Source organism: Rhodoferax sp. GW821-FHT07F03, from assembly GCF_059418745.1.
Genome location: NZ_JBWKQM010000006.1, coordinates 112,293 through 167,374, shown reverse-complemented (window position 1 = coordinate 167,374; position 55,082 = coordinate 112,293). Strand labels below are relative to the sequence as shown.

Sequence of the window (55,082 nt, the reverse complement as noted above, 5' to 3'; positions counted from 1 at the left end):
TCGACAGCTATCTGCAGCGCAAGCCCAAGGCCTTGTCCGGCGGCCAGCGCCAGCGGGTGGCCATAGGCCGGGCCATCGTGCGCGAACCCAAGCTGTTTCTGTTCGATGAACCCCTGTCCAATCTGGACGCCGAGTTGCGCGTGCAGATGCGCGTCGAGCTGTCCAAGCTGCATGCGGATCTGGGTACCACCATGATCTACGTGACCCACGACCAGGTCGAGGCCATGACCATGGCGGACCGCATCGTGGTGCTGCAGGATGGTCGGATCGAGCAGGCCGGCTCGCCGCTGGAGCTGTACAACCACCCGGCGAACCGCTTCGTTGCCGGCTTCATCGGTAGCCCGAAGATGAACTTCCTGGACGGTGTGGTCGCCGGCCGCAGCGCCACGGGGCTCGACGTGCGCCTGCTGGGTGGCGAGACCGTGCACCTGCCGGTACTGGCCAACGGCATGGCCGACGGCGCGCCAGTCTGCGTCGGCATCCGCCCCGAGCATGCAGAGCTGGCAGAGCAGGGTCTGCCCATGCACGTCAGCCTGACCGAGCAGCTGGGCGGCAACACCGTGCTGTACGGCAGCCTAGGTGCCCAGCAGCCGCTGGTGGTGCAGGTGGTGGGGCAGAGCCAGTTCAAGCGCGGCGACACGGTGCATGTGCAGCTGCCGCCCGCCAGCTGCCATGGCTTTGCCGAAAGCGGCTTGACGCTGGCCCGGCGCTGAACATCTTCTTGCACCAGGAGGCCTGATGAATATTCCTGCGACTGCCGTGCCTGTGCGGCTGCGCGCCATCACGCTGTACCAGCGCCATGTGACGCTGCGCCTGCCGTTCCGCTTCGGCGCAGCAACTGTCACCCAGTGCCCGCAGGCCTTTGTGCGCGTGGTGCTGGAGGTGAACGGCAAGAACTGGGAGGGTATGGCGGCCGAACTGATGGTGCCCAAGTGGTTTGACAAGTCGCCGGGCCTGACCCACGAACAGAATTTCGAGCAGCTGCGCGAGGCCTTGCGCATTGCGCGGGGCGCATATCTGGAGGGCGGTGCGGCACTGACGCCGTTCGCGCTGTCGCAGACCCAGGGCGAGGCGGCTATAGGTGCGGCCGTGGCCCGCGGCCTGCCCCGGCTGGCCGCGCAGTTCGGCCCGGCCTTGCTGGACAAGGCGGTGGCCGATGCCGTGCTGCGCGCCTCCGAACTTGACTGGGTGCGCGGCGTGGCAGCCGGCGTGCTGGGCGACCCCTGGTCCGCCCAGCTGCAATTGCAGGCACCGGGCCATGTCTGGCTGCGCCACACCGTGGGCCTGGCGGACCGCATCCTGGCCAGCGATGCGGGTGCCAGCCCCGGTGATGGTCTGCCCGAGACGCTGGAGGACGCGATTGCCAGCTACGGTTTGCGTTACTTCAAGATCAAGCTCAGCGGCCAGCTGGAGGCCGACCTGGAGCGCCTGCAGCGGATTGCCGGCCTGCTGCAGCGCACGGCCGGCGACTACCGCGCGACGCTGGACGGGAATGAAACCTTTGCCAGTGCCGAGGCCTTGGGTGCATTCTGGCGCGCCCTGCAGGCTCAGGCTCCGCTGCAGGAGCTGCTGGCGCGCACCCTGCTGCTGGAGCAACCCTTGCCGCGCCACCTGGCCCTGGCCGAGCCGATTGCCGGGCTGGGCATAGACGTGCCGGTGATTCTGGACGAGTCCGACGACCAGGCCGGCGTGCTGGCCCAGGGCATTGCGCTCGGCTACCGGGGCATTTCCAGCAAGGCCTGCAAAGGTATTTACCGTTCACTGCACAGCGCCTGGCGCGTGGCCCAGGAGCCGCAGCGCCTGCTGCTGTCGGGCGAGGACCTGACCTGCCAGGCCGGGCTGGCGGTGCAGCAGGACACGCTGCTGGCGGCCAGCCTGGGCGTCACCCATATCGAGCGCAACGGCCACCATTACGTGGACGGCTTCGGCACCGCACCTGCGGCTGAATCCGATGCCTTTGCCCAGGCCCACGCGGGCTTCTACCACGCGCCCCAGGGCCGGCCCCGGCTGCGCGTGCACAGCGGCCAGCTGCAGCTGGCGACCTTGTATGTGCCCGGCTTTGCCACGGCGGCAGCCCCGCTGTGGGACAGCCTGGAGCCTATCCACTGACTTGCATGGACTCGGGTGCGGAGCACACCGAGCCATGAAAGTCGTTTTACGTTAACCCACCCACTTGAAGTACCAGCCATGACGACACACACCCTCGGTCTCATTATGCACGGCGTCACCGGACGCATGGGCATGAACCAGCATCTGATCCGCTCCATCGTCGCCATCCGCAAGCAGGGCGGCGTGACCCTGAGCAACGGCGACAAGGTCATGCCCGACCCCATCCTCATAGGCCGCAACGCCGAGAAAATGCAGGCCCTGGCCCAGGCCCACGGCATTGCCCGCTGGGGCACGGATCTGGACGCGGCCTTGGCGAACCCGGCCGATACCGTGTTCTTCGACGCCGGCACCACCCAGATGCGTCCAACCCTGCTGGCCAAGGCGATCCGCGCAGGCAAGCATGTGTACTGTGAAAAGCCGATTGCCACCAACCTGAACGAGGCGGTGGAGATCGCCCGCCTGGCCGAGGCCTCCGGCCTGAAGCACGGTGCGGTGCAAGACAAATTGTTTTTGCCCGGCCTGCGCAAGCTCGACATGCTGCGCCGCGCCGGCTTCTTCGGCCGCATGCTGTCGGTGCGCCTGGAGTTCGGCTACTGGGTGTTCGAGGGCGATCTGCAGCCCATCCAGCGCCCGAGTTGGAACTACCGTGCCGAGGACGGCGGCGGCATGATCCTGGACATGATGTGCCACTGGCGCTATGTGCTGGACAACCTGTTCGGCGAGGTCAAGTCCGTGTCGTGCATAGGCGCCACGCATATCCCCGAGCGCTGGGACGAGGCCGGCAAGCCCTATAAGGCCACGGCCGACGACGCCGCCTACGCCACGGCCGAGCTCATCGGCCACAACGGCGAGCCGGTGATTGCCCAGCTCAATATGTCGTGGGCCACGCGGGTGCGCCGCGACGACCTGGTCACCTTCCATGTCGACGGCACGCACGGCTCGGCCGTCGCCGGCCTGACCGACTGCCGTGCGCAAAGCCGCGTGACCACACCGCGCCCGGTGTGGAACCCGGACCAGAAGCAGACCATGGACTTCTTCGACCAGTGGCAGGAAGTGCCGGACTCGCAGGTCTTTGATAGCGGTTTCAAGATCCAGTGGGAGCACTTCATCCGCCACGTGGTGGAAAACGAGCCCTACCGCTGGACCCTGCCCGAAGGCGCGAAGGGCGTGCAACTGGTCGAAGTGGCCTTGCAGTCCTGGAAGGAGCGGCGCTGGGTGGATGTGCCTGCACTACACATTTGATAGCTGCTGGCGCAGATACTACCTGCGCTAGAGCCCGATTTTCTTTAAAAGTGGTGAGATGACCATGGCCCAAACCCTTTTGCTGCCCACCGCCGGGGCGCTGCAACCCTATACCTTGCGCGGCACGCCGCCGCTGGCGTCTGGCACCCGCGTGCCGTTCAACCGCATCGCCTATTCCGCCGCCCATGTGGTGGCCGACCCGCGCGCCGCTATCGACCCCTGGCTGCAGTGTGCGGTGGACTGGGACGCCACCATCGCCTACCGCCAGCGCCTGTGGTCCTTGGGTCTGGGCGTGGCCGAGGCCATGGACACGGCGCAGCGTGGCATGGGCCTGGACTGGCCGACCTCGCTGGAGCTGATACGCCGCTCGCTGGACGCCGCCAAGGACGTGCCCGGTGCGCTGGTGGCATCCGGCTGCGGCACCGACCACCTGGTGCTGGAGGACGTGCGCACCGTCGACCAGGTGATCGCCGCCTACGAGGAGCAGATGGCGGCCATCGAAAAGCTCGGCGGCAAGCTGATCGTCATGGCCAGCCGTGCGCTGACCCACGTGGCCCAAAGCCCGGCCGACTATGAGCGCGTCTACGACCGCATCCTGCGCCAGGCCCAGCAGCCGGTGGTGCTGCACTGGCTGGGTGATATGTTCGACCCGGCACTCAAGGGCTACTGGGGTTCGCTCGATGTGGATGTGGCCATGGATACGGCGCTGGCCGTGATCGCCGCGCACCCGAACAAGGTCGATGGCATCAAGATTTCGTTGCTGGATAAGGATAAGGAAATCGCCATGCGGCGGCGTCTACCCGCGGGTGTGCGCATGTACACCGGCGACGACTTCAACTACGCCGAGCTGATCGCCGGTGACGGCTACGGCAAGCAGGTGACGCATGGCCAGAGCGATGCGCTGCTGGGCATCTTCGACGCCATCGCGCCCGCAGCCAGCGCCGCGCTCAGCGCCCTGGCGCAGGGCGATAGCGCGCAGTTCCACGCCATCCTGGGCCCGACGGTGCCGCTGTCGCGCCACATCTTTGCCGCGCCCACGCGCTACTACAAGACCGGCGTAGTTTTCATGGCCTGGCTGAACGGCCACCAGAGCCACTTCACCATGGTCGGCGGCCAGCAGAGCACGCGTTCGCTGGCGCACTTCGCCGAGCTGTTCCGCCTGGCCGATACGGCCAACTTGCTGGAGCAACCGGACCTGGCGGTGCACCGCATGCGCACACTACTGGCGTTGCACGGAGTGGAATAACAATATGCGTGATTTCTCTGAAAACCACCGCTGGTTGTCCATCAACACCGCCACCGTTCGCAAGCAGTGGAAGCTGGACCGCATCATCGAAGAGTGCGCGCAGCGCGACATCCGCGCCATCAGTCCCTGGCGAGACCAGGTGGCAGCTGTCGGGTTGGACAAGATCGCCCGGCAGCTGCGTGATACCGGCATAGAGCTTTCCGGTTATTGCCGTGGAGGCTTCTTCCCGGCGGTTGACGCTGCTGGCCATCAAGCTGCGCTACTCGACAACTGCCAAGCCATAGACGAGGCCAAGACCCTGGGCGCACCCTGCGTGGTGCTGGTGGTTGGCAGCCTGCCCGGAGCGCTGATCGGCAAGCCGGCCTATACCGACATTTCCCGTGCCCGCACGGAAGTGTTTGACGGCATCGCCGCCGCGTTGGAATACGCGCGTCAGGTCGGTATGCCCTTGGCCATCGAGCCGCTGCACCCCATGCAGGCGGCGGAGCGCGCCTGCGTCAACACGCTGGAGCATGCGCTGGATATCTGCGACGCACTGGACCAGCAGCAGACCGGTGCACTCGGCGTGGCGCTGGACATCTACCACGTGTGGTGGGATCCGAAGTTGCAGCAGCAGATTGCCCGCGCCGGCGCGGCTCGGCTGCTGGCCTACCATGTGTGCGACTGGCTGCTGCCCACGCGCGACCTGTTGAACGACCGCGGCATGATGGGTGACGGCGTTGTGGAACTGAAGAAGATCCGTGGCTGGGTGGAAGCGGCAGGCTACCAGGGCTATAGCGAGGTCGAGATATTCTCCGACCTCGACTGGTGGCAGCGCCCCGGCGAAGAGGTGCTGAATACCTGCGTCAGCCGCCACCGTAGCGCTGTGTAGGCAAATATCCCGTTCACATCCAGTAGCCATTTTTCTGGCGTATAACCAAGACACACTGTCAACGAACAGTCACTTATTACGTTGTTGAACTACTACTGAAAAACGGATGGATACCATGGCACACACCTTCTTTTCCCTGCGCACACCTGTGATTGCTTGCACCATTGCCGCTCTGGCTTTGGGCGGCTGCGCGAACATGAGCGAAACCCAAAAAGGGACTGGCATTGGTGCCGGTATTGGCGCAGTTGCCGGTGCCTTGATCGGCGGCAATAAGACCGGTGCGGCCGTGGGCGGCGCGGTCGGCGCGCTCGGCGGCTATGTCTGGTCCAAGCACATGCAGGACAAGAAGGCCGCGATGGAGCAGGCCACCGCCGGCACCGGTGTGGCGGTGACGCAAACCGCGGACAACCAGCTCAAGCTGAATATCCCCAGCGACATCTCTTTTGACACCGGCCGCGCCGATATCAAGCCGAATCTGCGCCCCATCCTCGACCAGTTTGCCAACGGCCTGCAGAACCAGCCGAATACCGAGGTGCGCATCATTGGCCATACCGACAGCACCGGTTCTGAGGCCATCAACAACCCCTTGTCCCTGCACCGCGCCGAAAGCGCCCGTAACTATTTGGCCGAGCGCGGTGTGGATAGCCGCCGCGTGACGGTGGAAGGCCGTGGCGAGCGCGAGCCGGTTGCCGACAACACCAGCGATGCCGGTCGCGCCCGCAACCGCCGTGTAGAAATCTTCCTGGCGGAACGCGCGCAGTAATTGGGCTCACCCCCAGGCTCCACACTACGTGCTTTCGCCACCCCCTTGCAGGGGGCGATACCAGCGGCCTGGCAAAGCCAGTTCCGCGGTATCCCTGGCTGGAGCCGTGATGGCAATGGCTTGGGTTATGTATCTAACTTTGGCAATAAAAAATGTCCACTGTCAAGTCTTTTGCGAGATCATGAAGTGGCATGAAAGGTCTTACGGGGCAACAGGTTAGGCCAGATTTCGGCCATCGTGTGCTCTTGCTGCTTTTCCGGCTAGGTGCCGCATAGGCGCTTCGCGGTAGCAAGCCCAGGGGCGGCGTAGCGGGCAAGGTCGCACTGTCATCATAGCCGTGGCTTGTCGCAAGCGGCCTCTCAAAGCGAAAGCGCAGCCGGTGGGCTGCGCTTTCGCTTGCGGGTGGATGGTGGATGCGTCCGCATCGTCAACTCGGCCTCGGCGGCGGCGCCTTGCTCGCCCCTGCCTTCCTGAACCCCCGGTCGCCGGCAATGAACGCCTCCAGCATGTGCGGGATCAGCGTCACGGCATCGACCGCCTCGCCATACGCCTGCGCGTGCAGCGCGGCGTAGCGGTCGAGGTCGGCTTTCAGGCTGGCCGGGCAGGCAAAGGTCAGCTTCGTGGATTCGGTTTTCGGCAGCGGGCCGAGCCGCAGCTTGCGCGTCGTCATCGTGAAGTCCCCTTGTTGAAGAACAACGGCTGGTAGGGCCGCAGCACCAAGTCGCGGTTGGCGATGATGCGAACCGGCAGGCCCGGCCGCTCGGTCAGCGTCGGCTGGATGTTCATGTTGCGCCGGGTCATTTCCTGCCCGACCTGATTGATGCTGTCCTGCGCACTGTCGCGCCCGGCGATGATGATGCGGTCGCCATCCTGGCGGTTCTCGGGCGCGGCCAACTCGGCGCCGACGCCCAGCAGTGTGGTCAACGCTGCGCCAGCGAAGATGCGGCCCCAGTGGTAGTCCACGTCGTCTTCCAGCCCGGCATAGCCGGCCGGGTCGGCTCCTACCAAGTTGTCGAGCGTGAGCGAAGACGTGTCGGGCAGGATGATCCGGTTCCACACCACCTGCACGCGGCTCTGCCCGTAGCTGACCTGGCTGTTATAGCGGCCCAGGATGCGCGAACCCTGCGGGATCAGCAGAAAGCGCCCGGTGGCCGTGTCATAGACCGGCTCCGTCACCGTGGCGATCACATCGCCCGGCAAATCCGACTTGATGCCCGTCACCAGCGCACCGGCGATCACCGATCCAGCCATGACCTGATACGGCGAAGCCGGCATTTGCAGATTGCCGGAATTACGGGTTTCCGCAGTTCCGGCTTTCTGGAACGCCTCTTTCTGGTCTTGCCGGTTCTGCACCGCCGTCGGGTCGGCAGGCTGCGCTGCCGTCGAGGCTGGCCCGGCAGCCATCGGGTCGAACGCCGCATTGGCGGCGAAGCCCGGCGCGGCGGCGGCCTGCGACTGCGCCACCGGCGCGGCCTTCTGCGTGCCAGAGCGGAAGAACACCGATGAACCCGCGGCCGCTTCGGCTTCCTTGCGCAGCGCATCGTTCGGGTCGTTGCCGGGGGCCGCATAGGCGGCCGTCACCGGCTGCTGCGACTTGACGATGGCCGGGCCAAGATCGCCCGGCAGCGGCGGCCCCAGCTCGGGCACCGTGGGCGGCAAGGCCGGCGGCAGCTTGGAGTAATCCGCCGGCAGCGCATCCAGCCCTTCGGACTTGGAGACGCGATCGACGCTGTAAAGCTCGGTCTGCTCACCAGCACCACGCCGCTGCGGTTGCAGCGACCACATCAGCGCACCGAGTACGGCGACCGACAGGCCGCCGGCGAGGATGGCCAGCGTGCGCCGGTTCAGGCGCGTGACCGGGCGCGGCTGGGCGCGTAGCGCCACCGCCTCGGGTGCGATCTTGCCCGCCGTCTGCGGCGCGGCGAGGTCGGGAGTGTCGTCCTGGCTCATTGTCAGTTCCTCCGCGCCACGCCGTCAGTGCGCTCGATCCGCACCACGTCACCACCATCGCCGCCCAGGCGCAGTTCGGCCGCGCCAAAGAGGCGATCCACGATGTAATAAGGCGAGCGGAAACGGTAGTTGACGAGCTGGCCATCACCCTGCGCGCCGATGACGAACAGCGGCGGCAGTTCGCCTTGGGCGATACCCGGCGGAAACTGGATATAGACCTTCTCGCCATCATCGAAGGCCCGCTGCGGCTTCCACGGCGGATTGCTACCGCTGATCGCGTAGCGGAAGCGAATCTTCTCCAGCGCCAGGCCGGTATCGACCGGCGCGGCTGCGCTGGCCGCCTGCGACTGGCGCTGCAAGGCCAGCATCCGGTCTTTCGGGTAGTCCCATGACACCGAGGCCATCCATGCCTTCTCGGTCGAGGTCAGCTCGATCAGGTAGGTGCGCCGGCTGGTGGTGATGACCAGATTGGTTTTCAGGCCCGAGCGGGTGGGCTTGACCAGCACATTGACGCGCAGCGCCTGCCCGCTGCCGCTGGACGTGTCACCCACGATCCAGCGCACGGTATCGCCAGCGGCGACGGTGACAAGTTCCTCGCCGGGCTGGAGCGAGACCACGGTGACGCGCCCCGGTGCGGCATAGACTTGATACAACGCGCCGTCGCTGTACGGCCACACTTGGATCGCATTGACGTAGCCCTCGCGGGTCGGCGCGATGCGTGCCTCGGCATTGGCGCGCGACACCCGCACCTTCTCGTCGGCCGGCTCCGGCGTGGCCTCGTCCACCTCCGGCAGCGGCTTCAACTGCGCCGGCAGCGCCAGCGGCTTGGGCACGGCGACGACTTCCACCGGCTTGAGCGGCTCGGGCAACGGCTGCGCCTGCACCGGCTCATCGAGCGAAATGGACGGCGGCGGCTTGCCCTGCGAGGCGCATCCCGACAGGGCCGCGAACATCAGCACGAAAGCGTAAAAGCGGAAAGGCACGATCATGGTTTGGCTCCTTCGGAAGAATCCAGCTCGCGGCTCCACGACAGGCCGTTGACATAGATACCCAGGGGGTTCTTGCGCAGGCGCTGTTCTGTACGCGGGGTTTGCAGGACGGTTGAAAGCACGGCGTTCCAGCGTTCGGTGCCAGCGGGTGCGCCATTGACGAACCGCTGTTCCGTCCACCGGACGTTGAACGAGGCATCGCTGGCGCGCGTGACGCTGGTGATCTGCACCGTCACCGACTCGCGGCCGACGCGGGCGAATGGATCGTTCTTGCTCGCGTAGTCGTTGAGCACGGCCGCACCCTTGTCGGTGGTGTAGTCGTAGGCATCGAGCCAGTTCTGCCGCACAACGATGGGGTCGATGGACAGCGAGCGCACCAGCGTCACGAAGCGCGCCAGGTGATGCGCAATCTGCGCATCGGCGGGCCGATACGGCGTGGCGGCCTCGCCCACGGTACGCACTTGGCCGGATTGATCGACTTCGATGACGTAGGGCGTCACGATGGACTGCGCCGAGCGCCACACCAAACCGCCGGCCATCAGCAGCGCCAGCACCAGGCAGCCGAAGGCCATCAAACGCCAGTTCTTCGCCTGCACGCGGGCCGAGCCGATACGCTCGTCCCACACCTGCGCGGCGGATTGGTATGGAGTGGCAGGCTGCGGCGTGTCGGCATAGCGCACCTGCGGTCGTTTGAATCGCATGGTCAGTTCTCCTTGTGAATCGCTTTAGTCGTCGGAGCCGCGCAGGCTCGGGCCTTGCCCGGAGCCGCCGCCATCGCCGCCGCGCAACGTGTGTGCGGCAGTGGTCGCGGCATGGGTGATCTGCTGGCGGCGGTGCATCCGCTTGGCCCATGCCGGCTGCTCTTGCTTCTGCGAGCTGGCGGCGCTGTCTGTGGCTTCGCCTGCCGCCGCCTGGCCGGAGCCAGCCGCACCGGGCGTAGCGCCGTCACCGGCCTCTGTGCCGTTCCATCCAGCGCGGAAAGAGCCGGTCATCTTCTGCGCAGCGCCGGAAGCCCCGGATGCGGCGCTGCGCCCGGCTGCCTGCGCGCCGGTCTTGGCGACATTGCCCAAGCCGGCCATCGCGCCCTTGGCGCCGCCGCCCGCAGCGGCGGAACCGGCCTGGAACGCCGAGCGTGCGCTACCGGCCGCCGAGGGGGCGGCCCGCGCACCGGCGCCGGCCAGCTTGGCGGCCGCAGGTGCCATGCGTGCGCCGGCCGCTACGGCGCCACCTACCCCGGTCGCGGCGGCACCGATGGCAACGGCCGTGCCGGCGGCACCGACAGCGGCACCCGCCATCGCGCCAGCGCCGAGCTGCGGCGCACCGGACACGAGGCCGGTGGCGATGCCCGGCCCATAGATGCCCAGCGCCAGCAGCGCGAGCGAGGCCAGCATCACGACAAGGGCGTGGTCGATGGAGGGTTCGTCGGGATGAACCTGGAACTCTGCGAACAGGCCCGAGCCGATGCCGACGATGACGGCCAGCACCAAGACCTTGATGCCCGACGACACCACGTTGCCGAGCACTTTTTCCGCGAGAAACGAGGTCTTGTTCCAGAGCGCGAACGGCACCAGCACGAAGCCGGCGAGCGTGGTCAGCTTGAACTCGATCAGCGTGATGAAAAGCTGGATCGCCAGCACGAAGAAACACAGGATGACGGTGAGCCAGGCGAGGAACATCACCACGATGGGGTCGATGTTCACGAAGACTTCGGGGAAGCCCGCCATGTCGCCGATCTGGTCGAGGATCGGTGCCCCGGCGTCGATGCCGGTCTTGGCCAGCCGCCCCGGTTGCAGGAAGTTCTCCATCGTCATGGCCGAGCCGGTGGCCGTCAGGCCCAGCCCGGCGAACGAGCGGAACACGATGCCGGCCAGCCAGTTGAAGTTGCCGATGATGTAGGCGAAGGCACCGACGTAGAGCACCTTGCGCAGCACCTTGGCGATCACGTCCTCGCCCTGGCCGGTGGCGTGGCTCATGGCCCAATACAAGCCGGCGATGGTCATGTCGATGACGATCAGCGTGGCCGTCAAGAATGCCACTTCGCCTTGCAGCAAGCCGAACCCGGAGTCGATGTAGCGCGAGAACGTATCGAGGAAGCGATCGATGATGGTCACGTCGTTCATGGCGCGTCTTCCCCGGTGGGTTCATCGAAGCTGGCCGGAATCGGCGGCAGCTCGGCCAGCGTCCGGTATTCGTCAGGCCCGGCCTGGCCGGAGAAGAAGCGCCGCCGGAACGCTTCGGCGGCGGCGCGGCAGTCGTCTTCGCCCACGGCCTGCCGGTCGTCCGCGCACTGCGCACGCAACGCCTTGAGCCGCAAGGGATCGGCGGTCAAGGCGTCGACCAGGCTCTCGGCCTGCTGCTGGCCGCACGCGGTCAGCAGCAGGGCCAGCAGCGAAACCGACAAGACGGGAGCGCATCGCATGGCCGCCTCCGTCAGTTGTTGTAGAAATTGATGGACTGCGGCGTGTACGGCGTGCCGCTGCCGAGGAAGCGTCGGCGCACTTCGCGGGCGCGCTCGGTGGCCGCCGCCTGCCGCGCCAGTTCCAGCGACGCGGCGCGGTCTTGCGTGATCTGGAGCTGCTGCGCCTGGATGGACTGCTTGGCCTGCAAGGCAAGAAGCTGGTTGGTCGCCTGCTGCGCCTGCAAGGCGCCGGTGGCCGATTGGCTCTGGCTCACGAGGTCGGCCAGCGCGCTTTCGTCTTGCGCCAGGTTCTGCGACACCTGCGCCTGCATCCGCATCGCGGTATGCAGGCCGTCGAGGGTATTCTTCCAACGCTCGCGGGCGTCCTGCGCCATGCGATCGCCGCTGACGGTGGCGGCGTACTGCTCCGGGTACAGGCGCGAGAACGTGGCGTCCATGCTCTGCACGTCGTAGGCCAGTCCCTGCGCCTCGGCGATCAGGCGTTCGGTGGTGGCGAGCGTCGAACGCAGGCGGTTGACGATGTTGAAGTCCAGGCTCGCCAGATTGCGGGCTTGGTTCATCAACATCTGCGCCTCGTTTTGCAGTTGATTGATCTGGTTGTTGATCTGCTCCAGCGTGCGAACGGCGGTGAGCGTGTTCTGCACGAAGTTGGACGGGTCGAATACGGTGATGGCCGCCGCGGGTTGAGCGAGCATCAGCGAGCCGGCCAGCGCGGCGGCGAGCGATACGGAAAGCACACGGGTTTTCATGGCGAAACCTCCAGCGGTTGAGAAGCGAGGAAAGAAGCCGCCGCTGGTGAGGACGGCAGCAGGTCGGCGGCCCAGTCGAGGCCGCGATGGCGCAGCCACGCGCCGGCGAAGCCGCGAGCGCCGGCCTGCGTCAGCACGCGATCGATGTCGCGTTGGTCTTGCGGTGTGGATGCGCCCGCGAAGGCGAGCGCGGCCGGCCCCAGGTCGAGGTCGAACAGGCGATTGCCGAGGCGCGATTGGTAGTAGTAGTCGCGCTTGGGCTGCGCGGTAGCGACGATTTCGATTTGCCGGCTGTTGAGGCCGAAGCCCTCGTAGATCGTGCGAATCAGCGGTTCAGTGGCCTGCGGGTTGGGCAGAAAGATGCGAGTGGCGCAGCTTTCGATGATCGCAGCCGCGATGCTGGAGTTCTGAATGTCCGCCAGGCTTTGCGTGGCGAAGACGACGCTGACGTTCTTCTTGCGCAGCGTCTTCAACCACTGCCGGATGCGCGCGGCGAACACCGGGTCATCGAGGAACAGCCAGGATTCGTCGAGAATCAGCAGCGTCGGCGCACCGTCGAACCGCTCATCGAAGCGCGCGAACAGGTAGCCCAGAACCGACCGCACGGCGGCAGGACTGGCCATCAGTTCTTCCATCTCGAAACACTGCACGTCGGCTGTGCCCAGCCGGTCGCGGTCGGCGTCCAGCAGCTTGCCGTGGGCGCCGCCGAGCACGTAAGGCGCGAGCGCCTGGCGCAGCGCGTTCGATTGCAGCAGCACCGAGAACCCGGTCATCGTGCGCTGCTCCAGCGGCGCACCGACGAGGCTCCCCAGCGCCGACCAGATCGCCACCTTCTCGTCGGGGCCGATGGCCACGCCCTCATGGCGCAACCGTCCCTCGATCCATTCGGTGGCCCAGGCGCGATAGCCTTCCTGGTCAATGCGCGCAAGCGGCTGGAACGCGATACCGCCGTCAGCGCCTAGGTCGTAGTGCTCGCCGCCCAGCCCCAGGATGGTGGCGCGCATCGAGCGGCCCATGTCGAAGACGAAGATGCGCGAGTTCAAATAGCGTCGGAACTGCATCGCCAGCACGGCGAGGAATGCCGACTTGCCCATGCCGGTCGGGCCGACCACCGCCATGTGCCCCACGTCGCCGATGTGCGTGACCAGCCGGAACGGCGTCGCGCCGTCGGTGCGGGTGACGATCACCGGCGGGCCGTCCAGATGCGTATTGCGCTCGGGGCCAGCCCATACCGCCGACACGGGCATCATGTGCGCAAGGTTCAACGTCGAGACGATGGGCTGGCGCACGTTGGCGTAAGCGTTGCCAGGGATGGACGACAGCCACGCATCCACCGCATTCAACGTCTCGGGAATGGTGACGAAGCCCCGGCCTTGGATGACACGCTCCACCATGCGCAACTTTTCGTTGGCTACGTTGGCGTCCGCGTCCATGACGGTGACGGTCGCCGTCAGGTAGCCGAAGGAAACCTGATCGCTGCCAAGTTCCTGCATGGCGGCGTCTGCATCCGCTGACTTGTTGTTGGCGTCGGTATCGACCAGCGGGCTTTCCTGCTGGAAGATCGTTTCACGCAGCAACGCCACTACGTTCTTGCGCTTGGCGAACCATTGGCGACGCAGGCGGCCGAGTCCCTTTTCCGCCTCGGCTTTGTCCAGGCAGAGGAACCGGGTTGACCAGCGATAGGCGAAGCCCAGGCGGTTGAGGTCGTCCAGCAGGCCCGGCCAGGTCGAAGTCGGAAAGCCCCGCACCGACACCACGCGCAGATTCTGGTCGCCCAGCATCGGCGCCAGGCCACCGACCAGTGCGGAGTCGGCCAGCAGCGCGTCGATGTGGAACGGGACTTCGGGTACGCCCACGCGGTAGCGTCGCGTGGACACCGTGGCGTGCAGATAGGTCAGCGTCTCGGCGTCATCGAGCCAGGCGATTTCCGGCATCACGCCATCGAGTAAATCGAAGGCGCGATCGGTTTCCGCCACGAAGGCATCGAGCCGACCGCGCCAGTCCACGCCGTCGCCCGGCGCGTTCTCGTAGAGCAGCTTGGCCGCGCGGGCGCGGGATTCCTCCGGCGGCAGGTACGCAAGCGTCAGGTGATAGGCGCTCTCGAAGTGACTGCCCGATTCCTCGAAGGTCGCCCGGCGTTCCTCGTCCACCAGCCAAGACAGCGGCTCGGGAAAGTCGGAGTGCGGGTAATCCGCCGCCGGCCGGCGCTCGGCCTCAATGAACAACGCCCAGCCCGAACCTAGGCGGCGCAGCGCGTTGTTGAGCCGTGCCGACGTGGCGATCAGTTCGCCCTGTGTCGCGCTGTCCAGATCAGGCCCGCGAAAGCGCGCCGTGCGCTGGAAACTGCCGTCCTTGTTCAAGACGACGCCTGGCGCGATCAGCCCGGCCCATGGAAGCCAGTCGGCGAGCAAGGCCGGGCGCTGACGGTATTCGGCAAGGTTCAGCATGGCGGCGTCCCCCTACACGTCCAGCAGCGGTTTGTGCTTGATGTGCCGGGCAAAGACCTGCATGAACTGCGGATCGACGCGCGCGCCCCACACCGCCAGCGAATGGCCGACGATCCAGAGCACCGCACCGGGAATCCACAGTTGCAGGCCCAGCCCGACGGCGGCGGCCAGCGTGCCGTTGGCAATCGCCACTGTGCTCGGCGCACCTCCCATAAGGATCGGCTCGGTAAGTGAACGATGCAGCGGCACCTCGAAGCCCGCCGTGAAGGCATCCGGGGCACTCATACGACCGCCCCGCCGGAGAACGAGAAGAACGACAGGAAGAACGAGGACGCAGCGAACGCGATGGACAGACCGAACACGATCTGGATCAGCTTGCGGAAGCCACCGCTGGTATCGCCGAAGGCCAGCGCCAGGCCGGTGGAAATGATGATGATGACCGCGACGATGCGCGCCACCGGCCCCTGGATGGATTCGAGGATGGCGGTCAGTGGGCCTTCCCAGGGCATCGCGGAACCGGAGGCTTTCGCCGTACCGGCCGTCATCAACATGATGGCGGCCAGCAGCAGGCCGTGCTGCGCCGGCGCGGCCAGGCGCCGCAGGCGCGCGAAGGCCGAAGCCGGATTTACGGAAATGCGGAAAGCATGAATGTGCATCTGCGTCATGGCAGTTCTCCAGAGGGTTCAGGGGACGGGGAAGGAACTGACGGCAGCTCGGGAAACGGCGTTTCCAGCGCATCCGCCATGCGATAGCCCACGCCGTCGAAACCGACGACGCGGGCGATGCTTTCGACGTGGCGCTTGCGGCCACGCCCGGCGATATGGATGACGACGTTGATGGCCTCGGCGATCAACGCGCGCGGCGGATTCACCGCCACTTCAAGAATCAGTTGCTCCAGGCGCAACAGCGCGCCCAAGGCGGAACCGGCGTGAATCGTGGCGATACCACCCGGATGGCCGGTGCCCCACACCTTCACCAAGTCCAGGGCTTCGCCGCCGCGCACCTCGCCGACGATCACGCGGTCGGGGCGCAGGCGCATCGTGGCGCGCACCAGCTCCTGCATCGACACCACGCCGGCCCGCGTGCGCAGCGGTACATGGTCGCGGGCGGCGCATTGCAGCTCGATGGTGTCTTCGAGCACGAGCACGCGATCACCAGTAGCGGCGATCTCTGCAAGCAAGGCGTTGGCCAGCGTGGTCTTGCCGGTACTGGTGCCGCCGGCGATCAGGATGTTCTGGCGCTCGCGCACGGCGCAGCGCAGGAAGTCCGCCTGCCCGGCGGTCAGGATGCCGTCGATCACATAGCGATCCAGGCCGATGATGTTCACGGCCCGCTTGCGCAGCGCGAAGGCTGGCCCCGGTGCGGCCGGCGGCAAGATTCCCTCGAAGCGTTCGCCCGTCTCGGGCAACTCGGCGGTCAAGAGCGGTTGGCCGCGATGGACTTCCGCGCCGACGTGGGCCGCGACAAGACGAATGATGCGTTCGCCGTCGGCTTCGGGCAATTCGACGCCCAGCGGCGCGCGGCCCGACGACAGCCGATCCACCCAAAGGGTGCGATCAGGGTTGAGCATGATTTCCACCACGTCCGGGTCTTCGAGCGCGGCGGCGATCAGCGGCCCCATTGCCGTGCGCAGCATCTGGATGCGGCGATCCTGTGAAGTGGTGGCCGACGAGCGTGGTTCGGGCGGAATCTGCGGAACGGCGCTCATGAGGCACGCTCCGCAGCACGTTCATGGGCTTCGGCCAGCGCCGCCGCGTCATCCATCCGCATCGGATCGGGATGCAGTTCTTCCACCACGTCGCGCACCAGGCTCCGGCCGCGCAGCAGGTGCCTGCCGAGCTGTTCGATGAACTGCTCGAAACGCGCCTTGCCCTGGGCACGGGCCGCGTCTTGATGCGCCTCGGGCACCGGCGTGCTGACGGTCAGGAAGTAGCGGATGAACAGCGCCAGCGTCTCGATCTGGATGTTCTGGTCGCGCTCCAGTCGTTCGGCCTGCCGGGACAGGCGATCCAGCCGCTTGGCAATGGCGGCCTCGCGCTGGTCGCCCGCGTCCGGCGACAGCCAGGACGCCAGCGCCGCCGCGACGATGCTGGATTTCGAGACGCCTTTCTTGGCGGCAAGTTCTTCCAGCCGCTTGGCGTGCTCGTGCTGGATGAACAGATTGAGGCGGTATTGGCTCATAGGTCGATTCCGTCGTTGGGGTCGAGGGAAGCCAGCCGCGCTGTGCGCTGCATGGCCGGGTCAAGCTGGCCTGGGAGCGGCAGCGGCAGGTCGTCGTTGTCATCGAGCAGCGCCAGGTCATCGGGCGCATCCAGCTCGGGGTCGTAGGCGACGGATTCGGTGAGTTCGGGTTGGCGGCGCGGGCCGCCGTCGTCGGCGCCGCCCAGCTCATCGGCGGATGCCGTGGCTGATGCGGCGGGCACGGCCGGAATCGCCAGGCCACTCCAGTCGTCGGCGCGGGCCGGTGGCACGTCGGCGTACTGCCCAGCCGCGAGCGCAGGCGGCGACAGCACGCGCTGCTTGAAGTTGGCGTCGGCGTAGTAGCGCAGCTTCTTGGCCTTGATCGGCGCGACGCTGGACACCATCACCACGGATTCATCGGGCGGGAGTTGCATCACTTCGCCCGGCGTCAGCAGCGGGCGGGCCGTCTCCTGCCGCGACACCATGAGATGCCCGAGCCACGGCGCGAGCCGGTGGCCGGCGTAGTTGCGCTGCGCGCGCAGCTCGGTCGCGGTGCCGAGCGTTTCGGAAATCCTTTTCGCCGTCCTTTCGTCATTGGTGGCGAACGTCACCCGGACGTGGCAGTTGTCCAGAATCGAATGGTTCTGGCCGTAGGCTTTGTCGATCTGGTTGAGCGACTGCGCGATGAGGAAACTGCGGATGCCGTAGCCAGCCATGAAGGCCAGCGCCGTCTCGAAGAAGTCGAGCCGGCTCAGCGCCGGAAACTCATCGAGCATCAGCAACAGCTTGTGGCGGCGTTCGATACCGTCGCTGCCATCGAGCGATTCGGTGAGGCGTCGCCCGATCTGGTTCAAGATGAGCCGGATCAAGGGCTTGGTGCGGCTTATGTCCGAAGGCGGCACCACCAGGTACAGCGACACAGGTGATTCGGACGCGATCAGGTCGGCGATGCGCCAGTCGCAGCGTGACGTGACCTCGGCCACCGTGGGGTCGCGGTACAAGCCCAAGAAGCTCATCGCGGTGGAGAGCACGCCCGAGCGTTCGTTGTCGCTCTTGTTGAGCACTTCGCGCGCAGCGGATGCGACGACAGGATGCGGCGCGTCACCGAGATGGCGCGTCGTCATCATCCGGTGCAGCGTCAGCTCGAACGGGCACGCCGGGTCGCTGAGGAAGTTGGCGACGCCGCGCAGCGTCTTGTCTTCGCCCGCGTAGAGCACATGCAGGATGGCGCCGACCAGCAGCGCATGGCTGGTCTTCTCCCAGTGATTGCGCTTCTCCAGCGCCCCTTCGGGATCGACAAGAATGTCCGCGATGTTCTGCACGTCGCGCACTTCATGCGCGCCGCGTCGAACCTCCAGCAGCGGGTTGTACGCGGCTGACTTCGCATCGGTGGGGTTGAACAGCAGGCAATGCGAGAAACGCGAACGCCAGCCGGCGGTGATCTGCCAGTTCTCGCCCTTGATGTCGTGGATCACTGCCGATGCAGGCCATGACAGCAAGGTCGGCACCACCAGGCCCACGCCCTTGCCCGAGCGCGTGGGCGCGAAGGTCAGGACGTGTTCCGGGCCTTCGTGACGCAGGTACTGTCCGTCATGCAGGCCGAGAAAGACGCCGGCAGACTGCATCAGCCCGGCCTTGCGAATGTCGGCGGTGTTGGCCCAACGTGCCGAGCCATAGGTCGTGACCAGGCGCGATTGCCGCGAGCGCCACACCGACATGGCGATGGCGGCCACCACGGCGACCAGGCCGCTGCCGCCCGCAATGGCGCCGCCTATGTCGAAGACGTGCGGCGCGTAGGCATCGAAGAAGAACCACCACTCAAAGAGCCGCCAGGGGTGATAGACCGGCGTACCGAAGAAATCGAACCAGGGCGAGCCGAGGCGTAGTTGGTAGGCCAGAGCGGCGGCTGTCCATTGCGTTGCACTCCACACACCGGCGATCACGATGCTGAAAACAACCGCGATCTGCCCGAACAGCACGCCCTGAGATTGCATTGACTGGCCTCCGATTTCCTCTGCGCTGATTCCTCGTTCACACGCGGCACATGGACGTGCCGCATGACGCGAGAATCAGTGCCTGGTCGGTGCCGGTCAAAGACTGTTATCGGCATGGAGATGCCGAAAAAAGCAACGTATCAAGTTGGAGGAAGCGCAATAAAAACGCCGCGAATACAGGCGTATCGCGGCGTTTCGAGAAAAAATCAGGAGCTTCGTGGCCGAGCCACCACGATCAGAACTTGGGCGGGTTCTCCTGCGGCGTGTAAGGCACTTTGCCGTCGCCAAAGAACCGCTTGCGCGTGGCTTCGGCTACGCGGTTGCACAACAGGTCACCAAGCCTGGGGCGATCCGTCTTGCACTGCTGGCGCAGTTCCTTCAACCGTTCGGGATTGGACGCCAGTTCCTCGACGGTCGGCACGTCGGCCTGCTTCGGTGCCTCGGACGGGCCGCAGGCCGACAGGATGACGGTCAACAAGAGCGGAATGGTCTTCTTCATGACTTGGCTTCCTCCGGCGGTTCGGGATCAACACTCGGTGCGGGACGGCTGGTTTCGGGGAATTCGATGGCCTGCACGCGCTCGATGAACCGGGCCACCGTATTCGAAGCTTCGCCATCGGGGCGCAGCAGATAGGTCGTGAGCATCGGCGAACGGCCCGCCAGCGGTCGCGCGACAACGCCCTGTTCGCGGCTAGCCGCAATGTGCGCGTATCCCGTCAGGCCCAAGGCGAAGCCTGCGGATACCAGCACCATCATCAAATCGCACGATGCAACGCGCTCGGCGACGAGTGGTTCCATGTCCACGCGACGCAACGCCCTTTCGACCTGTCGGGCGTGACCTTCGCAGGCTTGTGGATCGCAGAGCACAAGCGGATAGCGCAGCAATTCTTCAAGAGGGATGCGCCTATGGGCCAGCAATGGATGCCGTGCGGGGACGGCCACCATCAGCGGGTCGTTCCAGACGGGCAAGGCTACGATGCCTTCACCGACTTCATCGGCACGGGCAAAGCCCACGTCGTACAGATCATCATGCAGTCCCTTGGTCTGTTGCGACAGCGGCACCTCGAAAAAGCGAAGATCGACTTCGGGTTCCTCTTGCCGGCACAGCGCTAGCAACGCCGGCAGGCGCGACGGCGTAATTCCATCGGACAAGGCGATGCGCAACTGGCGATGGAACCCATTAGCCGCCGCTTTCACGCTGTCGCGTGCCTGCTGCACGGCAAGGAAGATACGCGGCACATGCTCCAGGAACAGCTTGCCAGCGCGAGTCAGCCGGGTACTGCGGCTGGTTCGGATGAAGAGCTGCATGCCCAGTACCTCTTCCAGTTCCTTGATAGTCCGAGACAGTGGTGATTGCTCGATGTGCAGCTTCTCTGCCGCACGGGCAAAGTGGAGTTCTTCGGCGACGGCCAGGAAGCAGCGGAGGTGTCGTAGCTCCATTGTGTCGATCCTTGTCTTAGTTGCTGCCATCACGGCTTTTCGAGCTGCCCAGCTCGCTCCGATGCGCTCCGCCGATTTCCCTGAAGAAATCTTTGACCTTCTGTGGCCAAAGTCCTGAGTCTTGGTTAATGTCAACAGGTCTGGTATAGTACCGTACCTTTTAGAGTTTACCAAGGAGATCTCATGGCCCAGCAGCAACCCGTGGCATCCCCGAACCACAGAACGGCCAAGGGAGCGCAGCGTCTTCGAGATCTCACGGACGTTGCTGCAGAGCTGTTCCTGGAACGAGGCTTCGAGTCGGTAGCAGTGGATGACCTCATCGCCCGTGTCGGCGGTTCGCGCCGCAATGTTTACAGCCACTTTGGCGGCAAAGAGGGACTGTTCATTGAAGTGGTGAAGCAACTCTGCGACGAGCTTGCGAAACCGTTGGAGGAACTGAACATCGCAGAGGACGAGGCACGCGAAGGCTTGTCCAGCTTTGGTCGCCATCTTCTGCAGACAGTCCTGCAACCGCGCACGTTGGAACTGCATCGGCTGATGGTGGCCGAGGGCAAGCGCTTTCCCGAGCTTGCGCAAGCTGTTTTGCAAGCTGGTCACTCCAAGGGCACCGACATTTTGGCTGCATGGATCAAGGCGCACCAGGGCAAGCGTACGAGAGGTCTTCGCACCGACTTGCCGGAACGAACGCTTGCACAGCAGTTCGTCAACCTGGTGGTGATGGAGGCTCAACTGCGAGCACTCGCGGGTCTCGACCCGCAGCCGCTGCCGGCCGACCAGATTGACGCCATCGTCAACGATGCGGTCTCCACTTTTCTTCACGGCGCACAAGCCAAAAGGACGACTCATGAGTGTGGCTAATTTTTCTTGGAAGGCCTTCCTCGCTTTTCTCCTCGCTGCTTTTTTCCTGGTTGGCTCAGTCGGCAACATCATCCTTCCCCCCGAGGTCGCTGCCGACTACGCCCGATGGGGTTACCCCAGTTGGTTCCACTACGTGACGGGTTCGATGGAATTGATCGCAGCGATCCTGCTCGCCATCAAGGCACTGCGGTTCTGGGGTGCGGCGCTGGGCTCTGCGGTGATGGTGGGTGCTGCGGGCACGGTGCTGCTGCACGGTGAGTTCACCCACGCAGTCGCACCCCTGGTCGTCTTGGCGATTTCCATCGTCGTGGGCTGGTTCAACAAACCCGGAGTCAAGCCGTCGGAGCACCGGTCCACGCCGTAGCCCTGGAATAGGAGACTGTGCAGTGCATAGATCTGACGTCATCGAATCACGTTCGATAAACAGCACAATTGTGCGTACCTCGTGCGAGCGCGGCACCATCTCTGCTGCTGTGGACTTGGGTCATGCCGCCGAGGTCTACGGCTACGCGGTCGTGGTCGCCAGACATGCGACGTCCGAACGCAACCTCGCCGTGTTCATTCGCGACCAGATCGACGGTCGCGACACCGTGGTTGAAGCCGCAATCATGGCTGCGCACCCGGACTATGCGACGGACGTCGCTTTCAAGATCACCTTGTTCACGCTCGGCTTACTGGTCTGCAAGGGTGATCAAGGGACTCGTGTCGAAGCGGCACTACAGGAAGGCGACTCCGTCATCGACGTTCGATTGTCGGAGACCAGCGTCAGTGTCCGCATCACGGGGAGTGCCAGTGAGTATCTGGTCAGTTACCCCCTGCGCGACGCTGATGGCGATGCAGTCAAAGTCCATTAGCCCGTACATCCTTAAGGAACATAACGTGACCGATCCATCTTCTCCCCGTCTCCTCGTCACCGGAGCCAGCGGGCATCTGGGCCGTCGTGTCGTAGAACTGTTGCTGGGTGCAGGCGTTCCTTCAGTCACCGCCGCCAGCCGGCAGCCGGACAAGATCTTCGATCTCGCGGCACGCGGTGCACCGTTGCGCAGAGCCGACTTCGACGATCCAGCTTCGCTGGACGAGGCGTTCGCCGACGTGGATCGGATGTTGCTCATCTCCACCGACGCGCTCGGCACACCAGGGCTGCGGCAGCGACAGCACAAGGCCGCAATCGATGCGGCGGTGAGGGCTGGCGTCAAGCATATCGTCTACACGTCGATGGTGAACCCTGACCCCGATTCGCCGATTCCTTTCGCCCCGGATCATCTGGCAACCGAACAGGCCATCGAAAGCAGCGGCATTCCCCACACCATCCTGCGTGTGAACTGGTATGCCGAATACTTCTTCGTCAGCCTGCCGCCCGCATTGAGGTTCGGGAAATGGCTGACCTCGGCCGGTGAAGGCCGCACGGCCTATGTGGCCCGCGACGACGTAGCGCGGGCCGCCGCCGCTGCCCTGAGGTCGGCGACGGACCAGAGCAACCGCTTCGACATCACTGGGCCACACGCGCCAACGCCAGCGGAAGTCGTCGCGTGGGTGAACACCATCTTCAACTCCGATATCACGCTCGTTTCTGTCAGCGATGGAGCTTTGGCCGAGACCCTGGCGGGTAGCGGCATGCCAGCACCTCTCGTGGAGCTGGTCGTGGCGATGGAGCGGAACTCGCGCGAGGGCCGGGTTGGTGTCGTGAGTGATGCTGTCGAGCACCTGACGGGAAAGCCACCGATCAGTCTTTTCGAGTTCCTGCTCGACCACCGGCTCGATCTCCTGCTGGCCAGCAAGAGTGAGCAATAATGCGGCGATATCGCGTGGCTTTGGGGTGATGAGCTAGTTCGCTGGTCCCTGCGCAGGGATGGCACATCCCTCCGGGCCGCAGACTTCGCCTGCCGTCGTGCTCGCCGCCTCCTGGGGGCGGGCACTCCATGCCTGCTGCAGTCCGGCGAGAAACGCGGAGTCGGGCTGCGCACCGGAGATCGTCTGTCGGCCAGCGATCCGGAAAAACGGAACGGCAGTACCGCCAAGTGCTCGGACGACACGCAGGTCTTCATCGACTTCCGCCGTGTAGGCATTTCCATCGAGCACCGCCGCGCAGGCATCCGGTTCGAGGCCGATCTCGGCCGCAAGTTGAAGCAGGGTCGTTCGATCGAACAAGGACGCCCGCTCGGAGAAATTGGCCCGGTAGAAGCGCTCCACCGCCTGCTCCTGCAAGCCTTGATCCGCCGCGTGTTTCACGAGGCGGTGGACGTCGAGCGTGTCGCCAATGAACGTGTCGGCAAGATGGTAGGTCAAGCCTTCCTTCGCAGCTTCGCCTTCCACATGAGCCAGCACGGCCGTGACCTGCTGCCCCGAGCCCAGTCGCTGTACCAGCACTTCGCGCGCAGCCCGCGGGGCCTCGCCGGGCATCAGCCGAAACGAGCGATGCACGACTTTCACGTGCTCGCGCTCAGGGAATTCGGCCAGCGCACGCTCGAAGCGGCGCTTGCCGATCCAGCACCAGGGGCAGATTAGGTCCGACCAGATTTCAACGGTGAGGGATTGAGTCATGATTCATGTTTCCTGTTGGTGGAGATGCGGCTACGCGACGCAACCGGACTGCGTGTGCGATCCAAGCGCAGTCCTGACAGCCGGTGCGACCCTTCTTCCCAGCAGTTCGATCGCGCGCATCACGTCCTCGTGCCGCATGCTGCCGATCGCAAGCTGGATCAGGATCCGTTCCGGCTTGAACAGCGAATGCAGGTACAGGATCTTCTCGATGACCTCATCGGGCGAACCGAGGATGTGCGGACCCTCGGGCCGGGTGTTGTGGTCGAAGGCCTGCCGGGTCATCGGCGGCACGCCGCGCTCGGCACCGATCCGGTTCATGAGGGCGGACTCGGCGGTGTAGTAAAGGTCGGCGGCCCGTTGCCGGGTGTCGGCAACGAAGCCGTGTACGGCGAGCGCGACGGGCTGCGGAGGCGTTCCGAAATGCGTCTGCGCCCTGCGATAGAGTTCAACGGCCGGGACGAAGCCGGCGGCGCTTCCGCCGAGCATCGCCAGCGTCATGGGCAGGCCGAGCCGTGCTGCACGGATGACGGACTCCTGCGAGCCGCCCACCGCGAGCCAGACCGGCAGCGGCGCTTGCACGGGCCGAGGCACGATCAGCGCGTTCTTCAAGGGCGAACGGTATCGCCCCTCCCAGGTCACGGGCTCACCGCTGCGCAGCGCGAGCAGCAGGTCGAGCTTTTCGTCGAAGAGGGCTTCGTAGTCTTCGGTGCTGTAGCCGAAGAGATGGAAAGAGTCGAGCAAGGCGCCCCGGCCGGGCATGATCTCGGCGCGGCCCGACGACACCAGATCGAGCGCGGTGAACTGTTCGAACACCCGTACCGGGTCATCGGTGCTGAGAACGGTCACCGCGCTGGTCAGCCGGATGCGCCTGGTGCGCGCCGCTGCCGCGGCCAGGATCACCGGCGGCGCCGGCGCGCCGAAGTCCGCCCGATGGTGCTCTCCGAGCCCAAAGACGTCGAGGCCCATCTGGTCGGCCAGGGCGACCTCATCCAGCAGTTCGGGGATGCGCTGCGCAGGGCCGACGCCCGGGTCGCCTAACCCCACGTCCGCGAAGGTGTAGATGCCGATTTCCATCAGAGGTCGCTACCTTGAGGTACTGACTGGTCAGGTCGTGAGCGGCCAACGGCCGTAAGGCGATGCCTTCGCCCGAGCGGCGTTCTGGGTGAAGTACGACAGGACGAGCAGCACGAGCCCGATAAGGGCTGGTACGAAGCCGCCGTCGCCGGCGTTGACATGCGCCGACACAGCCAGCAACAAATGAAAGAACATGCCCGCATAGGTAAGGTCGACCAGCGCGACTGCCGGACGCCAGAGGATGACGACCGCTGCCGTGAGCTTGACGACAGCAAGGATCGGGACGAGGTAACCGGGGAAGCCGAGCTGGCCCCATATCGCCTGAACCTGCGAGGTGGCGCTCAAATAGAACACACCACCGGCCAAGTACAAGAGTGCCAGGAGGGCGGTGCTTCCCCAATAGATACGTTTCTGCAGCATTTCTTTCTCCATAGTTCTCAGTAGTAAGGACCGCCCGAAGTTCCGCGCGGTTTTCGCTCGAGGCAGGCCAGGCGAAGCTTTGCGATTCAGTCGACGGTGCTTTCGAGAGACGGATAGTCGGTGTAGCCCGCCGCATCCCCGTTCGGGGTGCCGTAGAAGCTGGCGAAATCGGGCGCGTTGGGGGCCGCGCCACGGCGGAAGCGCTCCGGCAGATCCGGGCTGGTCAGGAACGGCACGCCATAGCACACCAGGTCGGCCCGACCTTCGGCCAAGGCCTGCTCGCCGGACGCGGCGTCGTAGCCGCCATTGACGATCAGGGTTCCCTTGAATGCCTTGCGCAGGTGCGGGGTGATGCGCTCGACGCCTTCGGGCACCGCCATCGGGCCGGCGACGGCTTCGCCGATGTGCAGGTAGGCGATGCCGAGTTTGTCCAGTTCCTGCGCCAGATAGGTGAAGGTGGTCAGCTTGTTGCTGTCGGCCATCGAGTGCAGCTGCAGGTTAGGAGTGACCTTGTAGCCCACGCGCTTGGCACCGAAGACCTCGATGGCGGCGGCCGTGACCTCCAGCGCGAAGCGTGCGCGGTTCTCCAGGCTGCCGCCATAGCGGTCGGTGCGCTGGTTGGCGTTGTCCTGCAGGAACTGGTCGATCAAATAGCCGCTGGCGCCGTGGATTTCCACGCCATCGAAGCCTGCGGCCTTGGCATTGGCTGCGGCCTTGCGGAAATCCTCGACGATGCCGGGGATTTCCTCGGTTTCCAGCGCGCGCGGCGTGCCCAAGGGCACCTTGCCGTTCAGGGTGAACACTTCGCCCTCGGCGGCGATGGCCGACGGCGCAACCGGCAGCTCGCCGCCGTGGAAATCCGGGTGCGAGATGCGGCCGACGTGCCAGAGCTGGGCGAAGATCAGGCCGCCCGCCGCATTCACCGCGTCGGTGACCTGGCGCCAGCCTTCGACCTGCGCGGGCGAGTGGATGCCCGGCGTGCGGATGTAGCCCACGCCCTGCGGGCTGACCTGGGTGGCCTCGGACACGATCAGCCCGGCGCTGGCGCGCTGGGCATAGTAAGTGGCGGCCAACGGGTTGGGCACGTTGCCTTCGACCAGTGCACGGCTGCGCGTCATCGGCGCCATGACCAGGTGGTTTTTCAGGGTGAGGTCGCCGAGCTGGTACGCGGACAACAGGGTGGCGGGAACGGTTTGTGGCATGGAAAGGTTCCTTGAAGGAAGAATGAAGAGGAACGAATCAGGCGGCGCCGGGCTTGCTGGCGGCCAGCAGCGCGTCATGGTGTTCGAGCAGGAACTCGCGCAGGCTGCGCGGCTTGCGGCCGGTCAGGCGTTCGAACACGCCGTTGGCGGTGTCGACGCGGCCCAGGCGGGTATTGACGTCGAAAGCGCTGAAGATCGCGACCTGCGCCTCGGGCAGCCCGGCGGCGCGCAGGCCAGCGGTCAATTGCGCGTCGCTGACGGGCACGACCTGCGCCGACGTCCCGAACACCTCGTTGACGGTGGCGACGATCTCCTGCGGGCTCAGGGCCTGGGGCCCGGAGATGTCCAGCGTGCGGCTATCGGTGCCGCCCGCCAGCAGCGAGGACGCCGCGGCGCGCGCCAGGTCGTCGCGCCAGAGGTAGGCCACGCGCCCGTCCCCCGCCGCGCTGAAGCATTGCCCCGACGCCAGCACCGGCGGCAGCCAGAAGAAGGCGATGTCGGTGTACCAGTTCGGGCGCAGGATGGTGTGGGCGATGCCGGTGGCCTCGATCGCCGCCTCGGTGCCGCGGTGATCCGGTGCGAACGGGATCGGCGAATCCGGCCCGGGGTGCTGCATTGAGGTATAGGTGATGTGCTTCACGCTCGCCCTCTCGGCCGCCGCCACCGCAGCCAGATGCTGGCGCAAGCGGCGCGGCGGATCATCGGGCGTGTCGAGCACCGAAATGATCAAGATGCGATCGACTCCCACAAAAGCGTGGTCGAGCGAGGCTGCATCGTCGAAGTCGGCCCGCCTCACCTCCACGCCGCGTGCCGAAATGTCGGCGAGGCCATCGGGATAGCGGGTCGTGGCGACGACGTTCGGCGCACCGCCCTCCAGCAGCAGTTCGACCACGCGGCGGCTCAGATGGCCGCTGGCGCCTGTCACCAGTAGGGTCGGCGACTTTGCTTCTGTCATTGAGTTTTCCTTGTGCAGGTATATCATTAAGTCCAGGTCTACTTTAGAGACCTTTTAACCGGCTGCATAGGAGGCAGGTTTGGATACCCAGGTAACAAAAAAGGAACCTACTGCTGCGAAGCACGCGAGGATCGCCGAAGCTTTTCAGGCCTTGGAGTCCTGGGGCGAGCACCAGGTGGAGTGCCCTGTGCGCGACGTGCTGGACCGGATCGGCGACAAGTGGAGCACCCTGCTGATCGTCGCCCTGGCCGGCGGCCCGCGTCGTTTCAACCGCGTGCAGCGGCTCGTGCCGGACATCTCCAAGCGGATGCTGACGCAGACGCTGCGCGATCTTGAGCGGGACGGCCTCATCACCCGCCACGTCTTCGCCACCAAGCCCCCCAGCGTCGAATATCGCCTGGCGCCTCTTGGGCAGTCGCTGCTCGATCCACTGGCTGTGTTGATCGCTTGGGCGGACGAACGCCATGAGGACATCCGGCAAGCACGACAGCAGTTCGACGCGGCTTCTTCGGAAGCCGGCGACGAAATCCCTGCCACTGCGGGCAGGGTCTTCAAGACCAAATAGCGGCAGCTTGCGCCGCGATGCGCGGACATGCGTCGGTACTTAGCTTTGCGGAGCTTTAACGCCGGATAGCATGCCGAGCACTTCGGCATAGTTGCCATTGGCTTCTGCGTAGCGAACAAACTTGGCGTTGTCCACGATGATTTCCTGCGGCGTGGGCTTGGCATGCAATAGCGCCAGAGTCTCTGTCAGGAAGTCCTCCAGGGGCATCGCGCGGTCGCTGTCCTGCTGGCCGAACAGGGTCGTGCGCACGCCCGGCGGTGCTACTTCAACCACGCTGACGGAAGTTTCGGCAAGTTGCACGCGCAGACTCTCCGAGAACGAATGGATCGCGGCCTTGGTGGCGTTGTAGGTCGGGGTGGCGGGAAGCGGCACGAACGCGAGAGCGGAGGTGACGTTCAAGATGGCGGCGTCGTCCTTGCCCACCAACTGTGGCAAGAAGGCGTACACCATCCGAATCGTTCCGAGCAGGTTGATGTTGACGGATTCCTCGGCGATTTTCTGGCTGGCCGGTTCGAGGATGTTCTCTCCCAGCATGATGCCGGCGTTGTTGACCAAGACGTTCAGGTCAGGGTGTTTGGCGGCCAATGCCTGGCTCGCCTGGGTGATGGATGCTTGGTCAGCGACATCGAGTTCGATCGCCTCGATGCCAGGGTGATCGATCGCGATCTGATGGAGCAGTTCCTTGCGCCGACCTCCGACGATCACTTTGTTGCCGGCTTGGTGAAATCGCAGGGCTAAGCCCAGTCCGATGCCTGAAGTGCCGCCGGTGATCAGAATCGTGTTGCCTGATGGTTTCATGAATGACTCCTAGTTGGGTGATAGGTAGAATATGGAACCGGACAATTGTCCGGTGAAGAGAAGTGTACCGGACAATTGTCCGTTTTTGTAGGCTGTGCTTGGAAGAAGGAAAACGAGTGTCCCAGTTGACAGACAATTCACTGCGTTCGGACGCGCTCCAGAACCGTGACCGCATCCTGCAGGTCGCGGTCGCCGAACTCACTCGGTCAGCCAGCGTTCCGTTGAGCGCGATCGCCAAGAAAGCGGGTGTGGGCCAAGCGACCTTCTATCGCCATTTCCCGACGCGGGAAGCCTTGGTCATGGAGGTCTACAGCTATGAAATGACGCAGGTTGCCGATCTCGCCGATCTCCTGCTCCAGACCTGCCCACCTGACCAGGCTCTGCGGGAGTGGATGGATCGTCTGGCGCGCTATGCCATGACCAAGGCGGGCTTGGCCGATGCGATCCGCCAGGTCGCGAGCGCTCGGGACTGCCCGGGCAAAGCGGGATATGCCCCCGTCGCGGCGGCGGCGCAGCGCTTGCTCGACGCGAACAAGAAGGCCGGGACGATTCGTCCAGGGATCACTGCAGATGACTTCTTTCTTGCGATCGCCGGTATCTGGCAGATCGACTCCAGCGAAGACTGGCAACCGCGCCTGACCTGGCTCATGGACCTTGTCATGGATGGACTACGCGCAGGGGCACCGAAGAAGGCTGTTGCGCGATAGCAGCGAGTCACGCATTGTTTCGTGTATGACAATCGGCTTTGCATTGCGGGCTTGGCGCAAGGGTTATCTGGCGTGTCGCCGGGTTCAATAACCGCGGAATGTGCTCTGCACGTAGTTCTTGGATACGAAATGAAGACTATCCAACGGCTGGCCCACGCTGCCTTCCAAGATTCCAAGACACTCCGTCACCACGGAGCATCGCGGAAAGATGCTGACCCAACCGCTGCTCGATCACGGGTTTCCATGGCACCAGCGAGAACCCCAAGCCGTTTTCGAGCATCGCATAGCGCCCACTGGAGAGCATGACGCTGCGCCGGTAGATGCCAGCCACGAGCTGCCCGTCGGTCACCGCACGATGTTCCAGGCCAGTTTTCGCCGCTATGTCCTTCGCAGTCTGCGCCAGTTCCCGGCTGCGCAGCGTGCCCAGCAGGTTGCGCGCCAGGACAATGCGCTGCCCGCGCCGCTGCGCCAGCCCCTGTTCTTCAAGGAAGTCGGCGCGCTGCTGCATGGCCTGCTTTGCGTCCCCGCCAAAGCCCAGGTCGCCCAGCCCACGGCCGCCGCCGATCAGCTGCTGGTCAAGCCAAGTCGCGCCAATGACGCGGGCCTGCCGCTCAATGGGCAGATGCGATTTCAGCGCTACGGCTACGCCGCCCAGACGCTGCGCGTCGAACTGGCGGCCACGCTCGGCCAGGTCGTCCGGCACCTTCCATAGCCCTTCGGCCACACGTTCCACGATGCCGGCCCGGCGCAGGGCTTCCAGCCGCCGGACGTGGGCAGCGACGACTTCCTGCGGGTCGCGTCCGGGCGTGGCCCGGCCCTGTTCGATGGCCAGGTGATGATCGGTGCGGTACAGGCCATCGCTCGCCAGCGCGACGATGTTCTTGTCGGCGGCGCGCACGTCGGCCGAACCCTTCACTTCCACCACCGCGCCCGTGGGATAGTTCGCCAGCTCGTCGCGGGCGTTCAACGCGACGTAGTGGGCCTTGCCGTCCACGCCGTCGATGACCAGATAGCCCCGGTCGTGCAGCTCGTCGGCCAGCCCCTTCGCGGCCACCCGGCCAAGGATGGTTCTGCCATCGTCGCCCGGCTCGAACACCGCCAGTTCGCGCGGCTGCCCGCTCATGGCCCGCTGCATGGTGCGGATGATGTCGCCGCGCTCGCCCAGGGCGCGCAAGGTCTTCTCGGCATCGGCATGGATTGCCCAGGTGCCGGGCTGCGTCTCGTCGGCTAGGCCCAGGCACAGCAAGCGTTGCAGGCGGCCGATCAGCAGCAGGCGCTGTCGCTGCAAGTTCGGCTCGTTGAAGCGTTCGATCTGCACACGGCCATCCTCGCCGGCCTCGCGTTGCAGCGTGCGGTCGAGGCTTGTCCACCGCTCCTGTTCCACCTCGCGCTGCAAGGTCTGCTGGATCTCCAGCTCGGTGCGCGGCCCCAGCCATTCCGTCGCCAACTCGGCGGCCCGGTGGCGGAAGCCGTGGGCGATGTAGTCGCCGGCGATGATGAGGTCTTTGCCGGTGTCGTCGCGCCCGCGCACGATCAGGTGGGTGTGCGGGTTGACGGTGTTCCAGTGATCGACCGCCACCCAATCCAGCCGCGTGCCCAGGTCGGCTTCCATCCGGTTCACCAGATGCCGGGTGTAAGTGCGCAGGTCGTCCAACTCGGCGCCGTCCTCCGGGGAGACGATGAAGCGGAAATGGTGTCGGTCGTCGGCGGCCCGCTCCTTGAAGGCATCGAGGTCGGCGTCGTCGGTCTGCGGCCCGTAGGCCCGCCCAGGTTCGCCATCGCGGCCGGCGCCGTCGCGCTCAATGTAGCGCAGATGCTTGGCGAGCGACTGCGGGCTGGCGTTGCGCTGATTGACCAGCAGGGTCTTGATGGTCACGCGCCGCGACATGGGGGTCAGCTTCGCACCTGCGAAACGCGCCGCCGTGTGGCCGCGCCCCAGGCGCGAGCCGGGGCGCTGGCCGGCGCGTGCGCCATTGCCACCGGCTGTGGAATGTCGCATCGAGGACTTGCCGCCGCTGGCCTTGCCAGCCTGCTTGAGTACCTTGGAAACGAAGCTCTGGCCCTGGCCCTGGCCCCGGTTCTTCGGGGCGCTTGGACGCACCCGGAAATCGTCGTCGCGGCGGTCGGTCATGGCTGCGCTCCCTGCAAGCTATGGCGTGTCCGGTCGTGCGATGCACGCGGACATGCCTGCATTGGCGCGACCCTCGCGCCCCACGCGGCACGGTGGCGAAGCCGCTGCGTGCCGCGCCACCCCCATGTGCAGACAGGCTTTCGACGCGGCCCGGTGCCGCGTCCTTTTGTCTTGCCTTCCGCCTTTGCCCTTCGCTGTCGCTCCGGGCGTCGGCGGCCCGGCGGCGCCGCTGCGTGAGCAGCCAGCCTGCCGGCGAACGCGCCAATGGCCGCAGGCCGGGCGCGTTCGAGGCAAGACGCCTGCACGTTGGACGGCTGCGCCGGATGTTGCGCGAAGTGCGGCGCGAAGGCGCCCACACTGCACGCGCGACGACACGGCAGCAGCCAGTAGAACGACATGCCCGATGGCACGATGAGATGCGCGGCAACGTGCAGCGAATCGGCGGCCATCATGGGCGTGTCTCTAGCCAGATCGGGTGCGCAACGCCGATCACGGCGGATGCGCTGACCGGGCCGAAATACCGGCTGTCGAACGATGCCGGATTGGTCACGCTCAACAGGAACAGTTCGCCCAGTTCGAGGCGGCGGCAAAGCGGCAAGGACGGCAGCGCCCGGCCCAGCCGGTCGGCAGGCAATACGGCGGCCGAAGGCACGCCGTCGATGCGTACTTGACCGGCGACGATGCAGACGTGTTGCGGCGCGACCGCGCCCACACGTTTGAGCAGCGGCACGCGCGTCGGCAGGTAGCCGCGCTGCGCAGCCAGCGCGGCGGTCATGGCCGGCAGCGGCACCAGCACGATGCTGCCCACGGACAACGGACGTGGCAGCGAGGCAGTGCGCGGGTCGAACGGGTCGATGCGATACCAGCCGACCGCCACGCTGTCGGACGGGTTGTAGGTCAGGCGCGGCAGCGGCGACACGAAAGCCGCCCAGGCCAGCGCAGCGAAGCCGCAGGCGGTCAGGCCCGCCAGCACGATGCGAGCGCGCAGGCGCGAGCGAGGACGCGGCGCGGGGCCGGTCGTAGAAATGCAGGTCATGGGAATGTCCTTCCGGCCAGCCAAGCGGCGTGCCGTTCAATGCTGTATTCGGGCAGCGGCAAGCGAGCCGCGAGCCGGTTGCCCAGCGTGCGCCAGTACGCGTGCGAGACGGCAGACGGGGCGATGCCCAGCGCCTCGATGGCGTCGATGCGTTCCAGCACGGCGCGCACGCTGGCGTCGCCCTCGGCGTGCAGCAGCAGGCGTGCGCCGGGCCGCACGCCGGGGATGCGCTGCAAGGCATCCAGCGGCGTGCCAGCCTGCATCACCATGATCTGCCAGCGGATCGTGCCGTAGTCGTTGGCCTGCCAGCGCACGCGGCAGAACATTGCACGCGACAGGAACACCGCGCAGCGCCGCCAGCGGTCGAGCTGGAGCGTGCGCACCGGTTCGCCGAAGCGCAGGTAGAGCTTGAAGCGCGGTTCGATGTAGGCCAGCGATACGCGCGTCAGTGGCACGTTGTCGGCCTGGCCGGCGAGTACCGCGAGCGACGGCGCAGCCGGAGGCGATACGGCAGCCGTGGCCGTGTTCGCGGCGGGTGCAGCGGATGCGTTCATGGCGTGTTCTCCGTGCGGATCTCGGGAAACTCCCGTTCCAGCAAAGCGCGCAGCAGTTCGGCCACGGTCACGCCCCGCGTGAAGGCCGACACCTTGATGCGCGCCCGCATTGCGGGCGTCACGTCGAGGGTCAGGCGCGCGGTGTAGAGGTCGCCCTTGTTGAGCGCATCGGCGTCGCCCTGGCGAATCCACGCCTCGGCGTGTGGGTTCGCGGGCGGCCGTGCGCCGATGCCGACGCGCTTGCTGCGTGGTGGCTTCGCTGTCATGTCGGCCACCGCAGCAGTTCATCCACCAGCGCGGCGATCTCGCGCGCGGCGGCGCTGTCCGGCGCCGTCTCGCGGGCGAGCCGGCCAGCGGCCACGCTGTCGGCGAAGACGATGCGCTGCCGCACCTCGGCGCGCAGCGCCGGCAGCGGCTGTTCGGCCAGCGACTGACGCGCCTCCCGACCGATCACCGTGGTGCTAACGCGGCGGTTGATGACGAAGGCCGCGCGCAGTGCAGGCCGAAACACCTGAGCCTCGCGGATCAGCGCCACCATCTCGGCGCTGGCCCACAAGTCGTAGGGGCTGGGCTGCACCGGGATCAGCACGCGCTCGGCCGCCAGCAGTGCGGAGCGCGCCAAGGCGGCGATGCGCGGCGGGCCGTCGATGATGACGTGATCTGCCCGCCTGGCGAGTTCTGGCGCCTCCTGGTGCAGGGTTTCGCGGGCGAGGCCCACGGCGCTGAACAGCCGGGGCAAGCCTTGCTGGCTTCTGCGTTGCGTCCAGTCCAGCGATGAACCTTGCGGGTCGGCATCCAGCAGGATGACCGACTGCCCGCGCATCGCCAGTTCGCCCGCGATGTGCGTGGCGAGTGTGGTCTTGCCGACACCGCCTTTTTGGTTGAGCAGCGCGACGATCATTGCGTGGCCCTCCATGCTGGAAAGCCAGGCTTTGCCTGCCGTGCGAAACGCTGTTCGCTGTGCCGTTCGGTGGTTGTCCACTGAATCGGCGCGCTTCTACTAAAAGTTAGAGATTTATAGTTAGGTAAGTTAGAGGGAACGCAAACCCGCGCCGTTATTGGCTTTCCGGCGTTTCCGTACTCCTGATAGCACGATAGGCGTACTCCTGATAGCACGATACCCGGTACTCCTGATAGCACGAGGCCGTCCACAGGCTTTACCGCAGTTATCCCCGTGCCGTGGGCGGCACGGGCCGGAAGGTCAGCAGCTCCAATCCTTCGTCCGGCATCGCCTCGATGCCGAGGACGTAGCCGGGCAGCGACTGCCGCGCCACCAAGGCGCGCAGGTCGTAGGCGAAGTCCGAGAAGCGTGCCGCGCTGCCGGACTTGCGGTGCAGGTGCCGAAAGTCGAACTGCCAGCCGTGTTCCTGCCGCCCGCCGTGCTTGCGCACGAGGCGGTACAGCCACCGCTCGATGCCGCCCTTCAAGCGGAAATAGGCCGGGTCGATGGTCAGCACCAGAGCGGCGTCGAGCACGCCCGCGTAGAACCAATCCGGCAGGATCAATTCGATGCCCAGCGGCACGCCGCTGGCGTCGGCCAGCTCGCGCCATTCGTTCACCCAGGAAAAGCGATGCAAGCGCCTTCCCGTGGTTTCGCGGATGGACGTGGCCACGCTGGTCGATTGCAGGCGATCCAGCGCGGCTTTCAGGCGCAGGTAGTCGTTGAGGGATGTTCCTCGTCCAATGAAGCGCAGGATCTCGTAGGGCGTGGCGCGTATCCAGCGCGACGGGCGAATGCCCGCGTCGCGCGCTTCCACGATCTGCGAGGCGGCCCAAATCAACACGTCGGCATCCCAGATGGTGGCGATGCCATGCTCGGCCGTGCCCTCCACCCGGATGGTGATGCCGCCCGCTCGGAAGTCGATCGGCGCGGTGCGCCGCGACTTGGCGAGCGAGAAGAACGGGAAGGCCATCAAGTCTTGGCTGTCGCGCGGTGCCATGTCGCCCGGCAGCGCGCGGAACAGGTCGAGCTGTTCGCGCTGCGGCAAGGCTTGCCCTGGCGGGCTGGACATGGCGATGGCCACCGGCGATGCGCCGATCAGCGCGCACGGCTGTCGGCCGAATGGTTCTCGGCGTATTCGGGATCGGACGTGGCCTCGTAGCTGCGCGCATCGGCCCAGGCATCGAGGTCGCTTACGGCGTACATGACGCGCCGGCCGAACTTGCGGAACTTCGGGCCACCACCGATCACGCGCTGCTTCTCCAGCGTGCGAGGGCTGAGGCGCAGATACTCGGCGGCTTCGTCGTTGGTCAGGTAGCGTTGGGGCTGCGCGGGCGCAGCGACAGCAGCGGCGGCAGGCCGCAAGGGAGCAGGTCGCATGGGATGTACCTCCATCAAGCCCGGCCACACCACGCGGCCGGATAGAGGCACTTTCAAGAAAGCTAGGCTTCTTGCTAAGGGACGTTCTTCAAGGGACGCGAAACGTCCCCCCTCTTATCTCCGCTAGTGCAGCGGGAACGGCGGAAGCTGTGCCAGGCGGCGGTAGCCGCCGCGCATCAGCGCATTGCCACGGCGCACCAGCCGCCGCACGCGGGCACGCAAGGCACTGTCCTTGTGCCAGTCGGCCGCGACGGCATCCGCGCCGAACAGCCCTTCGGCCACTTCGCGCAAGGACGCGCCCGCCAGGGTCGCGTCGAGTGCCTGGAGCGTGTGCAGTTCCAGCAGCGCGGCAGGCGTAGGCCGGGAGCGGGCCGCCGCCGCAGGCGCGGCAGCCGTCGCCACGGCCAGCGCGTCCAGCTCGGCCGCGAGCGTGCGATAGCGCGCGCAAGGCGTGGCGCAGGCGCGGGTCGCGTAGAGGTAGGCCATGCCGTCTTCCATCCCTGGCCCGAGGGCGAGCCGCAGGCAGCAGCCCGGCCAGTGCGACTCCAGCACCAAGCGCTTGCCGTCGTGGATCAGGTGTTTGCGCCCAGGGACGCGCCAGAACTCGAAGGCATAGGCATCGGGCGGCGGATCGGCATCGGGGTAAAGCTGCACCACGGCATCGTGGTCAGGGAACCAGGCCGGATGCGCGTCGCGCGCATCCAGGGCCGGGTCTTCCAGCAGGCGCAGGCCCCAAACCTGCGCCGCGTCCGGCCTGCGGCGACGGCGCAGCCAGTCGCGCCGGTAGTCGGGATTCCTGCGCAGGTATTCCCAGGCCAGCGCGGGGCCATCGAGATGCAGCGTGTAGAGATACGCGGCGGTCGGATACCAGTGTGCGGCGCTCGAATCAGCCATGACGCAACCTCCTGTCGATCAGCAGGAACGTCGCTATGGATTTCGGCTTGCGGGAGCTACCGTTTCAACATCAAACTGCCATCAAGATAGGGGTAAGCTGTAACTTGTGGTGTCAAGACCGATTCGCTCCGGTGCATTGCCAAAATCGTCTGAATGCGACGGCTGCACCGTCGGAAAATGGTGCGCAGCACTGGACACCGTGCCGCAGCCCGCGCCAAAGATCGTGACTGTTTCCAACACAGTCGCACCGCTTCGGTGCAAGAGTGCGGAATCAGACCCGCATGGTCTCGACTAAGACCGAAATAGTCACAATGCGCCTCGGCTGGACGGGCTGCGCCAGGCTGCCGCGGCAAGCCGCGCAGGGCTCGATCAATCCGTGATCGAGCCGTTCTCCTGGGCCAGCCGGACGCACTCCGACAGCGGGCGTGTTGCCTGGAAATACCGATCCCGCCGCACCGGCAGCTTGCGCGGGCCGACGATGCCGGCCAGGTCGGACAGCTTGATCGTGCCCAGCGCCGGCATCCCGATGCCGAGGTCGATCAGACCGTAGGCCGTGTCGCCATCCGCAGGATCGAGCGACACGAGCAGCCAGGTCGCATGCGCGTCCGGGGTGAACAGCCGCACCACGGGCAGCGGGTCGAGGTGCTGGCCGGCAGCGCGCGCCGCGCCGTGGGCCAGCATCCGGGCGCGGTCATCGGCAGTGACAAGCGGCAGGGTCATGGCCGGAACCTCCACGAAACCGAGGACGCGCGGATGCGCTTTTGTGCCGAAGCGCAGAACCGCCGAACCGTATCCGTGCATCCGTGCGCAAGCATCGATACGCAAACCATCGCATCCGTAGAAGAACGGAAGCGTACAAGCGGAATTGTAGAAACCCGGAAAGACACGGATGCGATTCCCCGGTTCTGTCGGAATCCGCATCTGCGGATTTCCGTAAAAGCACGAAAGCGAGCCTTTCAGCCACGAATGAACACTTTAGATTGTAGCCCTATTGGGTGCAATGGGCTGTCATCTTGGTTTTTACGGGGGAACCAAGTTGGTGGCAGCGAAACATTCATTGGCGACGGCCATACGGACAGTCAGGAAAGCGCGCGGCTTGAGCCAGGAAGCGTTCTCCGACGTGTCCAGCCGTACCTATATGAGTTCGCTGGAACGTGACTTGAAAAGCCCGACCATGCACAAGCTGGTCGAGTTATGCGAGGTCATGGAAGTGCATCCGCTCACGCTGCTGACGCTGGCCTATGCCGGCGACAGCACGCGCAAGACCGATCAGCTTCTGGCGCAGGTGCGGCAGGAGCTGGAGGCGGTGTTGAAGGAGCGTGATGCGCCGTAGGCGTATCGCGTGGATTGCCCTGCAAGCGGCAGCGCGCAGCAGGCGCGAAGGCGTGAGGGATTGAAGCCGCATGGCCGTGACGGCGTGCCGGCACGGGGCGCCGCCCGAAAGCCCGGCGGCGCGTGCAGCGCCGACACGCCATATCATGTGCATGCTGTCCGGGGCTTCGAGCCATCCGGCCGTCACCGATGCAATACCGGCCTTCGACGTACCAGAGTGGAGTGATTGCCAACACCTCGTGCGTGCCGTCCTCGCCTTGGATCAGGCGGGCATAGACCGTCGCCGGGAACGAAGGATCGTCGAGGGTCACGGACACGTAGGGCCGTTCGGCCTTGCTGACTTTCTGCCACCCCGCGCCGATGTCGTGGCCCGTCGCCTGCACGCGGAAGTCGGGGGCGCTTTCGTTGTCGCCCTTGTCGTTGGGAACCAGCTTGACCTTGACGTTCAAGGTCAGGGTGCGGAGCGTGCCGGTGAAGCCGTCTTTCTCTGCGGTGAAGGTGCCGATGTTAGCCATGATGATTTCTCCTGCGGGTTAACCAAGGTCGCGCCCATCGCGTCCTTGTTGTGATCCGTCCGGCGGGGGATGGGCTGGCCGCACCGCTTGCGGTCGAAACGTAGTGGAGAACCTGGAAGCGAAAAGAATTTGTCCCGCGAGGAATGCGCGCAGCGCAGGGGAAATTGTTTTCGCTGGAAGGTTGCGGCCATGAAGCGCCAAGGCGCAGCCGTGCTGCCGCCAGGATTCACAACGAGACAAGGACGCAGGGGCCGACCGTCCCGCCAAGGAGAGATGGCCGACTCGGCATCCCCGCATGACGGCTGCAGCGGCTCGCGCCCTGATGCGGGCCGGGTCAATGCCCCAATGACCGAGTGGAAGCGCTCCTGCCGCAGCCTTGGGCGGTGGGCTTGAGGCGTGGTGTGGAAGCTCCATAGCGAGGCCGGGCGGCGTGTCCGTGAACCGTCCTTCGTGACGTGGTTGCGCTGAACCGCCAGCGTCGAGGACGGCACGCTTTCGTGCAACCTGTCGCAGCAGGCCACGGCGTAGCAGGCCCGCGTCCCGCCCATTGCGGCGGGGCGTTATCCGGATCGCGGCGTGTAGCGCCGCCACATTGCTGGCCTTGGCCGTTTCTCGCGTGCTGGCCCGCATGCACGCGGCCACGCCGCCGTCTGGTCGAAGGCGGCGGCGTGGCGATTTTGGCTTTTGGGCTTTGACACCGGGCGCGGCCACTGCCGCGCCCGGATTTTTGACCACCAGCCCCAGGCCGGAACGGTCTGGGGCTGGTGCGATTGGGGGTTATTCCTTCGTCTCGATGATCCACCAGATCGAACGCGGCAAGGGCTGACCGCTGATCGGGTGCATGTCGGTCAGGTCGGCGCGGGCCGTCCAGCCGCGAGGCGGACGATAGCTGCGCACGTCGCCGCCGCCGTGCCAGCGGCGGGCGCGTACCGTCCCGGGGGTATAGACCGCCGCCATGTGCGGGCGGGCAGTTGGGGGCGGGCTGTTCATGGGAAGGCTCCGGGCTTGCCGAAGCGCCCCGGCCGAAACCGGGGCGCATGGCGGTGGCGAAGGTCACGCGGCAAGCGCGTGAGGCTGCGTCTCGTCGTCGGCGTCGATGGCGTCCGGCTCGTCATCCGCCACAACCTGCGGGGCGTCCTGCGCGCCTTCGGCCTTGAACACGGTTGGCATCCAGCCGGTGCCGTCCGCCAGCCGTTCGGCTTCGCTGGCAATGTCGCCTTTCTTGAGCTTTGCCAGCCGGGTGACGTGCGACGGCGCGAACGCGCCCACGGCTTCCAGAATCGCGGCCTTCGGCACATGCCGGAAATAGCCCTCTGCGGTCGGCTTCCACCATGCCGCCATGTCCAGCCCCACGGCCTGCGCCAGTTCCGCGCCGGGCTGGCGCTGCGTGGCGCGAAGCGTCACCACGTCCACCGTGGAAGCCACGCACACCGCCAGCAGCCGCACCAGTTCATCTTGCGGCTTCGCCAGCAGCACCGCGAACAGTTCGGCGCTGTCCTGCGGCAAGGCTTCGCCCGCCACCTGTTGCAGTTCGCGCAGCGCCACGGCGGCGGGCGATTCGGGCCAGTCCGGGGCCATGCCTTCCAGCCGGTCTTGCACTTTCAGGCTCACGCCCAGCGGCAGGTCGTGGCCGTAACGGTGTTCCTGCAAAACGTTCTGCACCATGCCATGCACCACGGCAGCCAGCGCGACTTGCGGATGCCGGGCGACTTCGATTTGTAGCGCGGCGGTGCGGTGCGCGCTCAACCGCTGCGCCAGCCGGTCGGACATGGCGGCGGTCTTGGGTGCATCGTCGGCTTTCTCGCCTTCGTCGTCGTTCCCGGCTTCGCCTTCGCTGCCGAAACCCTGCCGCAAGCGTTCCAGCGTGCGTAGCGCCTTGGCTTCGGCTTCGCGCATCAGGCCGCGATGAGTCACGGCTTCGCCGCTGCGGTCGATGGTGACGATGGCACCGGCTGCGGCCTTCACGTTCGCGCCGTAGTCCAGCAAGCCATCTTCCAGCGCCTGCAACTGCTCGCCCAGGGCTTCGCCATCCTCCTGCAAGGCATCGGCCTTTTCCTCGTCGTCGGCGGCCAGCGCGGCATCCACCGCCTCGGCCAGTTCGTGCAGCTTGGCTTGCAGCTTCTCGATGCGTGCGGCTTCGCGCTTGTTCGGTTCGCGGCGTTCCCTCGGGGCGCGTTGGAAGGCGTGCAGGTCGGCATGGGTCGTGCCGGGCGTGGCATCCACCCATGCCCATCCCTCGGCCTTCACCTCGGCGGCGATGCCTGCCAGCTTGTCTTGCGCCAGCCGTTCCAGCAGCGCAGCATCGGTCAGATACACGCCCGCATCGCCTTCGGCGAACAGGTCACGGCGGATGCCGCCGCCTGCGGCGTTGTAGGTGTCCAGCCCGACGAAGCGCACCAGCGGATGCAGGTAGGCGTCGATTTCGCGTTCGGTCAGACGGTCGCGCAGCGCGGACGGCTGGCGCTGCCACGTCGGCGCATCGTAGAAGGCGCTTTCCTGTGCGGTGTGGTCGTCGGTGATGGACAAGGCCATCAACTGATCGAGCGCGACGGCATCGGCGCGGTAGTCGGCCAGCAGGCGCGGCGATACGTTGGCGAGTTTCAAGCGGCGCTGCACCACCAGTGGCGTGACGCTGAAATCCGCCGCTATGTCCTCGATGCTGCGGCCCTCCATCACCAGCGCGGCGAATGCCTCGAACTGGTCTGCCGGATGCATGGCTTCGCGCTGCACGTTCTCGGTGAGGCTGGCCGTGCGAGCGGTGCCATCGGCCACTAGCAGGCAAGGCACTTCCCATTCCTTGCTGATGCGGCGCTTCTTCGCCAGCAGCTTGAGGGCTGCGAGGCGACGGCCACCGGCTACGACTTCGTAATGCTCGCCATCGGCGGCGGTAATCACGATGAGGTTTTGCAGCAGGCCCACGCGCTGAATGGACGCGGCCAGTTCGGGGATGGACATGCGCGGGGTTTTGCGCACGTTGCGGCCCGTGGGGCGCAGCACCAGCCGCGACAGGGGAACCAGAATCAGGTTCTTGCTCGGGTCGGCGGCTTCCAGCGGGATAGCGGCGGCGGTGTTGATGGCGCGGGCTTCGGTTTGGGTAATGGCGTTCATGGTGTATCTCCAATCGAATGAAACAAGGAATGGAGGGGAAACCGCCCCTCCGGCGGGAGGGACGATTCAGGCTTTGAGGGCGCGCATGCCATCGGCCAGCAGCCACAGGGCGCGGTTCAGACGGATGTTTTGGTCAATGCCCTGTACCGGGCGCGTGCTATGCCTGCGGCCATTCGTGGCGCGGCCATGCAATCCGCCTTTGGTCAAGTTCTCCTGCGTGCGGTTGAACACGCTCCACAGGTCTGGGCGGCGGTCGTCGAACCGGCGCGGCATCAGGATTTGCAATTCCGTGATGGGTGCGGGCTTGTCCGGGTCGTCGTACTTGAGGGCCAGCGCGGCGCGGGCGAACACTTCGGCCTCGCCATCGTCCAGCGTGATACCGCGCATCAGGTCGCGGGATTCCTTCACCTGCTCAAAGCCGCCCAACACTTGATAAGCGCCTTCGATAACGAGCCCGGCCACGTCGCCTTTGTGGGGTACACGCACATCTGCCACGGTGTCGCCGCAGACAAGGCCATTGCTGCAAACGAAGCGGAACATCCCGGCCAGCATCTGATAGCTGCTCGTCCCGTCATGGGAATTGAGCAACACGATTTCATTGGCTTCCGCACCGTTGATCTGGCTGGCGTGGCGCAGCCGGATCATGTGCTTGGTGTGCTCGCGCTTGCCTTCATTGCGCACGCGGGTCTGCGTCACCATGAAGGGCTGAAAGCCTTCCTTGCGCAGTTCGGTCAGCACGGCGGCAGTGGGGATGTAGCTGTACCGCTCGGAACGGCTCTCATGCGGGGCGTCCGCGAAGATGGACGGCGCCACGCGCAAGATTTGGTCATCGGACAGCGGGGAATCGCTGCGTAGCGACGGGGAACGGGAAGCGAAACGGGAGGCGAGTTGCATGGTCTTTCTCCTGACAAAGGGTTTGCTGTTGAAACCGCACACCGGATTCCAAGATTCGGAGCCCAGCCTTTCGGCTGTTCGGTGCGGTCGGCACGAAGAACCCGGTTGGCCTCGTTGCCACCGTCTTTCCTGAGTTCATCGCCCGCGACGGTCAGGAGCGCGCGGACGGGGGGCCGTCAAGGAGACAAGCGCAGGGTTGGTGCGGCCCACAGGCGCAGCCGAGGACACGGCCCTGCGCGCCTTGACGGCACACGGCCGCGGGCTACAGTCGCGAGCAAGGTGATGGAGTCAGGAAAGATGGCTGGACAGGCAACGGCCGCCTCGATGTGCTGACCGCACGGCAAGCGAAGCGCGCAGGCCCGGATCTGGAAGCCGGGCCGGAGGCGTCAGCCGAGCAGAGCGAGGGAACGATGGAAGCCCGAATGGGACGAGACGCCGCAGGTGGCTCGATGCGCAGCACGACAGCGCGACCGGCCATGTTTCTTGGCCGGGGGCGCCCAGACTTCAAGGCGGAGAGAACAACAGACGCAATTCAGGCCCGGATTGGAGGGCCGAGCAGAATCCTAGAAAAGAATTCTTAGCACCCTGTACTATGAAAGCTTATTTTGCTCCGACTCGATTTCCATGAAGAAGAAACTATTGATAACCGTCGGTGCCGGCGCTTCGCTGGATTTCGGCCTGCCCTCCGTCAGTGCTGTTGACACGTTTTTCGACGGCTGCGCGAGCAAGAGTCACCCATTAGCGGACAATCCCATTTCCAACCTGTACCGACATTGTCGGGACGCGATCAATGCATATTACGGTTGTGCGCCGAAGCTAGGCTTGCGGAAATGGGCAAATTTCGAGGAAGTGCTGTACCAACTCAACCTGTTGGTCCCCTACCTGTCTGACCTCAATCGGCTACACGGATCAAATGCGTTGCTTACGGCCAATTCTTTGCCGGAGGTGATGCACTTCGGACGGGATAGGAAAACTGTCGATGGGGCGGTCTTGGGAAATTTGACCAGTACGTTGATGAGCGAATTGGTCAATCACTTCATCGATGCTTGCGCTGGCGCGAGCACGGCGAAGGCTGCCGAAATCGCCGAACTCGGGCAATTCCTGGCTGCACTGCAGGACGAGTACGAGATCGGCATCATCACGCTTAACTACGACAACCTTTTTACCCAAGCGTCGCCGGGACTTCATACCGGCTTTGACGCTGCAGGCAAGTTCGATCCTCTGTCCGTCCTAGCCCGGACGGACTGGAATTTCATCTACCACCTGCATGGTTCGGTGCATTTCGCGATGACAGGCATTGCGCACGACATGCACGGCATCACCTGGGCGGATACGCCATCGAAGGATCACACGGTCCATGCGACTGGTCGCAACAGTCAGGATTCAATGGAGGGGACGACCTATCCAATGTCCCCCATCGTGGCCGGTTACGGAAAGACCCAACAGATTCTGCGGCAACCGTTCCGCACGTACTTCGCGCAGGTCAACCGTCTAGTGCATGAAGCCGATAGTCTGCTCTTCCTCGGATACGGCTTCGGCGATCTACATCTGAACGCGGCATTCTCCGAGGTACGAGACCGGCATCGCCCAATCGTTCTGGTCGATTGGGCCGACGACAATCAAGACCCGCTTCCGTGCCGACAGGACACCTGGGCCTACAACCTGTTCAAAACCCTTCCCGGCGATGCGCATTCCATGAGTTCTGTGGGGCACTCGGCACCGGCCTATCTTGGCGATCTGCGTGCAGCACGCGAGCTGGAAGTCTCTAACAACCCGACGTATCCGTTGGCTGTTTGGTACAACGGCATGCTCGAAGCCTGTCGGCATCCGCAGAAGATACTGAAGCATCTTCGATAGCTGCTGCTGACAGTCGGCTCCTATAGCACGCAGGGTTTTGCCCCGGAGGCAAGCGCAGGGCCGGAAGTGCGAAAGACTCGGTACCGGGTACAGCAAAAAAGGTGCGCCGCCCCGCAGGGACGACGCACCGAAGCCTGCACGGCGCGATCAGCTCGCCGCTGGCGCCACCATCGACTGCAACTGGTCGATCACGCCTGGCTCGACGAATACGCAAGCCTGTTTGTCCTCGATCGGCACATTGAACATCTGGGTGAACACTGTGCGCCGCAGATGGGCCAGCCGTCCCGTTCGGTACGCCTGCTCGGGCTGCATGCGCCCGTCGGCTTGCGAGCCGCTACGCTGCGGGTCACATTCAACCAGCGCGACGAAGCCATCATCCGCCAGCTTCTGATGCTCGGGGCACAGCCCCCAGCCCGTCGTCGTATGGTGCTCCATGCTCGCGCGCAGGCGCTTGTCCAGCAGGATGGAGCCGGTATCGAATGGCTTGCCGCAGACCAGGCAAACGTGCTGTTCGAGGGAAACGTGTGATTTGTCGTTCATGACGATCTCCGGTTGCTCGGGCGGAATTGCCCGGAACCGTCGCCAGCACGGCGCAGCGCAAGCGGTCAGGGGTCGAAGACGGCCGCCAGGACGCCAGCGCGCAAGGCGCGCGCAGCCCTTGACGGCGAGAACGACGTGATACGGTGAAGGGAACAGCAAGACCGCCTCACTCCACCACCCACGCACACCTGCCTTCGGCAAGTGCGCAGCACGCGCAGGCCCACGAGGGCCGGAGCTGCACCGTCAGGCGCAGCAAAAAAAGGGGCCGAAGCCCCCTGGATCAGAGCAGGCCGCGCTCGGCGAATGACGTAGTGGCCTCGCCACCGACGACGATGTGGTCCAGCGTCCGCACGTCCACCAGCGCCAGGGCTTCCTTGAGGCGCTGGGTCAGCAGCTTGTCCGCCTGGCTCGGTTCGGAGTTTCCGCTTGGATGATTGTGCGAAAAGATCACTGCCGCCGCGTTGTATTGCAGTGCCGTTTTCACCACTTCGCGCGGATAGACCGATGTCTGATCGATGGTGCCGCGAAACATCTCCACGTATTCGATCAGACGGTTCTGGCTATCGAGAAACAAGGCAGCGAATACCTCATGCTCGAAGCTGGCCAGTTTGGTGCGCAGGTAGTCCTTGACCAGCGCCGGTGAAGTAAACAACGTCCCACGCGGAATCTTCTGGTCGATGACATACCGCGCAGCTTCCAGAATTTGGTCGGCAGTCGCCGGCAGATAGCGCCCCCGGTTGTCACGCACCAGCAGCGAGGAATCGAGAGACAGAGAAAGTTGCGACATGATCGTGCTCCGGTTGCTCGGGCGGAATTGCCCGGAACCGGCTTCAGCACGGCGCAGCGCAAGCAGTCAGGGGTCAGCGACGGCCGCCAGGACGCAAGCGCGCAAGGCGCGCACAGCCCTTGACGGCGAGAACGACGTGATACGGTGAAGGGAGCAGCAAGACCGCCCATACCCCGCCCGCGGAGACGACGGATGGGCAAGCGCAGCGCGCAGGCCCACAGGGCCGGAGGCGTCAGGGATCAAAGCCGGATGGCCGCGACTCGCCACGAGGCGCGGGGCGTCGCCCGCGAGCCCGACGGCGGTACGCCGGGACGACCGTCATACACAAAACCACCTGGAGAGAATTCGCTGCACAGCGAATATGGCATTCATGTCGAATATTCGGTATAGTGCAGTTATTCGCTGAACAGGAAATAACGGCCACCATGACCGAATCAACCTTTGTGGAACATGCCCTGATCGAACAGCTCTTGGATTCACTCCGGGAGTTGCCGGACGTGCATGCCGAGTTGACTCAGTCGGAACCTGCTGTTCAAGCCGCTGGTCGCGTCGACGCGAAGATTGATCTGCACGTCGCCGGTAAATCGATTGTCTTGCTGGTTGAGGAAAAGAAGTCCGTCTATCCCCGAGATGTGCGCCAGGCGTTGTGGCAATTGAAGTCGCTGCAGCACGGTCACTACGCCGATGTGCAGCATATGCTGATCGCCGAGTCGCTCTCACCGGGGGCGAAAGAATTGCTCAGAGCCGAGCGCATCGGCTATTTCGACAGCGGCGGAAGCCTCTTCCTGCCGGCCGCTGGTGCCTACGTCTATATCGACAAGCCGGCTCCGAAGACTTTGGAAAAGTCGGTGCGATCACTCTTCTCCGGCCGGCGTGCCCAGGTTTTGTATGCGCTTCTAGTCAATCATGAGGAATGGTTTGGCGTTACCGAAGTAGCCGAACGGGCGCAGGTGGCGCCATCCACGGCCTCGGACGTACTGAGTGAGTTGGAGCGGTTCGACTGGTTGGTGTCGCGTGGACAAGGACCGAGCAAGGAGCGGCATCTGAGCGAACCAAATGCGTTGCTCGATGCTTGGGTGAAGCAGTTCGCTACGCAGCGCGCGCCAGTGCTGCGCCGGTATTTCGTGCCCGGATTGAAATCTGATGCACTGATTGAACGGCTCGGCCAGATGTTCGATGCGCATCAGGTCGCTTACGCGGTGAGCTACGAAGCCGCTGCACAGCGCTATGCCCCCTTCTTGTCCGGCATCTCACAGGTGCGAGTTCGACTGCTACCCAGCACCAGTGCCGAGACGGCAATGGCTGAGCTGGGTGCGCGCGTCGTCAATGAAGGGGCGAACCTCGCGGTCATCGAGACGAAGTCGGCGGGAGAACTGTTGTTTCGGCAAAACGTCGGGGGCGTTTGGCTGGCCAGTCCAGTCCAGGTCTATCTCGACCTCTTGCGCGGTGAAGGCCGCGCCAAGGAAATGGCCGAGCACTTACGCGAGGAAAGGATTGGCTTCTGATGGCAAAACCTGCAACGTTCGACGGCTACAGCGACCAGTTCACGGTGGACTGCGAACGCGTCCTCGTGACGCTGCTGCGCGGACTCGGGCCGTGGAAGGAGTCGGTCTACCTGATCGGGGGACTCACGCCGCGATATCTCGTTGCCGAGCGGCCCCCGGTAGTGCCAGCGCATGCAGGCACGCTGGACGTGGACATTGTGATCGACCTGCAAATCCTAGCTGATACCGAGGCCTATCACACACTCGAAGACAACCTCAAGAAAATGGGTTTCGAACGGGCCGAGAACAGCGCCGGTACAAAGCTTTCCTGGCGTTGGCAGACCCGCACTGAACATGGCGCGTTGATGGTGTTGGAACTGCTGGCGGATGCACCGCACATCGCTGGCGGCAAGGTACAGCCATTGCCGACCGAAGGCACGATCTCTGCGCTGAACATTCCGTATTCGTCCATCGTTTTTGACCTTCACCAAGTCACCGAGATCCAAGCTGAACTCCTCGGTGGCAACGGAATCGCGACAGAACAGATCAAGCATGCAAACCTCGTCAGCTTTACCTGCCTGAAGTCGTTCGCGTTCGATCAGCGCTTCGAACGCAAGGATGCGCACGATCTGATCTATTGCATTGAACACGCATCCGAAGGACTGGACACCGTGGCTGCGGCTTTCCACAAGGAGCGCAACGGCAAGCACGGTGCCGTCGTCGAGGCCTCGCTGGCGATCCTGCGCAACCGCTTCGCAAGCGACGAGAAAGCCGAGGGCTATCGCAAGGATGGTCCGGTGTCGGTCGCCAAGTTCGAGCTGGGTGAAGGCGACGAGCCAGAGCAACGTGAGGCGAGGACGTTGCGGCAGCGGCAGGCCTGCGACGTAATCGAACAACTCCTTGCCCGAATCAGATAAGGAGCACGTATGGGGATCAAGGCGATATTCGTAGGCATCAACAAGCATCTCGATACCTCCATACCCGAGCTGGGCGGAGCGCGCCGTGATGCTACGGCCCTGTGGGCACTGTTCACCGATACGATCGAAGGCTTGAGTGGCCGCCTGCTCGTGGACGAGGCTGCTACCCACGCGGAAGTGTCAGGGGCCATGCTCGGGACCTTGGCCGCCGCAAGTTCAGATGACGTGGTGGTTATCGCGTTCGCGGGACACGGTTCTCCGGATGGCAACTTGGTGTTGTTCGACACGAACGCGGGCGACCTGGCAGGGACGGCCTTATCAATGGCTGGCTTGGCGGACGCCTTCAAGGCGACCAAGGCCCGCGCTGTCCTATGCATCCTCGATTGCTGTTTCAGCGGCCAGGCGCCGGCGCGCGTGCTGGAGACGATGGCACGCCCGCGCAACGCATTCGCACTTACGGGCATCTATGGCGAAGGCCGCATCCTTCTGGCCGCTTGTGCGACGAATGAATCCGCTTGGGAACAGCCCGGCACCGGGCATGGCTTGCTCACCCACGCCGTGATTGAGGCTTTGACCGGCGCGGCAGGCGACTCAGTCAGCTTTCCTGAGATCGCCGGGGAGATCATCCGACTGGCGCGTGTGGAGGCCGAGCGAATCAGCGTCACGCAAACGCCCGTATTCTTGGGCAGTGTGCAGGGTGGTCTGACGTTCCCGGCGCTCAAGCGCGGCGACAACTACGCTGCGGCTTTTCCTACAAGGGCTGTCCATCAAATGTCGGGATCGTTTGCGGAGTTTTCCGCCCACGGCTTCCCGCCCGAGATTGTCGAGAGGTGGGCTACCGACTTTCCACAGGGCCTCAACGCGCTGCAACTCAAGGCGGTGAACGAGTTCGGCGTGCTCAACGGAAACTCCTTGTTGGTTGTTGCGCCGACAACTTCCGGCAAGACGATGGTCGGCGAAGTGGCGGCGATTCAGGCGGTCACGTCTGGCAAGAAGGCGGCATTCCTGCTGCCCTATCGAGCGCTCGTCAACGAGAAGTTCGAGGAGTTCACTGAGCGCTACTCGGCCGCAGGACTGCGCGTGGTCCGCTGCAGTGGGGATGCCACCGACGGCATCGGGCCCGTTTTGGCTGGGCGCTATGACCTGGGCTTCTTTACCTATGAGACCTTCCTCAACCTGGCGTTGGGCTCGCCTCGTCTGCTGAGTCAGCTCGGCCTGGTTGTGCTGGACGAAGGGCAGTTCATCACGGACCCGCAGCGCGGCATCACGGTCGAGCTGATTTTTTCCCTGCTCTTGCGGGCCCGGCAGCAAGGCATCGAGCCGCAGCTCGTGATCCTGTCCGCGGTCATTGGCAATCTGAATAGCTTCGATCGCTGGCTCGGTGTTCCGCTGCTGTTGTCGCGCGAGCGGCCCGTGCCGTTGATTGAAGGCGTTCTTGACCGGCGAGGAACATTCCAATACGTCGATACCGACGGGGCTACGAAGACCGAGGCTTTACTATCTTCGCACCGCATCGTGCAGCGTCGCGACAAACCCAGTTCGCAGGACGTGATCGTGCCTCTGGCGCAGCAACTGGTGGGTCAGGGCGAGAAGCTACTGGTGTTCCGCAACATGCGTGGTCCGGCCCAGGGGTGCGCGAAGTACCTCGCCAAGGAACTTGGCCTGCCGCCGGCCAGCGCTGTCCTGGATGCACTCCCTACCCAAGACCTGACCGGCGCATCGCAGGACTTGCGAGAATGCCTGGCCGGCGGCACCGCATTCCACAACACCAATTTGCTGAGGGCTGAGCGCGAGGCGGTCGAGAGAGGATATCGCAGCGCCACGGGTGGCATCCATGCTCTGGTCGCCACCACGACCTTGGCCGCCGGCATCAACACGCCGGCCTCGACGGTGGTGCTCGCCGAAAACGAGTTCGTCGGCGAGGACGGCCGGCAGTTCACGGTGGCCGAGTACAAGAACATGGCTGGTCGTGCTGGGCGACTCGGCTTTAATGAGACCGGCAAGGCAATCATCCTGGCGGACACGCCCATGGAACGTGCGCAGCTTTTCCAGCGCTATGTGCTGGGTATCCCTGAAGACGTAAGGTCTTCCTTCCAGCAACGTGACCTGCCGACATGGACGCTGCGTCTGCTCAGTCAGGTGCGCGGCGTCCGTGCTGACGAAATCCCGGGCCTGCTGGTCAACACTTTCGGAGGGTACTCGGCATCTCGCGCGAATCCGCAATGGGTTGCGATGGTGGAGCGGGACGTGACTGCTCTGGTTGATCGCCTATTGCAGGCAGGGCTTGCCGAGCGCGAAGGCGATCTCATTCACCTAACGCTCCTTGGGCGCGCGTGCGGTGCTTCGTCCCTGTCGTTCGAGTCGAGCTTGCGCCTGGTCGAATTGATGGGGCGTCTGAACATCGCGCAGACACCGCCCGGCCACATCCTCGCGATGGTCCAGGTGTTGGATGAACTGGATGCCATCTATACGCCGGTCATGAAGAAGGGGCAATCCGAAAGCGTGCGCGTTGGAGAGACGGCACAGCGCTTCGGGCACCAGATGCCTCAAATGCTGCAGCGGTACTGTCGTGACCAGATCGAGTTTTGGGCACGATGCAAGCGTGCCGCGCTACTGCATGATTGGATTGAGGGGACGCCCGTCGATGTGCTGGAGAAGCGTTACTCGACGACGCCCTTTGGCGGTGCCATCGGCTACGGCAACATCATCGGCATTGCCGACGCGACTCGTTTTCATCTGCGTTCCGCGCATCAGATTCTGGCAACGCTGTTCCCCGATCAACCTGATTTTCTTCAAGGTCTGGACGAAATTCTTCAGCGGCTCGAATTCGGCTTGCCGTCCGACGCACTGCCACTCACCAAGGTTTCGGTGCGGCTGACGCGCGGCCAATACTTGGCACTGCTGTCTGTGGGTGTCCGCAATGCTGAGGATCTGAACAATTTGGACGACGATCGGTTGCGCCAGTGTGTGGGGTTGGGTGCAGCCGCATTGTTGCGGCCAAAGGACGCCATAGCCGGCGCGACGCTGTATGCACAGGGAGAAGACCAATGATCTTAGCCGACAACGAAACCAAGGTTGATCTGCTGAATAACGAGGCCATTGCTACCACGATCATAGGGCTGCTTCGCGCGAAGCCCGACCATCCGGTAACGATCGGGGTACACGGCGATTGGGGCGCGGGCAAGTCCAGCGTGCTCGAAATGATCGAGGCGGGTTTCGCCAACACGGACGATGTCCTGTGCCTCAAGTTCAACGGCTGGCGATTCCAGGGATTCGAGGACGCGAAGATCGCCCTAATCGAAGGGATAGTGACAGGTTTGGTCGAAAAGCGCCCAGCCCTGACCAAAGCTGCGGCCGCCGTCAAGGATGTGTTCAGCCGAATCGACTGGCTGAAGGTAGCAAAGAGAGCTGGCGGTTTGGCGATGACTGCCTTCACTGGCATACCAACACCTGACCAAATTGGAGCCATCGTCGGCTCGCTCGAAGCGTTGGTAGCGGACCCGGCCAAGATTGCAACGAAGGAAAACCTCACGGCGGCCGTGGACGAGGTGAAGGCTGTGCTGAAACCGGGCGAGTCCAAAAACGTGCCGGAGGAAGTGGAGGCGTTCCGCAAGGCGTTTGACCGACTTCTAAAGGACGCCGGTATCAAGCAACTTGTCGTCCTGATTGATGACCTCGACCGTTGCTTGCCTGACACCGCCATCGAAACCCTCGAAGCCATTCGGTTGTTCGTTTTCACTGCGCGGACCGCATTCGTCGTCGCGGCCGACGAAGCGATGATCGAGTACGCGGTGCGCAAGCATTTCCCCGATCTGCCTGACAGTACCGGGCCGCGGGACTACGCGCGCAATTACCTCGAAAAACTCATCCAGGTTCCGTTCCGCATTCCGGCACTGGGCGAGACCGAGACACGGATTTATGTCACGTTGCTGCTGGCGGGCGCCGAAATCGGTGAGGACGACGCGGACTACGCGAAGCTGATCAGCGTGGCGCGGGAGAAGCTGAAACGTCCTTGGACCAGCGGCGGTTTGGATTCTGCGACCATCAAGACAGCGCTAGGCAAGCAGGCCGAGAAGGCGAATAACGCGCTCGCACTCAGCGATCAAATCGGCCCCATTCTGGCAAGCGGCGCGAAAGGCAACCCGCGTCAGATCAAACGTTTCCTCAACACGTTGCTGCTGCGCGAGCGCACTGCGACAGCGCGCGGATTCGGTGACGACATCAAATTGCCCGTACTCGCGAAGCTCATGCTCGCGGAACGCTTCATACCACGGCTGTTCGAGCAGATCGCGTTTGTCGCAGCGGTTCATCCGCACGGATTTTGTGAAGACATCGATGCCCTGGAAAAGCACTTGGCGACGGCTGACGGTAAGGAGCCACAAGCTGGTGAGCGAAAGGGGCAGAAGTCCGTCGAACCAACATCCATGCCTGACAACGCCGTGTTGGCTGAGTGGAAATCCTCAGAGACGATATGCGACTGGGCGTGCTTGTCGCCGAAGCTATCGGGTATCGATTTGCGCCCCTACTTGTTCGTGACCAAGGATAAGAAGGACTACTTCGGCCCGGTATCGGTGCTGGGGCACTTGGCTGGTGTGGTGGAAAAGCTGTTCGGCGGCAAGATGACTGTTCAAAGCTACGAGGCCGAGTTGAAGCAGCTCGTGCAACCCGAAGCGGAGAAGGTATTCGAGGCCGTGCGTACAAAGATCATGAGCACCGGCGCTTTCGACACCAAGCCGCCGGGTATCGATGGCCTGGTGGTTCTCGTGAAGGCGCAGTCTGGCTTGCAGACCCGGTTGATGGATTTCCTGGAGGCGCTGCCAAGTGGCAAATGTGGCCCTTGGGCCGTCAGCGGCTGGCAGGGCGTTATCAAAGATGCTGACTGCGCCGCCCGCCTGACGAAGCTGCTGGGCGATTGGAGCAAAGCCACCAACAACCCCGGCCTGAAGGCCAGCGCCGAAGCGGCGCTTAAGGACATGAAGGGAGTGCGCTGATGGGAACCTCGACGGCTTACGGTGGCCCTGGCGGCGGAACCCCGCTCGTCCCGTCATGGCTGGGTGGCAGTGAGGGTGGTGACGCTCCTCCCACCCCTACGGGTGCGGGCGCAGGCCCCGATGGTCAGCCTCCTACGGATGGCGCTGCGCCCCCTGCACCGCCAAACCGGCCGCCTATTCCGAAAACGGCGGACCCGCAACGCTTCTCGGGCGCGCGCAACAGCTTCACCCGATTCGCCGGTTCTGGCGGCAGTGATCGGGCTAGTCTGGGGCGTGCCGTATCAAAGTACGTTTCAACGTCTGCCGGCGGCGCACGCCAAGCTGCGCAACGTATGGGCGCCTCTCGTGGGGCCGGCGCACGACTTCTTGGCTTCTTGGCCGATGCGCAGGCGCGCGGTGTGCGCGAGGCGTTGCGTGCGCTGGACTTGGAGTCGTTGGCAGGTCGTCCGATCACCGAGATATTCGTGGGCTTGGCCGACTACATCTGTCCGGGCGCCGGCACGGTGGATGAAGGAATTGCCCGCGAGGCATACATCGAGACCATCGTTGAACTGGCAAGTGAAGGGCTAACTGATCTAACCACGTTTACGCCGGATCAGATGCAAACGGTTTTCGAGTTGTACGCCACTCACGCGATAGAAGCACGCATATGCAATGACATCGGCACCAAGGCCGTGACCATGCCGACAGACGCGCAAGCTGCGCATCGCGTCGAACAGCAGCTGCGCGATTTCATCCGTGGCGGAGTGAGCGACGCGCTGACGCGGGCCCGGGCGGAGACTCCCAATCTCACGCCCGAGCGAATTCAGGTCTTCGTAGACGCCGTGTACGAGTCCGCCTTCGCGATCTTGCAAACCCTTGGTGATGCGGAGGCCAACCAATGAAGCGACAACTCTTAGCGGGCCGCTTCGGGCCTGACGACAGTCTCGATGTTGCAGTTGGTACCGATGAACAGAGGACGTACCTACAACTCGTCGCCGGCGAAAAGACCTTGGATCATGGTATCGGTGGCGCGCTGACGAGCCTGAAAAAGATCGGCGTGTTTCCCTCTGAGATCGGCATAGATCTGCTGGTGCTGGCCGCTCATGTCCATGCAGCGGATACCCGCATCTCACGTGCTGAGCAGTCGCAGGATTCTTGGACGCGCGAGATACGCCTGGTCGTTCCGGTCAGTGAACCTGCTCGCTGGGCTGCGGCAGGACCAACGCTGAAGAAAGCGCTGGACTTCTTAACGGGCGACCGCTGGACGATTGGGTTCAGGGCACGTCCGGTTCGGTTCGCAACGATCGCCCAGGTGGCGCCTCCAAGCTTGATTGCCCCACCATTTGATTCCGTCAGCCTGTTCTCGGGGGGATTGGATAGCTTGATTGGCGCCATTGATCTACTGGAAGACGGTGTCACACCCTTGTTGGTCAGCCATTTTGGCGAAGGCGCGACCAGCGACGCGCAGGGCAAGTTGTTCGCGGGTTTAAAGAAGCACTTCAACAAATCGTCCTTCGAGCGCCTGCGGGTCGGAATGACCTTTGTGGATGGACTTGTGGAAGATGTTGGTTCAGAGAACAGCACGCGCGGTAGGTCGTTCCTATTCTTCGCGCTCGGGGTATTCGCCGGTACAGGGTTGGGACGCCATTTCATTCTGCGTGTGCCTGAGAACGGGCTCATTGCTTTGAATGTGCCCTTGGACCCACTACGGCTCGGATCGAACAGCACCCGCACCACGCATCCTTACTACATGGCTAGGTGGAACGACCTGCTCGGCATACTCGGCATAGACGGCGAGATCCGAAACCCGTACTGGGACAAGACGAAGGGCGAAATGGCCACAAACTGTCGGAATCCCACACTGTTGAAGAATTTGGCAACCGATTCCTTGTCGTGTTCATCCCCGACGAAGGGGCGGTGGCAAGGACTTGGCATCGAACACTGCGGCTATTGCCTTCCGTGCCTGATCCGTCGTGCTGCCCTGACTACGGCATGGGGTGTCGGAGGTGACGCGACGACATACACTGTGGAAGACCTGCACGCACAGCCGCTGGACACGCGCGAATCGACAGGAAAACAGATCAGATCATTTCAGTACGCGATTGAGCGCCTCCGTGCAAGACCGCAGCTTGCGAATCTGCTGATTCATAAGCCCGGCTCCCTCGCGGACGAGTCGGCTCATCTCAATGAGCTGGCCGATGTCTATCGGCGAGGCCTTGG

55 protein-coding genes and 1 pseudogene (2 of these 56 cut by a window edge) are annotated in these 55,082 nt (G+C 64.5%); 20 read left to right on the top strand and 36 right to left on the bottom strand.

The window, feature by feature from the left end; all coding sequences use genetic code 11:
* The 6 genes from AC07R0_RS10675 to AC07R0_RS10650 all read left to right on the top strand — a co-directional run.
* Positions 1-713 carry the 3' portion of an ABC transporter ATP-binding protein gene (locus AC07R0_RS10675; RefSeq protein WP_495104808.1) on the top strand. Its footprint begins 367 nt before the window's first position, so only the last 713 of its 1,080 coding nucleotides appear in the window; its start codon lies beyond the left edge, outside the window; it ends in the stop codon at positions 711-713.
* A 25-nt stretch (positions 714-738) separates the two neighbouring features.
* Complete coding sequence (locus AC07R0_RS10670) at positions 739-2,109, top strand: hypothetical protein (RefSeq protein WP_495104807.1); 1,371 nt, start codon at positions 739-741, stop codon at positions 2,107-2,109.
* Positions 2,110-2,187: 78 nt separating this feature from the next.
* Entirely contained in the window at positions 2,188-3,351 is a 1,164-nt protein-coding gene (locus AC07R0_RS10665) for a Gfo/Idh/MocA family protein (protein WP_495104806.1), read from the top strand.
* A gap of 64 nt (positions 3,352-3,415) precedes the next feature.
* Positions 3,416-4,597 (top strand): dihydrodipicolinate synthase family protein, encoded by a 1,182-nt coding sequence (locus AC07R0_RS10660; RefSeq protein WP_495104805.1) that lies wholly within the window; start codon positions 3,416-3,418, stop codon positions 4,595-4,597.
* Positions 4,598-4,601: 4 nt separating this feature from the next.
* Complete coding sequence (locus tag AC07R0_RS10655; RefSeq protein WP_495104804.1) at positions 4,602-5,468, top strand: sugar phosphate isomerase/epimerase family protein; 867 nt, start codon at positions 4,602-4,604, stop codon at positions 5,466-5,468.
* A 115-nt stretch (positions 5,469-5,583) separates the two neighbouring features.
* Complete coding sequence (locus tag AC07R0_RS10650) at positions 5,584-6,231, top strand: YiaD family glycine zipper/OmpA-like lipoprotein (protein WP_495104803.1); 648 nt, start codon at positions 5,584-5,586, stop codon at positions 6,229-6,231.
* A gap of 427 nt (positions 6,232-6,658) precedes the next feature.
* Here AC07R0_RS10650 and AC07R0_RS10645 read toward each other — a convergent pair whose 3' ends face one another.
* The 15 genes from AC07R0_RS10645 to AC07R0_RS10575 all read right to left on the bottom strand — a co-directional run bounded on the left by AC07R0_RS10645 (position 6,659) and on the right by AC07R0_RS10575 (position 20,400).
* Complete coding sequence (locus tag AC07R0_RS10645) at positions 6,659-6,901, bottom strand: DUF2274 domain-containing protein (protein ID WP_031692093.1); 243 nt, start codon at positions 6,899-6,901, stop codon at positions 6,659-6,661.
* The gene (locus AC07R0_RS10640) at positions 6,898-8,181 is read right to left on the bottom strand and encodes a TraB/TrbI/VirB10 family type IV secretion system protein (protein WP_495104802.1); all 1,284 of its coding nucleotides are present in this window, start codon (positions 8,179-8,181) and stop codon (positions 6,898-6,900) included. Before AC07R0_RS10640 ends, AC07R0_RS10645 begins: the two co-directional genes overlap by 4 nt.
* Before the next feature lie 2 nt (positions 8,182-8,183).
* Positions 8,184-9,170 carry a P-type conjugative transfer protein TrbG gene (trbG, locus tag AC07R0_RS10635; RefSeq protein ID WP_495104801.1) on the bottom strand — a complete coding sequence of 329 codons (987 nt, stop codon included), beginning with the start codon at positions 9,168-9,170 and terminating at the stop codon, positions 8,184-8,186.
* Positions 9,167-9,871, bottom strand: coding sequence for a conjugal transfer protein TrbF (gene trbF / locus AC07R0_RS10630; protein WP_105807145.1), 705 nt, complete (start codon positions 9,869-9,871; stop codon positions 9,167-9,169). Before trbF ends, trbG begins: the two co-directional genes overlap by 4 nt.
* Positions 9,872-9,895: 24 nt before the next feature.
* Positions 9,896-11,290, bottom strand: coding sequence for a P-type conjugative transfer protein TrbL (gene trbL, locus AC07R0_RS10625; protein WP_495104800.1), 1,395 nt, complete (start codon positions 11,288-11,290; stop codon positions 9,896-9,898).
* The gene (locus tag AC07R0_RS10620) at positions 11,287-11,589 is read right to left on the bottom strand and encodes an EexN family lipoprotein (RefSeq protein WP_495104799.1); all 303 of its coding nucleotides are present in this window, start codon (positions 11,587-11,589) and stop codon (positions 11,287-11,289) included. The genes trbL and AC07R0_RS10620 overlap by 4 nt, the downstream gene beginning before the upstream one ends.
* A gap of 11 nt (positions 11,590-11,600) precedes the next feature.
* Complete coding sequence (gene trbJ / locus AC07R0_RS10615) at positions 11,601-12,338, bottom strand: P-type conjugative transfer protein TrbJ (protein ID WP_031692081.1); 738 nt, start codon at positions 12,336-12,338, stop codon at positions 11,601-11,603.
* Positions 12,335-14,785 (bottom strand): conjugal transfer protein TrbE, encoded by a 2,451-nt coding sequence (gene trbE / locus AC07R0_RS10610; protein WP_495104798.1) that lies wholly within the window; start codon positions 14,783-14,785, stop codon positions 12,335-12,337. The genes trbJ and trbE overlap by 4 nt, the downstream gene beginning before the upstream one ends.
* Before the next feature lie 12 nt (positions 14,786-14,797).
* Entirely contained in the window at positions 14,798-15,070 is a 273-nt protein-coding gene (locus AC07R0_RS10605) for a VirB3 family type IV secretion system protein (protein WP_495104797.1), read from the bottom strand.
* A complete protein-coding gene (locus AC07R0_RS10600; RefSeq protein ID WP_495104796.1) occupies positions 15,067-15,450 on the bottom strand; it encodes a TrbC/VirB2 family type IV secretion system protein in 384 nt (127 codons plus the stop codon). The genes AC07R0_RS10605 and AC07R0_RS10600 overlap by 4 nt, the downstream gene beginning before the upstream one ends.
* The gene (gene trbB / locus AC07R0_RS10595) at positions 15,447-16,493 is read right to left on the bottom strand and encodes a P-type conjugative transfer ATPase TrbB (RefSeq protein ID WP_495104795.1); all 1,047 of its coding nucleotides are present in this window, start codon (positions 16,491-16,493) and stop codon (positions 15,447-15,449) included. The genes AC07R0_RS10600 and trbB overlap by 4 nt, the downstream gene beginning before the upstream one ends.
* Positions 16,490-16,966: a CopG family transcriptional regulator gene (locus tag AC07R0_RS10590; RefSeq protein ID WP_014160853.1), complete on the bottom strand. Its 477-nt coding sequence runs from the start codon at positions 16,964-16,966 to the stop codon at positions 16,490-16,492. The genes trbB and AC07R0_RS10590 overlap by 4 nt, the downstream gene beginning before the upstream one ends.
* A complete protein-coding gene (locus AC07R0_RS10585) occupies positions 16,963-18,960 on the bottom strand; it encodes a conjugal transfer protein TraG (protein WP_495104794.1) in 1,998 nt (665 codons plus the stop codon). Before AC07R0_RS10585 ends, AC07R0_RS10590 begins: the two co-directional genes overlap by 4 nt.
* Positions 18,961-19,195: 235 nt before the next feature.
* Complete coding sequence (locus AC07R0_RS10580; RefSeq protein ID WP_495104793.1) at positions 19,196-19,459, bottom strand: EexN family lipoprotein; 264 nt, start codon at positions 19,457-19,459, stop codon at positions 19,196-19,198.
* On the bottom strand, positions 19,456-20,400 hold the full coding sequence (locus AC07R0_RS10575; protein ID WP_495104792.1) for a LysR family transcriptional regulator: 945 nt from the start codon (positions 20,398-20,400) through the stop codon (positions 19,456-19,458). Before AC07R0_RS10575 ends, AC07R0_RS10580 begins: the two co-directional genes overlap by 4 nt.
* 183 nt (positions 20,401-20,583) lie before the next feature.
* Here AC07R0_RS10575 and AC07R0_RS10570 point away from each other — a divergent pair, with 183 nt between their 5' ends.
* From AC07R0_RS10570 to AC07R0_RS10555, 4 genes are read left to right on the top strand one after another with little or no spacing between them, the layout of a single operon-like run.
* Positions 20,584-21,258 carry a TetR/AcrR family transcriptional regulator gene (locus AC07R0_RS10570; RefSeq protein ID WP_495104791.1) on the top strand — a complete coding sequence of 225 codons (675 nt, stop codon included), beginning with the start codon at positions 20,584-20,586 and terminating at the stop codon, positions 21,256-21,258.
* Positions 21,245-21,622, top strand: a complete 378-nt coding sequence (locus tag AC07R0_RS10565) for a DoxX family protein (protein WP_495104790.1) — start codon at positions 21,245-21,247, stop codon at positions 21,620-21,622. Before AC07R0_RS10570 ends, AC07R0_RS10565 begins: the two co-directional genes overlap by 14 nt.
* 22 nt (positions 21,623-21,644) lie before the next feature.
* The gene (locus AC07R0_RS10560; RefSeq protein ID WP_495104789.1) at positions 21,645-22,112 is read left to right on the top strand and encodes a hypothetical protein; all 468 of its coding nucleotides are present in this window, start codon (positions 21,645-21,647) and stop codon (positions 22,110-22,112) included.
* Between the two features lie 25 nt (positions 22,113-22,137).
* A complete protein-coding gene (locus tag AC07R0_RS10555; RefSeq protein WP_495104788.1) occupies positions 22,138-23,049 on the top strand; it encodes an SDR family oxidoreductase in 912 nt (303 codons plus the stop codon).
* 33 nt (positions 23,050-23,082) lie between these two features.
* On the opposite strand, the gene AC07R0_RS10550 is transcribed toward AC07R0_RS10555, so the two are convergent.
* The 5 genes from AC07R0_RS10550 to AC07R0_RS10530 form a co-directional block, all read right to left on the bottom strand.
* Complete coding sequence (locus tag AC07R0_RS10550; protein WP_495104787.1) at positions 23,083-23,799, bottom strand: DsbA family oxidoreductase; 717 nt, start codon at positions 23,797-23,799, stop codon at positions 23,083-23,085.
* A 30-nt stretch (positions 23,800-23,829) separates the two neighbouring features.
* Positions 23,830-24,873, bottom strand: a complete 1,044-nt coding sequence (locus tag AC07R0_RS10545) for an LLM class flavin-dependent oxidoreductase (protein WP_495104786.1) — start codon at positions 24,871-24,873, stop codon at positions 23,830-23,832.
* Between the two features lie 30 nt (positions 24,874-24,903).
* Positions 24,904-25,305, bottom strand: coding sequence for a DoxX family protein (locus AC07R0_RS10540; protein WP_495104785.1), 402 nt, complete (start codon positions 25,303-25,305; stop codon positions 24,904-24,906).
* 74 nt (positions 25,306-25,379) lie between these two features.
* On the bottom strand, positions 25,380-26,495 hold the full coding sequence (locus tag AC07R0_RS10535; RefSeq protein WP_495104784.1) for an alkene reductase: 1,116 nt from the start codon (positions 26,493-26,495) through the stop codon (positions 25,380-25,382).
* Positions 26,496-26,532: 37 nt separating this feature from the next.
* A complete protein-coding gene (locus AC07R0_RS10530) occupies positions 26,533-27,450 on the bottom strand; it encodes an SDR family oxidoreductase (RefSeq protein WP_495104783.1) in 918 nt (305 codons plus the stop codon).
* A 79-nt stretch (positions 27,451-27,529) separates the two neighbouring features.
* Between AC07R0_RS10530 and AC07R0_RS10525 the strand changes: the two genes are divergently transcribed.
* A complete protein-coding gene (locus AC07R0_RS10525) occupies positions 27,530-28,015 on the top strand; it encodes a winged helix-turn-helix transcriptional regulator (RefSeq protein WP_495104782.1) in 486 nt (161 codons plus the stop codon).
* 39 nt (positions 28,016-28,054) lie between these two features.
* Here AC07R0_RS10525 and AC07R0_RS10520 read toward each other — a convergent pair whose 3' ends face one another.
* Positions 28,055-28,813: an SDR family oxidoreductase gene (locus tag AC07R0_RS10520; protein WP_495104781.1), complete on the bottom strand. Its 759-nt coding sequence runs from the start codon at positions 28,811-28,813 to the stop codon at positions 28,055-28,057.
* 116 nt (positions 28,814-28,929) lie between these two features.
* Here AC07R0_RS10520 and AC07R0_RS10515 point away from each other — a divergent pair, with 116 nt between their 5' ends.
* Positions 28,930-29,520, top strand: a complete 591-nt coding sequence (locus tag AC07R0_RS10515; protein ID WP_495104780.1) for a TetR/AcrR family transcriptional regulator — start codon at positions 28,930-28,932, stop codon at positions 29,518-29,520.
* Positions 29,521-29,656: 136 nt separating this feature from the next.
* Here the strand turns inward: AC07R0_RS10515 and AC07R0_RS10510 are convergent, their stop codons facing one another.
* The 9 genes from AC07R0_RS10510 to AC07R0_RS10470 form a co-directional block, all read right to left on the bottom strand.
* Positions 29,657-31,651, bottom strand: coding sequence for a DUF3363 domain-containing protein (locus AC07R0_RS10510; protein ID WP_495104779.1), 1,995 nt, complete (start codon positions 31,649-31,651; stop codon positions 29,657-29,659).
* A gap of 448 nt (positions 31,652-32,099) precedes the next feature.
* Positions 32,100-32,687 carry a S26 family signal peptidase gene (locus AC07R0_RS10505; RefSeq protein WP_495104778.1) on the bottom strand — a complete coding sequence of 196 codons (588 nt, stop codon included), beginning with the start codon at positions 32,685-32,687 and terminating at the stop codon, positions 32,100-32,102.
* Entirely contained in the window at positions 32,684-33,241 is a 558-nt protein-coding gene (locus AC07R0_RS10500; RefSeq protein ID WP_495104777.1) for a DUF2840 domain-containing protein, read from the bottom strand. The genes AC07R0_RS10505 and AC07R0_RS10500 overlap by 4 nt, the downstream gene beginning before the upstream one ends.
* The gene (locus tag AC07R0_RS10495) at positions 33,238-33,507 is read right to left on the bottom strand and encodes a chromosome partitioning protein ParB (protein ID WP_105807197.1); all 270 of its coding nucleotides are present in this window, start codon (positions 33,505-33,507) and stop codon (positions 33,238-33,240) included. The genes AC07R0_RS10500 and AC07R0_RS10495 overlap by 4 nt, the downstream gene beginning before the upstream one ends.
* On the bottom strand, positions 33,504-34,142 hold the full coding sequence (parA, locus tag AC07R0_RS10490; RefSeq protein ID WP_182060299.1) for a ParA family partition ATPase: 639 nt from the start codon (positions 34,140-34,142) through the stop codon (positions 33,504-33,506). The genes AC07R0_RS10495 and parA overlap by 4 nt, the downstream gene beginning before the upstream one ends.
* 265 nt (positions 34,143-34,407) lie before the next feature.
* On the bottom strand, positions 34,408-35,253 hold the full coding sequence (locus AC07R0_RS10485; RefSeq protein ID WP_105807196.1) for a replication initiator protein A: 846 nt from the start codon (positions 35,251-35,253) through the stop codon (positions 34,408-34,410).
* A 26-nt stretch (positions 35,254-35,279) separates the two neighbouring features.
* The gene (locus AC07R0_RS10480; RefSeq protein ID WP_043291169.1) at positions 35,280-35,561 is read right to left on the bottom strand and encodes a helix-turn-helix transcriptional regulator; all 282 of its coding nucleotides are present in this window, start codon (positions 35,559-35,561) and stop codon (positions 35,280-35,282) included.
* 123 nt (positions 35,562-35,684) lie between these two features.
* Positions 35,685-36,455, bottom strand: coding sequence for a DUF2285 domain-containing protein (locus AC07R0_RS10475; protein WP_105807167.1), 771 nt, complete (start codon positions 36,453-36,455; stop codon positions 35,685-35,687).
* A gap of 369 nt (positions 36,456-36,824) precedes the next feature.
* A complete protein-coding gene (locus AC07R0_RS10470) occupies positions 36,825-37,175 on the bottom strand; it encodes a DUF2958 domain-containing protein (RefSeq protein WP_495104919.1) in 351 nt (116 codons plus the stop codon).
* 319 nt (positions 37,176-37,494) lie between these two features.
* On the opposite strand from AC07R0_RS10470, the gene AC07R0_RS10465 reads away from it, so the two are divergent.
* Positions 37,495-37,788 carry a helix-turn-helix domain-containing protein gene (locus AC07R0_RS10465; RefSeq protein ID WP_105807198.1) on the top strand — a complete coding sequence of 98 codons (294 nt, stop codon included), beginning with the start codon at positions 37,495-37,497 and terminating at the stop codon, positions 37,786-37,788.
* 229 nt (positions 37,789-38,017) lie between these two features.
* Here the strand turns inward: AC07R0_RS10465 and AC07R0_RS10460 are convergent.
* The 4 genes and pseudogenes from AC07R0_RS10460 to AC07R0_RS10445 form a co-directional block, all read right to left on the bottom strand.
* Positions 38,018-38,302 (bottom strand): annotated as a pseudogene (locus tag AC07R0_RS10460) (DUF736 domain-containing protein); the annotation flags it as partial.
* 777 nt (positions 38,303-39,079) lie between these two features.
* Positions 39,080-39,292: a hypothetical protein gene (locus AC07R0_RS10455; protein ID WP_495104776.1), complete on the bottom strand. Its 213-nt coding sequence runs from the start codon at positions 39,290-39,292 to the stop codon at positions 39,080-39,082.
* Positions 39,293-39,355: 63 nt separating this feature from the next.
* Positions 39,356-41,410 (bottom strand): ParB/RepB/Spo0J family partition protein, encoded by a 2,055-nt coding sequence (locus tag AC07R0_RS10450; protein WP_495104775.1) that lies wholly within the window; start codon positions 41,408-41,410, stop codon positions 39,356-39,358.
* A 66-nt stretch (positions 41,411-41,476) separates the two neighbouring features.
* Positions 41,477-42,304 (bottom strand): DUF932 domain-containing protein, encoded by an 828-nt coding sequence (locus AC07R0_RS10445; RefSeq protein WP_495104774.1) that lies wholly within the window; start codon positions 42,302-42,304, stop codon positions 41,477-41,479.
* Between the two features lie 624 nt (positions 42,305-42,928).
* Here AC07R0_RS10445 and AC07R0_RS10440 point away from each other — a divergent pair.
* Positions 42,929-44,161 (top strand): SIR2 family protein, encoded by a 1,233-nt coding sequence (locus AC07R0_RS10440; RefSeq protein WP_495104773.1) that lies wholly within the window; start codon positions 42,929-42,931, stop codon positions 44,159-44,161.
* 147 nt (positions 44,162-44,308) lie between these two features.
* Here the strand turns inward: AC07R0_RS10440 and AC07R0_RS10435 are convergent, their stop codons facing one another.
* Both AC07R0_RS10435 and AC07R0_RS10430 read right to left on the bottom strand, forming a co-directional pair.
* Positions 44,309-44,701, bottom strand: coding sequence for an ATPase (locus AC07R0_RS10435; protein WP_495104772.1), 393 nt, complete (start codon positions 44,699-44,701; stop codon positions 44,309-44,311).
* A gap of 280 nt (positions 44,702-44,981) precedes the next feature.
* Positions 44,982-45,488, bottom strand: coding sequence for a JAB domain-containing protein (locus tag AC07R0_RS10430; protein ID WP_495104771.1), 507 nt, complete (start codon positions 45,486-45,488; stop codon positions 44,982-44,984).
* 425 nt (positions 45,489-45,913) lie between these two features.
* Between AC07R0_RS10430 and AC07R0_RS10425 the strand changes: the two genes are divergently transcribed.
* The 6 genes in view from AC07R0_RS10425 to qatC are tightly spaced (at most 9 nt apart) and all read left to right on the top strand, a layout consistent with a single transcriptional unit that may run on beyond the window.
* On the top strand, positions 45,914-46,993 hold the full coding sequence (locus AC07R0_RS10425) for a type IV toxin-antitoxin system AbiEi family antitoxin (protein WP_495104770.1): 1,080 nt from the start codon (positions 45,914-45,916) through the stop codon (positions 46,991-46,993).
* Positions 46,993-47,889: an antitoxin gene (locus tag AC07R0_RS10420; protein ID WP_495104769.1), complete on the top strand. Its 897-nt coding sequence runs from the start codon at positions 46,993-46,995 to the stop codon at positions 47,887-47,889. Before AC07R0_RS10425 ends, AC07R0_RS10420 begins: the two co-directional genes overlap by 1 nt.
* A gap of 9 nt (positions 47,890-47,898) precedes the next feature.
* Complete coding sequence (locus tag AC07R0_RS10415; protein ID WP_495104768.1) at positions 47,899-50,940, top strand: DEAD/DEAH box helicase; 3,042 nt, start codon at positions 47,899-47,901, stop codon at positions 50,938-50,940.
* Positions 50,937-52,880, top strand: a complete 1,944-nt coding sequence (qatA, locus tag AC07R0_RS10410) for a Qat anti-phage system ATPase QatA (RefSeq protein WP_495104767.1) — start codon at positions 50,937-50,939, stop codon at positions 52,878-52,880. Before AC07R0_RS10415 ends, qatA begins: the two co-directional genes overlap by 4 nt.
* The gene (qatB, locus tag AC07R0_RS10405) at positions 52,880-53,764 is read left to right on the top strand and encodes a Qat anti-phage system associated protein QatB (RefSeq protein WP_495104766.1); all 885 of its coding nucleotides are present in this window, start codon (positions 52,880-52,882) and stop codon (positions 53,762-53,764) included. The genes qatA and qatB overlap by 1 nt, the downstream gene beginning before the upstream one ends.
* A protein-coding gene (gene qatC, locus AC07R0_RS10400; protein ID WP_495104765.1) for a Qat anti-phage system QueC-like protein QatC crosses the window boundary here: on the top strand, positions 53,761-55,082 show its 5' portion. It continues 46 nt past the right edge of the window; the window shows 1,322 of its 1,368 coding nt (coding positions 1-1,322); it begins with the start codon at positions 53,761-53,763; the stop codon falls past the right edge of the window. The genes qatB and qatC overlap by 4 nt, the downstream gene beginning before the upstream one ends.

What these genes read in the sequence shown, in the direction of transcription:
- AC07R0_RS10670 (WP_495104807.1), top strand. Translation starts at nt 739, where the DNA reads ATGAATATTCCTGCGACTGCCGTGCCTGTGCGGCTGCGCGCCATCACG.
- AC07R0_RS10665 (WP_495104806.1), top strand. Translation starts at nt 2,188, where the DNA reads ATGACGACACACACCCTCGGTCTCATTATGCACGGCGTCACCGGACGC.
- AC07R0_RS10660 (WP_495104805.1), top strand. Translation starts at nt 3,416, where the DNA reads ATGGCCCAAACCCTTTTGCTGCCCACCGCCGGGGCGCTGCAACCCTAT.
- AC07R0_RS10655 (WP_495104804.1), top strand. Translation starts at nt 4,602, where the DNA reads ATGCGTGATTTCTCTGAAAACCACCGCTGGTTGTCCATCAACACCGCC.
- AC07R0_RS10650 (WP_495104803.1), top strand. Translation starts at nt 5,584, where the DNA reads ATGGCACACACCTTCTTTTCCCTGCGCACACCTGTGATTGCTTGCACC.
- AC07R0_RS10645 (WP_031692093.1), bottom strand. Translation starts at nt 6,901, where the DNA reads ATGACGACGCGCAAGCTGCGGCTCGGCCCGCTGCCGAAAACCGAATCC.
- AC07R0_RS10640 (WP_495104802.1), bottom strand. Translation starts at nt 8,181, where the DNA reads ATGAGCCAGGACGACACTCCCGACCTCGCCGCGCCGCAGACGGCGGGC.
- trbG (WP_495104801.1), bottom strand. Translation starts at nt 9,170, where the DNA reads ATGATCGTGCCTTTCCGCTTTTACGCTTTCGTGCTGATGTTCGCGGCC.
- trbF (WP_105807145.1), bottom strand. Translation starts at nt 9,871, where the DNA reads ATGCGATTCAAACGACCGCAGGTGCGCTATGCCGACACGCCGCAGCCT.
- trbL (WP_495104800.1), bottom strand. Translation starts at nt 11,290, where the DNA reads ATGAACGACGTGACCATCATCGATCGCTTCCTCGATACGTTCTCGCGC.
- AC07R0_RS10620 (WP_495104799.1), bottom strand. Translation starts at nt 11,589, where the DNA reads ATGCGATGCGCTCCCGTCTTGTCGGTTTCGCTGCTGGCCCTGCTGCTG.
- trbJ (WP_031692081.1), bottom strand. Translation starts at nt 12,338, where the DNA reads ATGAAAACCCGTGTGCTTTCCGTATCGCTCGCCGCCGCGCTGGCCGGC.
- trbE (WP_495104798.1), bottom strand. Translation starts at nt 14,785, where the DNA reads ATGCTGAACCTTGCCGAATACCGTCAGCGCCCGGCCTTGCTCGCCGAC.
- AC07R0_RS10605 (WP_495104797.1), bottom strand. Translation starts at nt 15,070, where the DNA reads ATGAGTGCCCCGGATGCCTTCACGGCGGGCTTCGAGGTGCCGCTGCAT.
- AC07R0_RS10600 (WP_495104796.1), bottom strand. Translation starts at nt 15,450, where the DNA reads ATGACGCAGATGCACATTCATGCTTTCCGCATTTCCGTAAATCCGGCT.
- trbB (WP_495104795.1), bottom strand. Translation starts at nt 16,493, where the DNA reads ATGAGCGCCGTTCCGCAGATTCCGCCCGAACCACGCTCGTCGGCCACC.
- AC07R0_RS10590 (WP_014160853.1), bottom strand. Translation starts at nt 16,966, where the DNA reads ATGAGCCAATACCGCCTCAATCTGTTCATCCAGCACGAGCACGCCAAG.
- AC07R0_RS10585 (WP_495104794.1), bottom strand. Translation starts at nt 18,960, where the DNA reads ATGCAATCTCAGGGCGTGCTGTTCGGGCAGATCGCGGTTGTTTTCAGC.
- AC07R0_RS10580 (WP_495104793.1), bottom strand. Translation starts at nt 19,459, where the DNA reads ATGAAGAAGACCATTCCGCTCTTGTTGACCGTCATCCTGTCGGCCTGC.
- AC07R0_RS10575 (WP_495104792.1), bottom strand. Translation starts at nt 20,400, where the DNA reads ATGGAGCTACGACACCTCCGCTGCTTCCTGGCCGTCGCCGAAGAACTC.
- AC07R0_RS10570 (WP_495104791.1), top strand. Translation starts at nt 20,584, where the DNA reads ATGGCCCAGCAGCAACCCGTGGCATCCCCGAACCACAGAACGGCCAAG.
- AC07R0_RS10565 (WP_495104790.1), top strand. Translation starts at nt 21,245, where the DNA reads ATGAGTGTGGCTAATTTTTCTTGGAAGGCCTTCCTCGCTTTTCTCCTC.
- AC07R0_RS10550 (WP_495104787.1), bottom strand. Translation starts at nt 23,799, where the DNA reads ATGACTCAATCCCTCACCGTTGAAATCTGGTCGGACCTAATCTGCCCC.
- AC07R0_RS10545 (WP_495104786.1), bottom strand. Translation starts at nt 24,873, where the DNA reads ATGGAAATCGGCATCTACACCTTCGCGGACGTGGGGTTAGGCGACCCG.
- AC07R0_RS10540 (WP_495104785.1), bottom strand. Translation starts at nt 25,305, where the DNA reads ATGGAGAAAGAAATGCTGCAGAAACGTATCTATTGGGGAAGCACCGCC.
- AC07R0_RS10535 (WP_495104784.1), bottom strand. Translation starts at nt 26,495, where the DNA reads ATGCCACAAACCGTTCCCGCCACCCTGTTGTCCGCGTACCAGCTCGGC.
- AC07R0_RS10530 (WP_495104783.1), bottom strand. Translation starts at nt 27,450, where the DNA reads ATGACAGAAGCAAAGTCGCCGACCCTACTGGTGACAGGCGCCAGCGGC.
- AC07R0_RS10520 (WP_495104781.1), bottom strand. Translation starts at nt 28,813, where the DNA reads ATGAAACCATCAGGCAACACGATTCTGATCACCGGCGGCACTTCAGGC.
- AC07R0_RS10510 (WP_495104779.1), bottom strand. Translation starts at nt 31,651, where the DNA reads ATGACCGACCGCCGCGACGACGATTTCCGGGTGCGTCCAAGCGCCCCG.
- AC07R0_RS10505 (WP_495104778.1), bottom strand. Translation starts at nt 32,687, where the DNA reads ATGACCTGCATTTCTACGACCGGCCCCGCGCCGCGTCCTCGCTCGCGC.
- AC07R0_RS10500 (WP_495104777.1), bottom strand. Translation starts at nt 33,241, where the DNA reads ATGAACGCATCCGCTGCACCCGCCGCGAACACGGCCACGGCTGCCGTA.
- AC07R0_RS10495 (WP_105807197.1), bottom strand. Translation starts at nt 33,507, where the DNA reads ATGACAGCGAAGCCACCACGCAGCAAGCGCGTCGGCATCGGCGCACGG.
- parA (WP_182060299.1), bottom strand. Translation starts at nt 34,142, where the DNA reads ATGATCGTCGCGCTGCTCAACCAAAAAGGCGGTGTCGGCAAGACCACA.
- AC07R0_RS10485 (WP_105807196.1), bottom strand. Translation starts at nt 35,253, where the DNA reads ATGTCCAGCCCGCCAGGGCAAGCCTTGCCGCAGCGCGAACAGCTCGAC.
- AC07R0_RS10480 (WP_043291169.1), bottom strand. Translation starts at nt 35,561, where the DNA reads ATGCGACCTGCTCCCTTGCGGCCTGCCGCCGCTGCTGTCGCTGCGCCC.
- AC07R0_RS10475 (WP_105807167.1), bottom strand. Translation starts at nt 36,455, where the DNA reads ATGGCTGATTCGAGCGCCGCACACTGGTATCCGACCGCCGCGTATCTC.
- AC07R0_RS10470 (WP_495104919.1), bottom strand. Translation starts at nt 37,175, where the DNA reads ATGACCCTGCCGCTTGTCACTGCCGATGACCGCGCCCGGATGCTGGCC.
- AC07R0_RS10455 (WP_495104776.1), bottom strand. Translation starts at nt 39,292, where the DNA reads ATGAACAGCCCGCCCCCAACTGCCCGCCCGCACATGGCGGCGGTCTAT.
- AC07R0_RS10450 (WP_495104775.1), bottom strand. Translation starts at nt 41,410, where the DNA reads ATGAACGCCATTACCCAAACCGAAGCCCGCGCCATCAACACCGCCGCC.
- AC07R0_RS10445 (WP_495104774.1), bottom strand. Translation starts at nt 42,304, where the DNA reads ATGCAACTCGCCTCCCGTTTCGCTTCCCGTTCCCCGTCGCTACGCAGC.
- AC07R0_RS10440 (WP_495104773.1), top strand. Translation starts at nt 42,929, where the DNA reads ATGAAGAAGAAACTATTGATAACCGTCGGTGCCGGCGCTTCGCTGGAT.
- AC07R0_RS10435 (WP_495104772.1), bottom strand. Translation starts at nt 44,701, where the DNA reads ATGAACGACAAATCACACGTTTCCCTCGAACAGCACGTTTGCCTGGTC.
- AC07R0_RS10430 (WP_495104771.1), bottom strand. Translation starts at nt 45,488, where the DNA reads ATGTCGCAACTTTCTCTGTCTCTCGATTCCTCGCTGCTGGTGCGTGAC.
- AC07R0_RS10425 (WP_495104770.1), top strand. Translation starts at nt 45,914, where the DNA reads ATGACCGAATCAACCTTTGTGGAACATGCCCTGATCGAACAGCTCTTG.
- AC07R0_RS10420 (WP_495104769.1), top strand. Translation starts at nt 46,993, where the DNA reads ATGGCAAAACCTGCAACGTTCGACGGCTACAGCGACCAGTTCACGGTG.
- AC07R0_RS10415 (WP_495104768.1), top strand. Translation starts at nt 47,899, where the DNA reads ATGGGGATCAAGGCGATATTCGTAGGCATCAACAAGCATCTCGATACC.
- qatA (WP_495104767.1), top strand. Translation starts at nt 50,937, where the DNA reads ATGATCTTAGCCGACAACGAAACCAAGGTTGATCTGCTGAATAACGAG.
- qatB (WP_495104766.1), top strand. Translation starts at nt 52,880, where the DNA reads ATGGGAACCTCGACGGCTTACGGTGGCCCTGGCGGCGGAACCCCGCTC.